At 71.4% G+C, this 57,671-nt stretch carries 42 protein-coding genes (1 of these 42 only partly in view); 25 read left to right on the forward strand and 17 right to left on the reverse strand.

All coding sequences use genetic code 11. From position 1 onward, the window contains the following. Positions 1-50 precede the first annotated feature (50 nt). A complete protein-coding gene (locus K8625_RS08550) occupies positions 51-1,178 on the forward strand; it encodes an ADYC domain-containing protein (RefSeq protein ID WP_223782390.1) in 1,128 nt (375 codons plus the stop codon). A 227-nt stretch (positions 1,179-1,405) separates the two neighbouring features. Here K8625_RS08550 and K8625_RS08555 read toward each other — a convergent pair whose 3' ends face one another. Continuing rightward, entirely contained in the window at positions 1,406-5,065 is a 3,660-nt protein-coding gene (locus K8625_RS08555) for a serine/threonine-protein kinase (protein ID WP_223782391.1), read from the reverse strand. 204 nt (positions 5,066-5,269) lie between these two features. Here K8625_RS08555 and K8625_RS08560 point away from each other — a divergent pair, with 204 nt between their 5' ends. From K8625_RS08560 to K8625_RS08610, 11 genes are all read left to right on the forward strand, one after another. Beyond that, complete coding sequence (locus K8625_RS08560; RefSeq protein WP_223749241.1) at positions 5,270-6,073, forward strand: hypothetical protein; 804 nt, start codon at positions 5,270-5,272, stop codon at positions 6,071-6,073. Between the two features lie 332 nt (positions 6,074-6,405). Then, positions 6,406-12,309 (forward strand): HAMP domain-containing protein, encoded by a 5,904-nt coding sequence (locus K8625_RS08565; RefSeq protein WP_223782392.1) that lies wholly within the window; start codon positions 6,406-6,408, stop codon positions 12,307-12,309. Further along, positions 12,306-13,139 (forward strand): CheR family methyltransferase, encoded by an 834-nt coding sequence (locus K8625_RS08570; RefSeq protein WP_223782393.1) that lies wholly within the window; start codon positions 12,306-12,308, stop codon positions 13,137-13,139. The genes K8625_RS08565 and K8625_RS08570 overlap by 4 nt, the downstream gene beginning before the upstream one ends. After that, complete coding sequence (locus K8625_RS08575) at positions 13,136-13,684, forward strand: chemotaxis protein CheB (protein ID WP_223749244.1); 549 nt, start codon at positions 13,136-13,138, stop codon at positions 13,682-13,684. Before K8625_RS08570 ends, K8625_RS08575 begins: the two co-directional genes overlap by 4 nt. After that, on the forward strand, positions 13,681-14,736 hold the full coding sequence (locus K8625_RS44140; RefSeq protein ID WP_305070677.1) for a two-component system response regulator: 1,056 nt from the start codon (positions 13,681-13,683) through the stop codon (positions 14,734-14,736). The genes K8625_RS08575 and K8625_RS44140 overlap by 4 nt, the downstream gene beginning before the upstream one ends. A gap of 30 nt (positions 14,737-14,766) precedes the next feature. Continuing rightward, entirely contained in the window at positions 14,767-15,171 is a 405-nt protein-coding gene (locus K8625_RS08585) for a hypothetical protein (protein ID WP_223782394.1), read from the forward strand. After that, positions 15,164-15,424 carry a DUF5985 family protein gene (locus K8625_RS08590; RefSeq protein ID WP_223749246.1) on the forward strand — a complete coding sequence of 87 codons (261 nt, stop codon included), beginning with the start codon at positions 15,164-15,166 and terminating at the stop codon, positions 15,422-15,424. The genes K8625_RS08585 and K8625_RS08590 overlap by 8 nt, the downstream gene beginning before the upstream one ends. Positions 15,425-15,439: 15 nt before the next feature. After that, the gene (locus tag K8625_RS08595) at positions 15,440-15,706 is read left to right on the forward strand and encodes a DUF5985 family protein (RefSeq protein WP_223749247.1); all 267 of its coding nucleotides are present in this window, start codon (positions 15,440-15,442) and stop codon (positions 15,704-15,706) included. Positions 15,707-15,791: 85 nt separating this feature from the next. Further along, complete coding sequence (locus tag K8625_RS08600) at positions 15,792-16,961, forward strand: alkaline phosphatase PhoX (RefSeq protein WP_223749248.1); 1,170 nt, start codon at positions 15,792-15,794, stop codon at positions 16,959-16,961. 50 nt (positions 16,962-17,011) lie between these two features. Next, on the forward strand, positions 17,012-17,947 hold the full coding sequence (locus K8625_RS08605; protein ID WP_223749249.1) for an aldo/keto reductase: 936 nt from the start codon (positions 17,012-17,014) through the stop codon (positions 17,945-17,947). Positions 17,948-18,124: 177 nt separating this feature from the next. Beyond that, positions 18,125-20,515: a GAF domain-containing protein gene (locus tag K8625_RS08610; protein WP_223749250.1), complete on the forward strand. Its 2,391-nt coding sequence runs from the start codon at positions 18,125-18,127 to the stop codon at positions 20,513-20,515. On the opposite strand, the gene K8625_RS44405 is transcribed toward K8625_RS08610, so the two are convergent. Beyond that, on the reverse strand, positions 20,484-22,769 hold the full coding sequence (locus K8625_RS44405) for a S41 family peptidase (protein WP_223782395.1): 2,286 nt from the start codon (positions 22,767-22,769) through the stop codon (positions 20,484-20,486). The two genes, K8625_RS08610 and K8625_RS44405, sit on opposite strands and share 32 nt — an antisense overlap. Positions 22,770-23,083: 314 nt before the next feature. Between K8625_RS44405 and K8625_RS08620 the strand changes: the two genes are divergently transcribed. From K8625_RS08620 to K8625_RS08630, 3 genes are all read left to right on the forward strand, one after another. After that, the gene (locus tag K8625_RS08620) at positions 23,084-23,599 is read left to right on the forward strand and encodes a hypothetical protein (protein WP_223782396.1); all 516 of its coding nucleotides are present in this window, start codon (positions 23,084-23,086) and stop codon (positions 23,597-23,599) included. A 598-nt stretch (positions 23,600-24,197) separates the two neighbouring features. Then, positions 24,198-26,003, forward strand: a complete 1,806-nt coding sequence (locus K8625_RS08625) for a serine/threonine-protein kinase (protein WP_223749253.1) — start codon at positions 24,198-24,200, stop codon at positions 26,001-26,003. Between the two features lie 78 nt (positions 26,004-26,081). Next, positions 26,082-27,386, forward strand: a complete 1,305-nt coding sequence (locus K8625_RS08630) for an AarF/ABC1/UbiB kinase family protein (protein ID WP_223782397.1) — start codon at positions 26,082-26,084, stop codon at positions 27,384-27,386. An 18-nt stretch (positions 27,387-27,404) separates the two neighbouring features. On the opposite strand, the gene K8625_RS08635 is transcribed toward K8625_RS08630, so the two are convergent. Both K8625_RS08635 and K8625_RS08640 read right to left on the reverse strand, forming a co-directional pair. Then, positions 27,405-27,809 carry a response regulator gene (locus K8625_RS08635; RefSeq protein WP_046710851.1) on the reverse strand — a complete coding sequence of 135 codons (405 nt, stop codon included), beginning with the start codon at positions 27,807-27,809 and terminating at the stop codon, positions 27,405-27,407. A gap of 203 nt (positions 27,810-28,012) precedes the next feature. Beyond that, positions 28,013-29,245, reverse strand: a complete 1,233-nt coding sequence (locus K8625_RS08640) for a sensor histidine kinase (RefSeq protein ID WP_223782398.1) — start codon at positions 29,243-29,245, stop codon at positions 28,013-28,015. 309 nt (positions 29,246-29,554) lie between these two features. Here K8625_RS08640 and K8625_RS44145 point away from each other — a divergent pair, with 309 nt between their 5' ends. After that, the gene (locus K8625_RS44145; protein WP_267698214.1) at positions 29,555-30,256 is read left to right on the forward strand and encodes a response regulator transcription factor; all 702 of its coding nucleotides are present in this window, start codon (positions 29,555-29,557) and stop codon (positions 30,254-30,256) included. Between the two features lie 188 nt (positions 30,257-30,444). Here the strand turns inward: K8625_RS44145 and K8625_RS08655 are convergent, their stop codons facing one another. From K8625_RS08655 to K8625_RS08685, 7 genes are all read right to left on the reverse strand, one after another. Further along, complete coding sequence (locus K8625_RS08655) at positions 30,445-31,467, reverse strand: methyltransferase (RefSeq protein WP_223782399.1); 1,023 nt, start codon at positions 31,465-31,467, stop codon at positions 30,445-30,447. Between the two features lie 17 nt (positions 31,468-31,484). Next, entirely contained in the window at positions 31,485-32,384 is a 900-nt protein-coding gene (locus K8625_RS08660) for a tryptophan 2,3-dioxygenase family protein (protein WP_223749257.1), read from the reverse strand. A 158-nt stretch (positions 32,385-32,542) separates the two neighbouring features. Beyond that, complete coding sequence (locus K8625_RS08665) at positions 32,543-32,935, reverse strand: response regulator (protein WP_046710855.1); 393 nt, start codon at positions 32,933-32,935, stop codon at positions 32,543-32,545. Beyond that, positions 32,928-35,879 (reverse strand): response regulator, encoded by a 2,952-nt coding sequence (locus K8625_RS08670; protein ID WP_223782400.1) that lies wholly within the window; start codon positions 35,877-35,879, stop codon positions 32,928-32,930. Before K8625_RS08670 ends, K8625_RS08665 begins: the two co-directional genes overlap by 8 nt. A 3-nt stretch (positions 35,880-35,882) precedes the next feature. Next, complete coding sequence (locus tag K8625_RS08675) at positions 35,883-37,046, reverse strand: FIST signal transduction protein (RefSeq protein ID WP_223749259.1); 1,164 nt, start codon at positions 37,044-37,046, stop codon at positions 35,883-35,885. Positions 37,047-37,074: 28 nt separating this feature from the next. Then, positions 37,075-38,928 (reverse strand): cytochrome C, encoded by a 1,854-nt coding sequence (locus K8625_RS08680; RefSeq protein WP_223749260.1) that lies wholly within the window; start codon positions 38,926-38,928, stop codon positions 37,075-37,077. Between the two features lie 263 nt (positions 38,929-39,191). Next, a complete protein-coding gene (locus K8625_RS08685; protein WP_223782401.1) occupies positions 39,192-41,042 on the reverse strand; it encodes an ATP-binding protein in 1,851 nt (616 codons plus the stop codon). Positions 41,043-41,282: 240 nt separating this feature from the next. Here K8625_RS08685 and K8625_RS08690 point away from each other — a divergent pair, with 240 nt between their 5' ends. The 5 genes from K8625_RS08690 (at position 41,283) to K8625_RS08710 (ending at position 48,775) form a co-directional block, all read left to right on the forward strand. Beyond that, the gene (locus K8625_RS08690) at positions 41,283-44,339 is read left to right on the forward strand and encodes a helicase-related protein (protein ID WP_223782402.1); all 3,057 of its coding nucleotides are present in this window, start codon (positions 41,283-41,285) and stop codon (positions 44,337-44,339) included. 162 nt (positions 44,340-44,501) lie between these two features. Further along, on the forward strand, positions 44,502-45,296 hold the full coding sequence (locus K8625_RS08695) for a TadE family protein (protein WP_223749263.1): 795 nt from the start codon (positions 44,502-44,504) through the stop codon (positions 45,294-45,296). Beyond that, entirely contained in the window at positions 45,275-46,810 is a 1,536-nt protein-coding gene (locus K8625_RS08700; protein WP_223749264.1) for a pilus assembly protein, read from the forward strand. The genes K8625_RS08695 and K8625_RS08700 overlap by 22 nt, the downstream gene beginning before the upstream one ends. Before the next feature lies 1 nt (position 46,811). After that, positions 46,812-47,768, forward strand: coding sequence for a hypothetical protein (locus tag K8625_RS08705; RefSeq protein ID WP_223749265.1), 957 nt, complete (start codon positions 46,812-46,814; stop codon positions 47,766-47,768). A gap of 422 nt (positions 47,769-48,190) precedes the next feature. Next, positions 48,191-48,775: a hypothetical protein gene (locus tag K8625_RS08710; RefSeq protein ID WP_223782403.1), complete on the forward strand. Its 585-nt coding sequence runs from the start codon at positions 48,191-48,193 to the stop codon at positions 48,773-48,775. A gap of 46 nt (positions 48,776-48,821) precedes the next feature. On the opposite strand, the gene K8625_RS08715 is transcribed toward K8625_RS08710, so the two are convergent. The 3 genes from K8625_RS08715 to K8625_RS08725 are packed head-to-tail and all read right to left on the reverse strand — an operon-like array spanning position 48,822 to position 50,411. Next, positions 48,822-49,376: a hypothetical protein gene (locus tag K8625_RS08715; protein ID WP_223782404.1), complete on the reverse strand. Its 555-nt coding sequence runs from the start codon at positions 49,374-49,376 to the stop codon at positions 48,822-48,824. 3 nt (positions 49,377-49,379) lie between these two features. After that, positions 49,380-50,141 (reverse strand): hypothetical protein, encoded by a 762-nt coding sequence (locus K8625_RS08720; RefSeq protein WP_223749268.1) that lies wholly within the window; start codon positions 50,139-50,141, stop codon positions 49,380-49,382. Positions 50,142-50,186: 45 nt separating this feature from the next. After that, complete coding sequence (locus K8625_RS08725) at positions 50,187-50,411, reverse strand: hypothetical protein (RefSeq protein ID WP_141326892.1); 225 nt, start codon at positions 50,409-50,411, stop codon at positions 50,187-50,189. A gap of 171 nt (positions 50,412-50,582) precedes the next feature. Here K8625_RS08725 and K8625_RS08730 point away from each other — a divergent pair, with 171 nt between their 5' ends. Continuing rightward, positions 50,583-51,242: a hypothetical protein gene (locus K8625_RS08730; RefSeq protein ID WP_223782405.1), complete on the forward strand. Its 660-nt coding sequence runs from the start codon at positions 50,583-50,585 to the stop codon at positions 51,240-51,242. On the opposite strand, the gene K8625_RS08735 is transcribed toward K8625_RS08730, so the two are convergent. From K8625_RS08735 to K8625_RS08745, 3 genes are all read right to left on the reverse strand, one after another. Beyond that, positions 51,134-52,129, reverse strand: a complete 996-nt coding sequence (locus K8625_RS08735; RefSeq protein WP_223749269.1) for a hypothetical protein — start codon at positions 52,127-52,129, stop codon at positions 51,134-51,136. The genes K8625_RS08730 and K8625_RS08735 overlap by 109 nt on opposite strands. Positions 52,130-52,221: 92 nt before the next feature. Further along, positions 52,222-52,599: a hypothetical protein gene (locus K8625_RS08740; RefSeq protein WP_141333117.1), complete on the reverse strand. Its 378-nt coding sequence runs from the start codon at positions 52,597-52,599 to the stop codon at positions 52,222-52,224. A gap of 73 nt (positions 52,600-52,672) precedes the next feature. After that, positions 52,673-54,436: an ABC transporter ATP-binding protein gene (locus K8625_RS08745; protein WP_223782406.1), complete on the reverse strand. Its 1,764-nt coding sequence runs from the start codon at positions 54,434-54,436 to the stop codon at positions 52,673-52,675. A 158-nt stretch (positions 54,437-54,594) separates the two neighbouring features. Between K8625_RS08745 and K8625_RS08750 the strand changes: the two genes are divergently transcribed. From K8625_RS08750 to K8625_RS08760, 3 genes are all read left to right on the forward strand, one after another. Next, entirely contained in the window at positions 54,595-55,035 is a 441-nt protein-coding gene (locus K8625_RS08750) for a hypothetical protein (RefSeq protein ID WP_046710872.1), read from the forward strand. Between the two features lie 174 nt (positions 55,036-55,209). Continuing rightward, entirely contained in the window at positions 55,210-56,340 is a 1,131-nt protein-coding gene (gene dnaJ / locus K8625_RS08755) for a molecular chaperone DnaJ (RefSeq protein ID WP_223782407.1), read from the forward strand. A 249-nt stretch (positions 56,341-56,589) separates the two neighbouring features. Next, a protein-coding gene (locus K8625_RS08760) for a penicillin-binding protein activator (RefSeq protein WP_223749273.1) crosses the window boundary here: on the forward strand, positions 56,590-57,671 show its beginning. Its footprint extends 1,087 nt past the window's final position; 1,082 of the gene's 2,169 nt are visible here — the first part of the coding sequence; the start codon lies at positions 56,590-56,592; its stop codon lies off the right edge, out of view.

Here is a 57,671-nt window from a genome sequence, read left to right on the forward strand (position 1 = left end):
GGCCACCGCGAACGACCCGCGCCCTTGGCGCGGCTTTTGAGGAGACATCTTTGGCGAGGATTCAGCAGGCGTGGCTCGTGGGCACTCTGGCGTTGTTGGCGGTGGGTGGAGGGTGCCGGCTGACGGCGCCCCCGGGGCCGCTCCAGGCGGGGCGGTCCGACGGTCCGACGGGGGGCGGGGGCTGTCCCACGGGGCAGTGCGACCCGGACCCCAACGGCCTGGGCATCTACATCGCGGAGGGCGACGACTACTGCTTCCAGCACGAGGGGCGGCCCGTGTGGTGTCCGGAGGGCTTCCTGAACACCGCGGAGGGCGTGCTGATGCGGGTGCGCTCCACGGCCGAGCGGCGCACGGTGCTCGACGTGCCGGTCCGGCTCACCCGTCCGTCGGAGCCGGAGCCGGAGGCCATCGGGGTGCTCACGGGCCTGCACGCCAGCCCCGCGGACTTCTTCGTGGCGCTCACGCAAGGGGGCGAGTCGCGCAAGGTGCGCGGGGCCTCGCTGGCGAAGCTGTCGTTCTACTTCCACCTGCCGGTGGACGTGGGGGGCGGAGACCGCCGCCAGGTGCTCCACGAGCTGTCGCTGGGCGCGCCGGAGGCGGGCCGCTTCCAGGTGCGCTACCGGGTGGTGGGGACCGGGGACTGGCAGCCCCAGTGCCGGGCGACGGGGGGGCAGGGTGACGCGCGGTCCGTCTTGCTGCCGGGGCGACAGGTGGATGGCCTGAGCGCCGCGGTGCGCGAGCGCGCCAGCGCGGTGACGCTGGCTTGCGAGACGGGCGCCATCGCGGCGTGCCTGAAGTGGAAGTATCAGCCGTGGGACCCGGAGACGCACCAGGACGACGCGGAGCGGGAGCTCGTCTATCGGTCCTGTCTGCAGGCCAAGCGCGCCGCGTACTTCGTGGGACAGGGGGACCTGCGCGCGTTCACGGTGAGCGGCACGCCGTTCCTGCGGCGTGACGCGCACGGGTTCGACCCGCGCTCGGGAGCGCGGCTGGAGGATCTGGAGGCGCTGGAGGCGCTCTGGGGACCTCGGGGGGCGGTGTGCCTCAACCCGGAGAACCGTCGCCAGTCGACGCCGCCGCTGCCGAAGGGGCTGTCGCTGCCCAGGTGCGGCCCTGCGCCTCAGTGGCGCACGGACGCGCCGCTGGCGACCGGTGTGCCCAGGGCGGCGGAGCGCTGAGGCGCGCAGCGGGGGAGGTGGCGGAGCGCTGGGGCGGGGCGCGGGTGGCCAGCGTGTGCGAGGTGGCGGAGCGCTGGGGCGGGGCGCGGGTGGCCAGCGTGTGCGAGGTGGCGGAGCGTGGAGGCGCGCCGAGGGGGAGCCAGCGTGCGCAGGCCGGCGGAGTGCTGAGACACTTCGCAGGTGCTCCCGCCACCTTGTTGCGTCGGACTCGCGCGGGGAGGGGCGGTTCAGGGGGCCGCGGGCCGGGCTCGGAGTGCGGCCCCGGTGTGCGCGGGCTCGGCGAGGTCCTGGACCAGCCGGGGGTACGCGCGGCTCAGCCGTGGTGCGCGCTCGAGGACCTGGTCGAGCACGGTGCGAGCCTCGCCCAGGGTGGCCTCGCGCGAGGCCGTGTCCGACAGGCCCCGGGCCCGCGCCCACAGCAGTCCGGCCCGGAGGGCTTCGGCCTCCGCCAGTCCTGGCGACAGCCGTAGCGCCTTCTCCACGTGGGACAATCCCTCCTCCTCCACCTCGTGCGAGACGGAAGGGGACGCGGCGCGGGCCCATCGCCAGCAAGCGCGCGCCATCATCAGGTGGCTCTCGTCATAGGCGTACAGCGCCACCGCGCGCCGCGCTTCGTCGAGCGCGCGGCGCAGGCGGGGCAAGCCCGAGCCGCCTCGAAGTTGTTCCAGGTCCGCCGCCGTCAGCTCCAGCCAGGCCCCCATCACCCGGCAGTCCGCGCAGGAGGGACTCAGCCGATAGGCTTCCTCCAGAGCGCGTCGCCCTGCCTCCAGCGCGGCAGTCGCTTCGCCCTCGCGCAGCGTCCACCGTGCGTGCTCCTCTTGGACAGTGCGCGGGAGGGTGAAGGCGCTTTCCGAGCGCGTGTCGAGCCGCTGCGTCTCCAATGCAGCCGTCGTGTCACCGGCCTCGCGCAGCGTCTTCGCCGCTTGCCCCTCCTGGAGCGGAGTCTGGAGGGGGATGGCACGCTCCGAGTTCGCATCGAGCGTGGCAGTTGCATCGCCGCTCTCGTGCCGCATCTTCGGCGCTTGCGCCTTGTAGACCGAGGTCTGGAGGGGGATGGCACGCTCCGAGTTCGCGTCGAGCGTGGCAGTGGCATCGCCGGCCTCGCGCCGCGTCTTCTGCGTGCGCGGGGCGTGCTCCGAGCGCGTGTCGCGTAGCGCGGCCGTCGCATCACTGCCCTCGCGCAGCATCCACCGCGCGCGCTCCACGTGGACCGTGGCCTGGTGGAGGAGGGCGCGCTCCGAGCGCGCGTTGAGCCGCTGGGCCTCGAGCGCCGCGCTCAGCGCCCGCTCCAGGGCCGGACCCGGGTCCTGCTCCGTCTGCTCCAGGTGGCGCGCCCGCGTCAGCTCCGCCGCCGCGGTGTGCTCGAGCGCGGAGTGGAACCGGGCGTCGATGGCGCGCGCCCGCCCGCTCGCCTCCAGCGCCCGCCGCACGTCGTCCTCCGGGTCCTGGCCGAGCCCCAGCCGGTGGCCCGCCATCGCCACGTACAGCTCCGCCAGGTTCGAGTGGGCGAACAGGTACTGCGGGTCCACGCGCGTGGCGTCGAGGAAGGCGCGCGCGGCCTGTTCGTAGGCGGGCAGCGGGTCCCCACCGTGCTCCCGCAGGTGGTTGCCCCGCCACCGGTGGACGAGCCCCAAGTCGTTGAGCGCCCAGGGATACAGCGGCTGCAGCTCGAGCGCGCGCGACAGCCAGCGCAAGGCCTCGCTCCAGGAGGCCTCCGGCGCCTCGCCCGCGCGCGCCTGACGCAAGCCCCGCATGAAGTGGCTGTAGCCCAGCGAGTCGAGCGCGAGCACGTCGCGCGGGTCCAGTTCCACGGCCCGCGCCGCCGCGCGCGTCCACTCCTCGAGGAGGGCCGCAGCGCCGCGCGAGTCCGGCTCCCCCTGGAAGTTCACCGCGCGATACTGATTCATCAGCACCTGGGCCCGCTGGGTGTGGCCCGCCGCGCGCTCCGGGTCGGCGGTGAGCGAGCGCTCCACGGCCCGCTCCGCCTCGTCGAGCGCGGCCTTGCGAGAGCGCCCCTCGCGCTTGTCCAGCTCGGAGCGCTGCAGCCACACCTCGGCGAGCGCCGCATGACCCCACGCGTCGCTGCGGCCCAGCTCCAGCGTCTTCTCGTAGCGCTGGCCGGCCTCCTCCAGCCATCGTCGTGCCTGGACGTAATCCCCTTGCTCCAGCAACATCATGGCGCGAGCACGGGCCACGTCCCCCGCGAGCGCGCGGGCCTCGGGCATCCAGGAGGCCTGGGCCATGGCCTCTTGGGCGGCGTGCTCGGCGGCCTCGTGCTCGCCGCGGTACAGGGCGATGAGCCCCTCCAGGTAGCGCGGCGACTCCAGCTCCAGGCTCCGGCTTCGCTCCAGCGAGGCGAGGGCGGGCGTGAGGAAGCGCGCCTCGAGCTGCCGTCGCTGCTCGGCCACCCACCGCGCCCCGCCCTCGCGCCGGGCGTCCTCCAGGCCCTGGCGATAGCGCTCACCGAGCGCCCGGCCCAGCGCGTAGTGCAGCCCCGGCGTGTCCACGCCCAAGGCGTGCGCGCGCTCCAAGGCCTCGTGGGCCTGCTCGAACTCGCGCAGCGCCAGGTGCCCCCGACCGAGCGCCTGACGCACGAGCCCCTCCTCCTGGGGGCCGAGCCCGGGCTCCATGGCCGACAGCTTCGCCAGCCGCTCGCGGGCCAGTCGCAGCTCGGGGCGGGTGTCGTGCAGGGGAAGGGCCTGGAAGGCGCGCACGAACGACTCCAGCTCCCGCACCTGCTGGCCCAGCTGCTCCGCCAGGAGCACCCGCGAGGCGGTGCGCGCCTCCAGCTCCCTCCGGGACAACCACGCCTGTCCTCCCACGGCGCCGAGCAGCAGCATGCCGGACAGCGAGCCGGCCGAGAGCCAGAAGGCGACGCGGTGCGCTCGCGCCAGGCGCCGCACGCGGTCCACCAGGCCGGGCCCGCGGCCGAGGATGGGCTGCCCGTCGAGGATGCGCCCCAGGTCCTCCGCGAGCGCGAGGCTCGAGCCGTAGCGCTGGTCCGGCTCCCGGGCGAGGCACTTGAGGCACACCGTGTCCAGGGCGGCCTCCAGCGTGGGCACGCGCGCGCGCGGCGGCACGAACTCCCCATCCAGCACCTTCGCGAGCGTCTCCAGGGGCGTGGCGCCCTGGAAGGGCGGGGCCCCCGTGAGCAGCTCGTACAGCGTGGCGCCCAGGGCGTAGATGTCGGCGCGGTGGTCGACGGCGCGCACCTCGCCGCGGGCCTGCTCCGGCGCCATGTACGCGGGCGTCCCGAGCACGGCGCCCGTGGTGGTGAGGCCGTGTCCCAGCGCCAGCTCGTAGGCGAGGCCGAAGTCCAGGATGACGGGCGTGGGGCGGTCCGAGTCCGCGCCGCGCACCATGATGTTGGAGGGCTTGAGGTCGCGGTGGATGACGCCCAGCGCGTGGGCGGCGTGGACGGCCTCGGCCACGTGCTTCATCAGGCGCAGCTTGCGCGTCAGCGTCATGCGCGCCGCGGCGTGCTCCAGCAGCTCCCCCTCCACGAGCTGCATGGCGATGAACGTCCGGCCATCGACCTCGCCGACCTCGAAGACCTTGCAGACATGCGGGTGGTCGATGCGCGCCTGGGCGCGGGCCTCCTGCACCAGTCGCATGGCCCGCTCGGGGGCCGCGCCCTGGATGAACTTGAGCGCCACCTGTCGCCCCAGCCGCGTGTCGCGCGCGCGGTGGACCTCACCCATCCCGCCCCGGCCCAACAGGCCGAGCAGCTCGTAGTGTCCCCAGGACGAGGCCGCGGTTGCGCGCGGGGCTTCGTCGCGCGAGGCGCCGGAGACCGAGCCCTCCGCCGTGGCGGCGGTCGCCGGTGAGTGCTCCAGCGCGGGCGGGGTGGGCGTCAGGGGCGGTCCATCTGCGCCGTGCGGCGGCATGGCCCGACGCTACCACACGCGCTCGTGCACCCAGGTGGCACACCCGGAGGCATGTGCCATCCGAGTGCCATTCGTGGTGCCACGTGAGGGGCGAGGACGGTCGCCCGCTCGGGGCGTGCGACGACACGCGGGCGGCATGTGCCTTGCTCAAGCAGGCCGCGGCGCGAACGCGCGCTCCAACCCATCACCGAGAAAGACACCCTCATGTCGAAGCTGCGTCATACCCTGGTCATGCTCACGATTCCCGCCGTGCTGTGGGGCTGCGGCCCCGAGGACCTGACCGAGGCGCCTGGGCAGAACGGCGCGTCCACGCCCGGCGCCGAGTCACTGGCCAGCACGTCCGCCGCGCTGGTGGCGAGCAACGAGTTCACCTGGTCCCAGGGCAACCTCGCCAAGCCGATGGGAGGCACGGACGGGCGCTCGTGCTTCCTCACGCGCGTGGGCGGCGACCTCCAGGGAGGTGGCGAGCGCGTGGACATCTTCCAGTCGGGCGGCTCCTGGTACCTGGGCGGCGCCTCGCAGCAGACGGGCATCCACGGCGCGGCCCGGTGCGTGGAGGCCGAGGGTGACACCACCGAGTACCAGTGGACGCAGTCGATGGCGTACCCCGTCTACATGGGCACCGCGACCAACCGCGTCTGCTACCTGGTGGGCATCGCCGGCAAGTTCAACGGCACCGGAGAGTGGGTCCACGCCTACGTCAGCGGCGGGAGCTGGTACCTGAACGGCAACTCCAGCCAGAGCAGCGTGCGCGCCCGCGCGCGGTGCATCGACGTCTCGCCGTCCGGCACCGACCCCGCGTATACGAATGAAGTCGCCTGGTACCAGGGCTCGCCCGCGTCCTACCTCATGGCGACGCCCTCGACGCGCGCTTGCGGCCTCACGTTCGTGCGCGGCAAGTTCGAGGGGAGCGGTGAGTACGTGCGCATCTACAACGACTCCGGTTACTGGTACCTGAGCGGCTCCTCGAACCAGACCGGTGTCGCCGCTCGCGCGCGCTGCTTCTGACGCGGGGCTCGCACGCTGGCGCTTCGGGCGGCCTCGGGCGACAGGGCCCGAGGCCGTGCCGGCGTGAGTCCAGGCGCTCCTGGAAGGGCGCGGGGCGCGCCCGGGAACCGCCGGGCGCGCCTTCCTCCCGGGCGAGCGGGCAGGCTCGGCCCGCGTGTCCGACTTCACGCGCCGTGGCGGACCTCCCCTGGGTCAATGTTGGCTGGCGCACGAAGTCGCGGGCGAGTGTCCGGTGGTGGGCACTGTGCCCTCCCGAGGGGGCTGTCGGGGGCGGGGGAGTCGCGGGACAACGCAGTGGCCGCGCCCATCCCAGGGACGTGCAGGGGCTCTCCATGACTGTGAAGAAGGTTGTCTCGCGTCGCGCTCGCGCGGTGGTGCCACCGCAGCGCTCCGTGGAGGACGACTCGGATGCGTTGGACTCGCGGCAGCTCTTGCGCGTGCTGACGGCGGTGCGCAAGGGTGACTTCTCCGTGCGCATGCCCGTGGACAAGGTGGGCAACGCGGGCAAGGTCGCGGACTCGCTGAACGAAATCATCGAGCTCAACGAGCGCATGGCGCACGAGTTCGAGCGCATCGGCAACGTGGTGGGCAAGGAGGGCCGCATCACCCAGCGCGCGCACGTGGTGAGCGCGGTGGGCTCCTGGGCCGACTGCGTGGAGTCGGTGAACACACTGGTGGCGGACCTGGCGCAGCCGACGACGGAGATGGGCCGCGTCATCGGCGCGGTGGCCAAGGGCGACCTGTCCCAGACGGTGGCGCTGGAGGTGGACGGCCGGCCGCTGAAGGGCGAGTTCTTCCGCACCGCCCGGCTGGTGAACGGCATGGTGGAGCAGCTCGGCGCCTTCGCCTCCGAGGTGACGCGCGTGGCGCGCGAGGTGGGTACCGAGGGAAAGCTGGGCGGCCAGGCCCGCGTGAAGGGCGTCGCCGGCACGTGGAAGGACCTCACGGACAACGTGAACTCGATGGCGTCGAACCTGACGTCGCAGGTGCGCAACATCGCCGAGGTGACGACGGCCGTCGCCAAGGGCGACCTGTCCAAGAAGATCACCGTGGACGTGCGCGGTGAGATTCTCGAGCTGAAGAACACCATCAACACGATGGTGGACCAGCTGTCGTCCTTCGCCTCGGAAGTGACGCGCGTGGCGCGTGAGGTGGGTACGGAGGGAAAGCTGGGCGGTCAGGCCGTGGTGAAGGGCGTGGGCGGCACGTGGAAGGACCTCACGGACAACGTGAACTCCATGGCCTCCAACCTCACGTCCCAGGTGCGCAACATCGCCGAGGTGACGACGGCCGTCGCCAATGGAGACCTGTCGAAGAAGATCACCGTGGACGTGCGCGGCGAGATCCTGGAGCTGAAGAACACCATCAACACGATGGTGGACCAGCTCAACTCGTTCGCGTCCGAGGTGACCCGCGTCGCGCGCGAGGTCGGCACGGAGGGCAAGCTCGGCGGACAGGCCGTGGTGAAGGGCGTCGCCGGCACGTGGAAGGACCTCACGGACAACGTGAACTCGATGGCGTCGAACCTGACGTCGCAGGTGCGCAACATCGCCGAGGTGACCACGGCGGTGGCCAACGGAGACCTGTCGAAGAAGATCACCGTGGACGTGCAGGGTGAAATCCTGGAGCTGAAGAACACCATCAACACGATGGTGGACCAGCTCAACTCGTTCGCGTCCGAGGTGACGCGCGTGGCGCGCGAGGTCGGCACCGAGGGCAAGCTGGGCGGCCAGGCCGTGGTGCGCGGCGTGGGTGGCACGTGGAAGGACCTCACGGACAACGTGAACTCCATGGCCTCCAACCTCACCGCGCAGGTGCGCAACATCGCCGACGTGACGACGGCGGTGGCCAAGGGTGACCTGTCGAAGAAGATCACCGTCGATGCACGCGGCGAGGTGCTGGAGCTGAAGAACACCATCAACACGATGGTGGACCAGCTGTCGTCCTTCGCCTCCGAGGTGACGCGCGTCGCGAAGGAGGTCGGCACGGAAGGAAAGCTCGGCGGTCAGGCCGTGGTGCGCGGCGTGGGTGGCACGTGGAAGGACCTCACGGACAACGTGAACTCCATGGCCTCCAACCTGACGTCCCAGGTGCGCAACATCGCCGAGGTGACGATGGCGGTGGCGCGCGGTGACCTGTCCAAGAAGATCACCGTGGACGTGCGTGGCGAGATTCTGGAGCTCAAGAACACCATCAACACGATGGTGGACCAGCTCAACTCGTTCGCGTCCGAGGTGACCCGCGTCGCCCGTGAAGTGGGGACGGAAGGAAAGCTCGGCGGTCAGGCCGTCGTGAAGGGCGTGGGCGGCACGTGGAAGGACCTCACGGACAACGTGAACTCCATGGCCTCCAACCTCACCGCGCAGGTGCGCAACATCGCCGAGGTGACCACCGCCGTCGCCAACGGTGACCTGTCCAAGAAAATCACGGTGGACGTGCGCGGCGAGATCCTGGAGCTGAAGAACACCATCAACACGATGGTGGACCAGCTCAACTCGTTCGCGTCCGAGGTGACCCGCGTCGCGCGCGAGGTCGGCACGGAGGGCAAGCTCGGCGGACAGGCCGTGGTGAAGGGCGTCGCCGGCACGTGGAAGGACCTCACGGACAACGTGAACTCGATGGCGTCGAACCTGACGTCGCAGGTGCGAAACATCGCCGAAGTCACCACGGCCGTGGCGCGCGGTGATTTGTCGAAGAAGATCACCGTGGACGTGCAGGGTGAAATCCTGGAGCTGAAGAACACCATCAACACGATGGTGGACCAGCTGTCGTCCTTCGCCTCCGAGGTGACGCGCGTCGCTCGTGAAGTCGGCACGGAAGGAAAGCTGGGCGGTCAGGCGGAGGTGAAGGGGGTGGCCGGCACGTGGAAGGACCTCACGGACAACGTGAACTCCATGGCCTCCAACCTGACGACGCAGGTGCGCGGCATCGCCAAGGTGGTGACGGCGGTGGCCAACGGCGACCTGAAGCGCAAGCTCGTCGTGGACGCGAAGGGTGAAATCGCCGAGCTGGCGGACACCATCAACGGGATGATCGACACGCTGGCGGTGTTCGCCGACCAGGTGACCACGGTGGCCCGCGAGGTGGGAATCGAAGGGAAGCTGGGTGGACAGGCGCGCGTGCCCGGCACGGCCGGCATCTGGCGCGACCTCACCGACAACGTGAACCAGCTCGCCGCGAACCTGACGACGCAGGTGCGCGCCATCGCCGAGGTGGCCACGGCGGTGACCAAGGGTGACCTCACGCGCTTCATCACGGTGTCCGCGCAGGGCGAAGTGGCCGCCCTCAAGGACAACATCAACGAGATGATCCGCAACCTGAAGGACACCACGCGCAAGAACACGGAACAGGACTGGCTCAAGACCAACCTGGCCAAGTTCACCCGCGTCCTCCAGGGACAGCGGGATTTGCTCACCGTCTCCAAGGTCATCCTGTCGGAGCTGGCGCCGCTGGTGGACGCGCAGCACGGCGTCTTCTACATCTCCGAGCGCGCCGAGGCCGGGGAGCAGATCCTCAAGCTGCTCGCGTCCTACGCGTACCGGGAGCGCAAGGGCCTCTCCAACACCTTCAAGCTGGGCGAGGGCCTGGTGGGCCAGTGCGCGCTGGAGAAGGAGCCCATCCTCCTGTCGGACGTGCCGGACACGTACATCCGCATCTCCTCCGGGCTCGGTGAGGAGGTGCCGCGCAACATCGTCGTGCTGCCGGTGCTCTTCGAGGGGGAAATCAAGGCCGTCATCGAGCTGGCCTCGTTCCACCGCTTCAGCGAGGTGCACCTGGGCTTCCTCGCGCAGCTCACCGAGTCCATCGGCATCGTGCTCAACACGATTGCCGCCAACATGCGCACCGAGGCGCTGCTCAAGCAGTCCCAGGCGCTCACGGACGAGCTGCGCAAGCAGCAGGAGGAGCTGACGGAGACGAACAAGCGCCTGGAGCAGCAGGCCACCTCGCTCCAGCAGTCCGAGGAGCTGCTCAAGCGTCAGCAGGAGGAGCTGCGCCGCACCAACGAGGAGCTGCAGGAGAAGGCGAAGCTGCTCTCCGAGCAGAAGACGGAGGTCGAGCGCAAGAACGGCGAGGTCGAGCAGGCCAAGCGCGCGCTGGAGGAGAAGGCCGAGCAGCTGAGCCTCACCTCCAAGTACAAGTCCGAGTTCCTCGCCAACATGAGCCACGAGCTGCGCACGCCGCTCAACTCGCTGCTCATCCTCAGCCAGACGCTCAGCGACAACGTGGAGGGCAACCTCACCGGACGTCAGGTGGAGTTCGCCAAGACCATCCACGCCTCGGGCGCGGACCTCCTGGAGCTCATCAACGACATCCTCGACCTGTCCAAGATCGAGTCCGGCACCATGACGGTGGACGTGGGCCCGCTGCGCTTCAGCGACCTGCGCGAGTTCGTGGACCGCACCTTCCGCCAGGTGGCGGACAAGAAGGGCCTCCAGTTCGACATCGACCTGTCGCCGGGCATGGCGGGCGAGGTGGAGACGGACGCGAAGCGGCTGCAGCAGGTGCTCAAGAACCTGCTGTCCAACGCCTTCAAGTTCACCGAGTCCGGCTCGGTGTCGCTGCGCATCGGCATGGCGAGGAACGGCTGGACGCCGGACCACCCGGTGCTCTCCAGCGCGCCCTCGGTGGTGGCCTTCTCCGTGCGCGACACGGGCATCGGCATCCCCAAGGACAAGCACCACATCATCTTCGAGGCCTTCCAGCAGGCGGACGGCTCCACCGCGCGCAAGTACGGCGGCACCGGCCTGGGCCTGTCCATCAGCCGCGAAATCGCGCGCCTGCTCGGCGGCGAAATCCGGCTGGAGAGCGAGCCGGGCCAGGGCAGCATCTTCACCCTCTACCTGCCCCTGGACTTCATGGCGGAGCGGCCCGGCGTGGACAACCGCCTGGTGTCCAGCGTGCTGGCCCAGTCCGTCGCCATGCTGCCGCCGCCCCTGCACCTGGAGGAGTCGTCCGCGGCGCCCACGGGGCTCGTCACGCTGTCCATCGATGATGACCGCGCCACCATCCAGCCCGGGGACAAGGTGCTCCTGGCGGTGACGCACGCGCCGGACCACGCGGCGCGGCTGCGCGCGGCGGCGCAGGGCGCGGGCTTCAAGGTGCTCGTCTCCACGGAGGTGGAGGGCGCGCTGGACGTGGTGCGCGACTCGCGGCCCGTGGCCGTGGCGGTGGATCTGGACCTGCCGGAGATGGCGGGCTGGGTGGTGCTGGACCGGCTCAAGCACGACGCCAGCACGCGCGCGCTCCCGGTCTACACCGTGTCGGATGACGACCACCGCGAGCGCTCGCTCAACCTGGGCGCCATCGGCCACCTGCGCGCGGCGGCGGACCCGGCCGCGGCGGTGGCGGCGCTGGCCTCCCTGCGCGACTTCGTGGAGCGCAAGGGCCGGGGGCTGCTCATCGTCGAGGACGACGCCGTGCACCGCCAGTCGCTCCAGGAGCTGCTGGGCAGCGACGACGTGCAGACGATGGCGGTGGGCACCGCGGCGGCCGCGCTGGCCGCGCTGGCGGAGCGCCGCTTCGACTGCATGGTGCTGGACCTGGGCCTGCCGGACCTGCCCGGCACGGAGCTCATCCGCCGCGTGCGCGAGGCGCATGGGGCCGGCGGGCCGCCCATCATCGTCTACACCGGCCGCGAGCTGTCGCGCGCGCAGGAGACGGAGCTGCGCCGGGTGGCGGAGGCCATCGTCGTCAAGGACGCGCAGAGCCCCGAGCGCCTGCTGGAAGAGACGAGCCTGTTCCTGCACCGCTCACCCGCCACGCTGTCGGAGACCAAGCGCCGCATGCTGGAGAAGGCGCGCGAGCGGGACCCGCTGCTCGTCAACCGCAAGGTGCTGGTGGTGGACGACGACGTGCGCAACATCTTCGCCCTCAACACCGTGCTGGAGCGCTACGGCATGAAGGTGGCCTTCGCGGAGAGCGCGCGCGAGGGCCTGGCGCAGCTGGAGACGGACGAGGACATCGAGCTGGTGCTGATGGACGTGATGATGCCGGAGATGGACGGCTACCAGGCCATGCGCGCCATCCGCCGCATGGAGCGCGTCTCGCACCTGCCCATCCTGGCCCTCACCGCGAAGGCGATGAAGGGTGACCGCGAGAAGTGCCTGGAGGCGGGCGCGTCCGACTACATCACCAAGCCGGTGGACATCGAGAAGCTGCTCAGCCTCCTGCGCGTGTGGCTGCACGCGCCCCGGGGTGCTCAGGCCAAGGGCCCGCGCACGGAGGTCTCCGGGTGAGCGCCGGGGCCCAGTCCTCGGCGCTGGAGACGCTGGAGGCGGAGCTCCTGCTGGAGGGCGTGGCCCGCCACTGGGGCTTCGACCTGCGCAGCCACTCGCGTCCGCAGTTGCTGCGGCGGCTGCGGCGTCACCTGCGCGAGGAGCGCCTGGAGTCCTTCTCCGCGCTCCAGGCCCGCGTGCTCCACGACAGCGACGCGCTGGAGGGGCTCCTGCGCGCGCTGTCGTGCACACCGCCCACGCTCTTCTCGGACGCGGCCTTCTTCCGCGACTTCCGCGCGCGCGTCGTCCCCGTGCTGCGCACCTGGCCGTCGGTGCGCGTGTGGCACGCGGGCTGCGGCACGGGCGAGGACACCTACTCGCTGGCCATCCTCCTGCACGAGGAGGGGCTGTGGGGGCGGTGCCGGCTGTACGCATCCGACGCGAGCGAGGGGCTGCTCGCGGACGCGCGCACCGGCGTGGTGCCCCTGCCCGGCGAGGACTGCGCGCGCCGCCACGCGGAGTCGGGCGGCAAGGGCTCGCTGTCGGACCACTACACGCGCGACGGCAACTGGGCGCTGCTCCACCCGAAGCTGCGCGACGGCATCTTCTTCACCCAGCACAACCTGGCCATCGACGGCTCGTTCAACGAGTTCCATGTCATCGTGTGCCGGGACACGCTGCTGTCCTTCAACCGCGCGCTGCACAACCGCGTGCACTCGCGGCTGTACGAGAGCCTGGCCCGCTTCGGCTTCTTGTGCCTGGGGCGCAAGGAGTCGCTGTCGCGCACGCCCCACGCCCAGGCCTTCGAGGAGCTGGAGGGCAGTGGCCGCATCTTCCGGAGGGTGTCATGAGCGTGGGGTTGCTGGTGGTGGGCGCGCCGCGTGGCGCCGCGGCGGACCTGGAGACGCTGCTGTCCGTGTTGCCGGCGCACCTGCCGGCGCCCGTCGTCGTGGCGCTGCACCGGGGGCCGCACGACCGGCTGGTGGAGCCCCTGGGCCGCCGCTGCGCGCTGCCGGTGGTGGAGCCGGACGACAAGGACGACCTGGTGCCCGGCCGCGTGTACCTGGCGCCGTGGGGCTACCACCTGCTGGTGGACCGGGGCTCGGTGTCGCTGTCGGTGGAGCCTCCCGAGCACGGCTGTCGTCCCGCCATCGACGCGCTCTTCGAGTCCGCGGCGGACAGCCACGGCGCCGCCGCGGCGGGGCTGCTCTTCGGCGGCCATGACGACGGCCTCACGGGGCTGGGCCTGCTCCAGGCGCGCGGCGGGCGCGTGGCGCTGGTGGGCGGCGAGGACGTGGAGCTGTTCGACGCGGAGGTCGAGCGCTTGTCACTCGGGGACGTGGGAGGTTGGCTCGCGCGACTGGCCTACGTGTCGCGCGGCAGGGTGCAGCCATGAGCCCCGTGTCCGTCCTCCTGGTCGACGACCAGCCCGAGGGGCTGCTCGCGCTGGAGGCGACGCTCGCGCCGCTGGGGCTCCAGCTCGTCACCGCGCGCAGCGGCCGCGAGGCGCTGCGCCACCTGCTCTCCCAGGACTTCGCCGCCATCCTCCTGGACGTCGTGATGCCGGGCATGGACGGCTTCGAGACGGCGAGCCTCATCCGCGAGCGCGAGCGCAGCCGCCACACCCCGCTGCTCTTCCTCACCGCCCTGTCGCGCGGCCAGCTGCCGGAGCTGCGCGCCTACGCCGTGGGCGCGGTGGACTACCTGCTCAAGCCCTACGAGCCGGAGATCCTCCGCTCCAAGGTGAGCGTGTTCGCGGACCTCTACCGCAAGACGGAGCTGGTGAAGCGTCAGGCGGAGGTGCTGCGGCAGACCGAGCGGCGCGAGCACGAGAACGAGCTGGCCGAGGCCCAGCGCCGCGTGGACGCCGAGCGCGCCCGCGCCCGCGAGGAGCTGCTGCGCCGGGAGATGGAGACGCACCGCAACCAGCAGCGCTGGCTGGAGGCCGTGCTCGCGGCGCTCCCCACGCCGCTCGCCCTGGTGGAGCCCGGCACGGGCCACACCCTGCTGGCCAACCGCGCGGCCCAGGGGCTCGCTGGCGGAGGGCTCGCGTACCGCGAGGCCCAGGGCCTCCACGAGGGCCTCGTCGTGCGGGGCCCGCAAGGCCAGGTGCTCTCCACCGACGAGCAGCCCCTCATGCGCGCGGCCCGCGGTGAGGCCCTCCAGGGCTTCCATGTGGATTGGGAGTGGGGTGGCCAACAAGGCTCGGTGCGCGCCTTCAGTACCTGGCTGCCCCGGATGCATGGCCGTCCGGAGACGGTGCTGCTCGCCCTGCTGGACGTGGCGGCGCCGAGCGCCACGGTGCAGCTTGTGGAAGGACTCAGGCAGCTTGCGCCCGCCCACCCGGGACGGGAGGACATGGAGGGCCCGCTTCCCGTGAGGCAGGGCGAGCGGGCGAGGGACACGTCCGCGCCGGAACCTGAACATCCTGTTGCGAGAAAAGGTTGACGCACAAAATAACGTGGGCATGGTGGCCCTGTGAGCGACGCCGGACTTCCGCCGCGGGTCCAGCGCTTCATCACGACGCACATCGACTCCCTGGAGAAGCTGGAGGTGCTCCTCCTGCTTCGAGCCCAGCCGGGGCGGGAGTGGACCGCGTCATCGGTGAGCCTGGAGCTGCGCATCACAGAACCTTCCGCCGCCGCGAGGCTGGCGGACCTCACCGCGAGGAGCCTGCTGGTGAGCGACGGCGGACGTGTGCCCGTCTATCGCTTCAGTCCGGCGAGCTCGGAGGACGTGCAGGCCGTCACGGAGCTGGCGGCGGTGTACGGTGCGCGCCGGGTGAGTGTCATCTCCTTCATCTTCTCCCGGCCCCTGGACAAGGTCCGGGGCTTCGCGGAGGCCTTCGTGCTGAAGAAGGACAAGGACGGCGACCATGGCTGAAGCGGTCTACATCCTCTGTGCCTTGACGAGCATGGCGTGCGCGGTGCTGCTCCTGCGCGCATGGAAGCGCAGCCAGTCACGGCTCCTGCTGTGGAGCGGGCTGTGCTTCGTGGGCATGGCGGTCAACAACGTCCTGTTGTTCGTGGACCTGGTGGTCCTGCCGACGACGATTGATTTGTACCTGCCCCGCCAGCTCACCACCCTGGCCAGCGTCTCCGTCCTGCTGTACGGCCTCATCTGGGACGGCTCGTAGCGAGAGGAACCCCCCATGTTCCACTCCATGCTCAATGGCGCGGTGGCGATGGCGTGGCTGGCCTGCGCGCTGTTCTTCCTGCGCTTCTGGAAGCAGTCGCACGACCGGCTGTTCGCCTTCTTCGCGCTGTCGTTCGCGGTGCTCGGGGTGAACTCGGTGGTGGCCGCGCTCATCGACGTGCAGGACGAGCGGCGCTACTACATCTACGTGGCCCGGCTTGTCGCCTTCCTCATCATCCTCTACGCCATCTGGGACAAGAATCGCGAGAGTCGACGCGGCTGATGTGTCCTGACGCGCACCCGTCCTCCGCGTTCAGTGGTGGGGCGGCGCGCGGGTGGTTCTCCTTCCCGGTACAGGAGAACCACGCATGCGGCTCGGTCGTCGCGACTTCCTTCGTCTCTCCGCGCTCGGGGGGAGCGCGCTCGCCTTCGGCCCCGGGTTCTGGAAGGCCGCCTACGCGGCCCCGGCCCAGGCGGGCCCCGGTCCCTACGGCGCCATCTCCGGCTCGCCCGACGCCAACGGCCTGAGGCTGCCGGCGGGCTTCACCTCCCGCATCGTGGCGCGCTCGGGACAACCGGTGGGGCCCACCGGTTACGTCTGGCATCCGGCGCCGGACGGGGGGGCCTGCTTCGCGCGGCCGGAGGGTGGCTACGTCTATGTGTCCAACAGCGAGGCCATCTCCGGCGGCGCGAGCGCGGTGCGCTTCGACGCGGGCGGCCGGGTGCTGGCGGCCTATCGAATCCTCGCGGGCACGCGGCTGAACTGCGCGGGCGGGCCCACGCCGTGGGGCACGTGGCTGTCGTGCGAGGAGCACCCGACGGGTTGGGTGTGGGAGTGCAACCCGGCGAGGCCGTCGCAGGGCGTGGAGCGGCCGGCGCTCGGCGCGTTCCCGCACGAGGCGGTGGCGGTGGACCCGGTGGGCCAGCGGCTGTACCTGACGGAGGACCAGCCCGAGGGGCGGCTGTACCGCTTCACGCCGTCCGTGTGGCCCCGATTGTCGGAGGGCACGCTGGAGGCCGCGAAGGTGTCGGGCGACGCGCTGGCGGGTGAGGCCCGGCTGTCGTGGGTGCGGTGCTCGCCGGAGAAGTCCGTGTCGCGTCAGCCGGACGTCGCGGCGCGCACGACGGTGTTCGAGGGCGGCGAGGGCTGCTGGTACGACGGCGGCACCGTCTACTTCACCACCAAGGGAGACAACCGCGTGTGGGCGCACACGCCGGCGACGGGGAGGCTGGAGGTCATCTACGCGGCGTCGCTCCTGCCGCTCGCGCCGCTGACGGGCGTGGACAACGTGGTGGTGTCGCGCTCGGGGGACCTGTTCGTCGCCGAGGACGGCGGCACCATGGACCTGTGTCTCATCACCCCGGGACCCCAGCGCGTGGTGTCGTCGTTCCTCCGGCTGAGGGGACACTCGGGCTCGGAGCTCACCGGGCCGGCCTTCAGCCCGGATGGGCGGCGGCTGTACTTCAGCTCGCAGCGCGGCACCTCGAACTCCATCAACGCCGGTGTCACGTTCGAGGTGTCCGGTCCCTTCCGCTGAAGCCGGCGCGCGGCTTGACGACGCGGGAGGGCTCTTGCAGATACGGGGTCATGTCCACGCTCCCTTCCTTCTCGCCCCGCCGCGCGCTGGGCCGCACCGGCTTCGTCGCCACGGCGGTGGGCATCGGTGACATCGCCGACCGCTCGACGCCCCGCGAGGTGCTCGTCGCCACGCTCACGCGCGCGCTGGACGCGGGGCTGAACGTCATCGACACCGCGCCCAACTACGAGGAGGGCCTGAGCGAGGAGGTGGTGGGAGAGGCGCTGCGCGGCCGGCGCGAGGGCGTGTTCCTCATCGACAAGGTGGACGTGCTCGACGCGCCGGTGGGGCCCCAGGTCGCGGCGAGCCTGAAGCGGCTGGGGCACGCGCACGTGGACCTGTTCGTCTTCCATGCCGTGTCGGAGCTGTCCGCGTGGGAGGCGCTCGCCGCGCCGGGTGGGGGACTGGCGCAGCTGGGCGAGTGCGTGCGCGCGGGACAGGCGCGCTTCCGGGGCATCTCCAGCCATCATCCGGAGGTGCTGCGCCGGGCGGTGCTGTCCGGGCTGTGTGACGTGGTGATGTTCCCCCTGGGGCCCTTCGTGGACGCGCGCTACGTGGAGGACGTGCTGCCGCTGGCGCGCTCGCGCGGCGTGGGCGTGGTGTCGTTCAAGACGTTCGGCGCGGGCAAGCTCCTGGGCGACACGGAGGGCTATGGCCGGCCGCTGGAGTCGCGGCCCCGGGGCAAGGTGGGCTCGGGTGGACGTGAGGACCGGGAGGCGCCGCTGCTGCCGCACCTGGGCGTGGAGGAGTGCGTGCGCTACACGCTGACGTTGGACCCGGACGTCATGTTGATGGGGATGAGCCACCCCAACGAGCAGGACGCGGCGCTCGCGGCGGCCCACGCGTGGCGTCCGCTCACGCCCGAGGCGCTGGAGGACGTGCGCGTGCGCGCGCGCCGGGCCATCGACGGCAAGGGCGCCGTGTGGTGGAACCCGACCGCGGCTTGAGTCGAAGACCCCGAGTCATTTCGCCTGAAACACACCCCGGGCGTGGGGGGTGTGGCCATTCAACGTCTGGCGGGTCTGGGATTGGACAGTCCTCCCGTCCGCGGAGGTGGGCGGCATTGTTGCGGGCGTCGGGACGCTCTTAGCTGCGGGCTTCACCGCGCTCTCGGGGTCGCCTTCATGTCCGCCGAGCCGAACCCACTCGACGACCTTCCTGGCGACACCGCCGGGACACCGCGAGGCGCCGCGGCGACAGGGCCTCGCGCCGAGCCCGCGTCCTCCGAGTCCGCGCGGCTGGCCTTCCTGTATCGCGCGGGTGAGGCGCTGGGGGCCTCGCTGGAGTGGCGCACGGTGTTGCGGCGGCTGGCGGAGCTGGTGGTGCCGGAGCTGGCGGACTGGTGCGCGGTGGACGTGCTGGGGGACGACGGCCGCGTGGAGCGCGTGGCCGCGGCGCATCGGGAGCCGGGGCGGGTGGCGCTGGTGCACGAGCTGTTCCGCCTGCGTCCGGTGGACCTGACGATGTCGGACGTCATCGCGCAGACGCTGCGCACCGGTGTCGCGTCGCGGATGGAGGCCGTGTCGGAGCGGGCCTGGGAGCGCGAGGTGGCGCTGGGCGCGCGGGTGGGGATGGTGTTGCCGCTGGTGGCGCGCGGCCGGGTGTTGGGGGCGATGTCGCTGCTGCGCGGTGACGCGGCGGCGGGCTTCACGGAGCAGGACCTGGAGGTGGCGCGGGAGCTGGGGCGGCGCGCGAGCCTCTCCATGGAGAACGCGCTGTTGTACGAGGAGGCCCGGGTCTCCCAGGCGCTCTCCGCGCGACTGCAGACGGTGACGGCGGCGCTGTCCCGGGCGGCCACCGCGGAGGACGTGGCCCGGGTGCTGGTGCATGACGGGCTGGAGGCCTCGGGCGCGGCGCGTGGCACGGTGATGAGCCTGACGGACGAGGGCTTCATCCACTTCATCGGCGCGTTCGGCTATTCGCGGGAGTTCAGGGCCGCGCTGGAGGGGAAGCGTCCGCTGGTGGTGCCGGTGCTGGCGCGCGCGGCCGAGCGGCGGGAGGCGCAGTGGTTCTCGCGCCTGGAGGACCTGTTGCCCCTGACGGGCATCGTCCGGCGCGAGGTGGCGGTGCTGGGGGGCGGGGCGCGCGCGGTGCTGCCGCTGCTCACGGAGCGGGGCGTGCGCGGCTTCGTGTGGCTGGCCTGGGAGGGGCAGCGCGACTTCACCGCGTCGGAGCGCTCGTTCCTGGAGGCGCTGGCCCAGCAGTGCTCGCAGGCGCTGGAGCGCGCGGTGCTGTACGGCACGCTGCGCGAGCGGGGCGAGCGGTTGCACCACGCGCTCCAGATGGGGAAGGAGGCCGAGGAGCGGCTGTTCTTCCTGCTCGAGGCGAGCCGCGCGCTGGCCGAGCACCTGGACGACGTGGAGTGGACGCTGGAGCACGTGGCGCGCGTGGCCGCCAGCAGCGTGGCGTCCAGCTGTCTGGTGGAGCTGGTGGGGCCGGATGGCACGCTGCGGTGCGTGGCGTCCGCGCACCAGGAGCCCTCGCGGGACGCGTCGGTGCTCCAGGCGCTCGGCGGAGAGGGCGCGCTGTCGCTGTCGCGCGAGTGCTTCCATTCCGGAGAGCCGCGCTTCGTGCCGGACGTGGACGCGGCGCTGTGCGAGCGATTGTCGGACAGCTCCGAGCAGCGGGCGCTGTTGCAGGCGCTCAGGCCGGCGTCGCTGTTGGTGGTGCCGGTGCGCACGCGCGGACGCACGCTGGGCGTCATCACGTTGGGGACGTCGCCGCCGCAGCGGCCGCTGGCCATGTCGGACGTGTCGATGATGGAGGAGCTGGCGCGACGCGTGGCGGTGGCGCTGGAGAACGCGTCGCTGTATCGGGACGCGCAGGCGGCGGTGCGGCTGCGCGACGAGTTCCTCTCCGTGGCGAGCCACGAGCTGAAGACGCCGTTGACGAGCCTGAAGCTCCAGCACGGGCTCATCGACCGGGCGCTGGGGCCGGACTCGCGCGAGAAGGTGGCGCCGAGGTTGTCCACGGCGATGCGGCAGGTGCAGCGGCTGGCGTCGCTGGTGGACCACCTGTTGGACGTGAGCCGTGTCTCGCTGGGGCGGCTGGCATTGGAGCCCACGGAGGTGGACCTGGGGCAGGCGGTGCGCGACGCGGTGGACCGGATGGAGGAGGTCTTCGCGGTGGCCGGGTGCACGGTGCGGGTGGAGATTCCAGAGCCGCTGCAGGGGCGGTGGGACGCGCTGCGGTTGGACCAGGTGCTGGTCAACCTGCTCACCAACGCGGCGAAGTACGGCGCGGGGCGGCCGGTGCAGGTGTCCGCCTCCGCCGAGGGCGAGGCGCGGGTGCGCCTGTCGGTGCGCGACGAGGGCATCGGCATCTCGGAGACCGACCTGCCGCGCCTGTTCGGCCGCTTCGAGCGCGCGGTGTCGGAGCGCCACTACGGTGGGCTGGGGCTGGGGCTCTACATCAGCCGGCAGATCGTGGAGGCCATGGGCGGGAGCATCGAGGTGGAGAGCCGCGAGGGCGTGGGCTCCGTCTTCACCGTGCTGTTGCCTCGTTCAGCAGGCTGAGGGCGCGCTCGAGCACCTCGTCGCGTCCGGCGCGCAGGCCCTCGAGGGTGGGGTGGACCTCCACGTCGGGGCGCAGGCCCACGCCCTGGACCGGCTGGCCGTCGGGTGTCTCGAAGCGCTGACCGGTGAAGAGGACGCAGAGAGCGCCGGGGAGGCAGACGTTGGTGGTGTCACCCACGGCGCCCGCGGTGGCGCTGCCCACGAGGCGTGCGCCGGACGCGGCGCGCAGCATCATCGCGGTGTATTCGCCCTGGCTCAGCGTCCGCGCGTCGACCAGGAGGATGACGTGTCCTCGGTAGAGGGGACCGTTGTTGGGTGGGAGCAGGGTGGGGAAGCGCTCCTCCAGGCGCTCTCCGGCGGAGAGCCGGGGGCGGGAGATGAGCGCGGACGTCGTGGCGCCGCGCGTGTTGAGTCGCGGCGCGAGCGCCCAGGCGCTGCCCTGGGGATAGCCGCGCAGGTCGAGCACCAGGCCCCGCGTGTCCTTCATGGCGGTGAGCATGGGGTCCACGGACTCGGCGCGCAGCCTGCGCAGGTCCACGTAGCCGATGCCGCCGCTCAGCATCTTCCAGGGGGCGTCGTCGCGGGGTGGGGGACGCAGGAACGGGAGGAAGTCGCGTGAGCGCGGCAGGCGTGACTCCTTGAGGCGGCCGTCGGAGCCCTGGAGCATGACCTCGACGTGCTTGCCGTCCGCGCCCGCGAGCAACAGGCTGGCGACGCGCTCGGCCCTCGCGGCGTCGTGTGAGGCACCGAGGAGGGAGGTGAGTCGCCGCGCGTGCAGGGCGACGGGCTCCTGGTCCACGGCGACCACCTCGTCGCCCACGTGGATGCCGGCGGCGCGGGTGACCTCGGGCGCGGGCAGCTCCGTCACGATGAAGCGCCCCTGCACGGGCCGCAGGACGACGGGCGCGGTGGCCTCGGCGAGAGAGCGCAGCGGCTGGCCCTGCTCCGCGACGAAGATGTGTCCGTCGTGGACGCGCGCGGCCAGGGTGTAGAGGACCTGTGTGTAGGCGCGAGCGTCCGCCGCCGCGCGAGCCTGACCGAGGAACGTGGGCAGGACGGCGTCCCAGTCCCGCAGGGCTTTCGGGTCGGGATGAAAGAAGCGCATCACGTTCCAGAACCGGATGACGGCGAGCAGCCGATGCGGTTCCGGTGGATACCCCGGGTGCTCGTACATGGCCTCGGCGCTGATGATGGGGAGCGCGGAGGCGGACCTCGATGGGGCTGCGCTCGCGCGAGTCCGCGTCCCCGACGTGCCCGAGCGCACCCGTTGGAGCGCGTCCTGGAGCGCGGGCCCCGAGTCACCCTCGTCCGCCTCCACCGGCACGGTGACGTCCGCGGACAGTCCCGAGGCGCCGGAGGCGAACACGAGCTCCGAGGCGCGCACCACCGCGCGATATCCCCCGGGCAGCGGCAGCGTGCGAGTCCTCACGGCGGAGGACTCGTCGAGCCCACCCTGCGCGATGACTCGCGTGCGAGGCGTGGACATCAGCGCGAGCACCAGCGGCGTCAGCGGCGTCCGCGCGTTGACGAGCAGCGCCACCGAGCGCTTCGGCGTCCCGGACACCGGCGTGAAGCTCCGCGCGAGCCGCGTCTCGACGGACGCGCTGTATCCCCCGGAGCTGGGCCCCCACTGCACGGGATGGCCCGAGTACACACGGAAGCGCTCCGCGGGCGCCGTCAGCTCCTCCGCCACCAGCGAGCGCTCCAGGAAGCCGAGCGCCATCTCCGCCCACGCGGCCGCGTCATCCCCACTCATGCGCAGGTCGATGACCACGCGGCGAGCTCGCGCGAGCTCCGGCTCCAGCGCGCTCATCGCGGGATACAGCGCGTCGACATTCGCGAAGGTTCGGTCCAGGTCCAGCACCAGCGCGTCACCCACCCAGCGCGACAGCGGCCCAGGTGCCGTGCTCGTGGCCACCACCGGCCCATCCCGCACGACCCGGGTGAGCGGGTCCTCGAGCGTGCGCAGCATGCCGCCCACTGTCGCGGCGAGCGCCTCGGGGGTGCTCGCCGCGAGCGCACCGGGCAGCGCGGCGAGGAGCGCCGCATCCCAATCGACCGCGCCCGTCGCGAGCGCCGGATGCGCGTACTTCACCTCGCCCCAGACGCGCCCCAGCGCCGCGGCGTTCTCCAGCGCGGGCGCGACGCTCGCACCCGGTCCACCCGGCTCCGCGCCCGCTCCGACCCCCGCGCCGAGCAGCACCGTCAACACCCCGACACCGAGTGTCCAGCTCGGCACCCGTCGGATTCTCACGTGCTCCACAACCACCTCCGATGACGGCCCCGCCCGCTCGACACCACCCTCACGGAAAAGTTCCCGAGCGAACCGCTCCGAGGCGTCTGCCGGCGCCCTCATCGAGGCTCCGCGTTCAAGCGCGTCCACGCCTGGTGAAGCGCGTGGCCGGGGGCGTGGGTGCCGGGTCTTCTTCGCGTGGTGGAAGTGCTCGCGGGGAGCAGTCGTCTACAAGGGCTGGCTCCCTCGCTCCAGGCGTGTGGCCCGGCCATGCTCATGGCTCCGAGGTCTCGCGCGGCGCTCGACACCCGTACACCTGGAACTGGAGAACGTTCATGCGACGTCTGAACCTCATTGCGACTCCCTCTCTCGTGGTGGCCCTGTGCGCGTTGCTCGCGAGCGGATGCGGTGGCTCACCCGGGCCCGACGCGGAGCCGTCCACCGGCGCGCCCCAGTCCGGCGGCCTGGAGGGTGCGCCCGGCACCGACGAGGGCGAGGCCGCGGGAGCCGACTCCGATGATCCGTTCCACCCGCTCAACGCGGGCAAGGTCACCCTCTGCCACATCCCGCCGGGCAACCCCGACAACGCGCACTCCATCACCGTGGGCCTGGCCGCCGTGAAGGCCCACGTCAAGCACGGCGACACGCTGGGCGCCTGTGACAGCGAGCCCGACGCGGGCACGGGTGGTGAGCCCGACGCGGGCACCGGCGGTGAGCCCGACGCGGGCACCGGCGGCGAGCCCGATGCCGGCTCCTGCCAGCCCGTCGAGGCGCCCTGTGGCGAAGGCGCTGCCTGCTGCTCGGGCCTGGCCTGCTCGACCGACGGCTACTGCGAGCCCATCATCGGCTGATGAACAGGGCCCACCGGCCCTCCCGAAGACGACGCCTCACCCAGACCCCTCCGGCGGCGCCCCCGTGGCTCCGCCCGAGGGGTCTTCCTGTTTCCGGGGAGCCACGCCCCTCGGTTCATCCTCATCACATCTTTTGACTCAAGGAACCCGACCCCCTGCGTCTTCCCTTCAGGGGGGCGGCGAGACAGGGAAGGCGTGAAACGTGTTCCACAAAACATGGGAGTGAGACGGAGAGAAAAGGAATCCCAGAAACCCAACCGCGCATTGCGAGCCGAGCGGTAAAGTTTTCAACCGAATGGCTGTAGTTTCTGCGGAGAGAGCAGGGGAGACTTCCAGCAATGAGGGCGCGTTCCTCCCTCACTGTCCGGAACCTGAAGTCACACGACTCCTTTCGCATGAAGCGCCGGTGCCAGCGCGGTTGAATCGAGGGTGGCACACGACTCGCAACCCGTCTTCCGAATCACCCTGTCCCCGCGTCCCCAATCGCCCCGTGTTCGTCCAGAACGTCATCTGCTCCTGCGTGCCTCCGCACTCCGACCCCAGTGAGTGTCCGACCTGGGTGCGTCCTCACCGGCACACGCCGGCGGAAGGGAACACGATGTTGTACGCGGGGACGCCGCCGCCGCCCGTCCGGGTGGAGACGCTGACGCCGGTCCCCACGCCCGTGCCGGGCTCGTTGGTGGGGCACCAGCTGGGGCACTTCAAGCTGCTGAAGGAGCTGGGCCGCGGCGGCATGGGCACGGTGATGCTGGCCGAGCACGCCCTCATCCAGAAGCGCGTGGCCATCAAGGTGCTGCACTCGCACCTGGCGCAGGACCCGGACCTGGTGGCCCGCTTCCTGTCGGAGGCGCGCACGCTGACGGTGGTGCAGCACGAGAACGTCGTCGCGCTCTACGACTTGGACACGCGCGACGGCCGTCCCTACCTGGTGATGGAGTACCTGGAGGGGCAGAGCCTGGCGGCCTTCGCCAAGGAGCCGCTGCCGCCCGCGCTGGTGGTGGACCTGCTCTCCCAGGTGTGTGACGCGCTGGGCGCGGCGCACGCGCACGGCATCGTCCACCGTGACTTGAAGCCGGCCAACGTCTTCCTGGTGCCGGGGCCGCAGGGCCGCCAGCGCGTGAAGCTCCTGGACTTCGGCATCGCCAAGCTGCTGTCGCGCCCGGCGGGCGTGCACACCACGGAGGTGGGCGTGCTGCTGGGGACGCCGGAGTTCATGGCCCCCGAACAGTGCGGCGACGAAGTGGTGGACGCGCGCACGGACCTCTACGCGGTGGGCGTGCTGGGCTACTTCCTGCTCACCGGACGCGTGCCCTTCGCGGGCCGCACCGCGGCGGAGGTGCTCATCGGCCACCTCCAGAAGCCGCCGGTGCCGCCGCACGAGGTGCGCCCGGACGTGCCCAGGACGCTGTCGCGCGTGCTCCTGCGCGCCTTGGCCAAGCGCCCCGCGGACCGCTTCGCCCAGGCCTCGGACCTGCGCGCCGCGCTCGCCACCGCGCTCGTGCCCGAGCCGGAGCCCGCGGCGCCCGGCTTCACCGCCCGGGTGCGCATGGCGGGCGCGCCGCACTCGCACGAGCTGTCGTGCGAGTGGGTGGGCCGCGCCGGCCTCTTCCTGCACACGCCCGCCGCGCCGCCGCCGCTGCTCTCCGACGTGGGGCTCCTGCTGCGGCTGCCCGGCGGCGAACTCGCCTGCACCGGCCAGGTGGTGCGCCACGTGACGGAGGAGCAGGCCAGGGCCTGGCGCATGTCGCCGGGCTTCGGCGTGCAGCTTCGCGACACGTCCCCCGCCTTCCAGGAGGCGCTCGCCCGGCTGAAGTCCGGCGTGCGCCTGGAGCCGCCCACGCCGCCGCCGTCCCCCATGCGCGAGGACGCCGAGGCGGAGCGCGTGCTCCAGGGCTTCCGCAACCGGATGTCCGGGGACCACTACGCCGTGCTGGAGGTCCCCCGGGACGCCACGCCGGAGACCCTGCGCGTGGGCGCCCAGCGCGCCCGCACGGCGCTCGAGCCCCTCAAGGCGCGCAACCTGTCCCTGGGGCAGCGCGCCCAGCTCGAGCGGGTGGGGGAGCGGGTGGCCGCGGCGCTGCATGTGCTGGGGCACGTGGAGCGCCGGGCGGAGTACGACGCGCGCCTGGGCAACGTGGAGGGCGTGGAGCGCTGCCTCGCCGCGGGCCTCACCGCCACGGCGCTGGAGAACTGCCGCCGCCGCTTCCTCGCCGAGTTCCCCGGCCGCGACGGCCGCGCCGCGGTGCAGCGGCTGTCCGGTGACGCGCTGTCCTCGGTGGGCCGGCTGCAGGAGGCGCTCGCCGCCTACGAGCAGGCGGTGCGCATGGACCCGCTGGATCTGGAAGGGCTCAAGCGCTGGCGCATGCTCCGGGCCCGGCTGCGCAACACGCCCACGCCCCGGTAGGCGGGCGGGCGGGCGCCAGGGGTGGACCGCCGTTCCTTGCGTCCCGGGGTGGGCTCCTTGTTAATCCACCCTGGACCCATGGCCTCCGACTCCGACGACTCGCTTCCACCCCAAGGGCGCTTCACCCGGCTGCGCAAGCTGGCGGGCCTCTCCATGCAGGTGGGCACCGACGTGCTCAAGAGCAGCGCGAAGCGCCTGACGGGCGGCACGCCGGAACTGCTCAGCAGGAACGCCGCGGAGAAGCTCGTCTCCACCCTGGGGGAGCTCAAGGGCGCGGCCATGAAGCTGGGCCAGGCGCTCTCCATGGACCCGGACCTGCTCACCCCCGAGGTGCGCCAGGTCCTCGCCCGCCTGCAGAACCAGGCCCCTTCCATGTCCTACGACATGGTGTCGCGCGTGGTGCGCGAGGAGCTGGGCTGTCCCCCCGAGGAGGCCTTCCGCGAGTTCAGCCGCGAGCCCCTGGCCGCCGCCTCCCTGGGCCAGGTGCACCGCGCGGTGCTCGCGGACGGGCGCCCCGTGGCGGTGAAGGTGCAGTACCCGGGCATCGCCGAGTCGCTGACGCACGACATGGAGAACCTGGGCCTCGTCGTGAAGACGATGTCCAAGGCCTCGCGGCTGATGGACGGCTCGGCGTACTTCCAGGAGTTCCGCGACGAGCTGCTGCTGGAGCTGGACTACCGGCGCGAGGCGGAGCTCGCCCGGGGCTTCGCCAGGAGCGTGGCCCGGCTGGAGGACCTCCACGTCCCCGGCGTCGTCGACAGCCACAGCGCCGGGCGCGTGCTGACCATGGAGCTGCTGGAGGGCCTGACGCTCAAGGACTGGGTGACGAAGGAGTCCTCCAACGAGGAGCGCTTCCGCGTGTCGCGCCAGCTCATCCGCGCCACGTACGGGCCCTTCTTCGGCGCGGGTGAAATCCACGCGGACCCGCACCCGGGCAACTTCATGGTGATGCCGGACGGGCGCCTGGGCCTGCTCGACTTCGGCTCCATCAAGCGCTTCAGCCCGCGCTTCGTGGACGCCAACCGGCGCATGTTCCAGCAGTCCCTGAAGCTGGAGCCCTTCGACGTGCTGCGGCTGAGCCTGGAGGTGGGCTTCACCGTGGAGCTGCCCGGCGACGAGGCCGCGGACCTCATCCGCGAGGTGCTGCACATCGCCGGCAGGCCCATGCACACCACCCCGTACGACTACACGTCCTGCGAAATCCCCCGCGACATGCGCAACCACTTCACGCGCAACGCGGCCCGCTTCCTCAAAATCAAGCCGCCGCCGGAGGCGGTGATGTTCTTCCGCTCCACGGGGGGGCTGGCGCAGAACCTGCGGCTCATCGGCGCCCGCGGGGACTTCCGCGGCGTCTTCCTGGAGATGGCGGAGCTGCTCGGCTGAGAGGAGCCCGCGCGCGTGCTACGGCGCGGACGAGGCCGCCTGGCCGCGGCCCTTGGCGTGGATGGCGTGGAGCCTCCGCGCCAGCTCCTCGCCCTGGGTGCTCTTGGTGATGTAGCCGTCCGCGCCGGACTCCAGCGCCAGCTTGCGCAGCTGCGCCTCGTCCGACGCGGAGAAGAGCACGAAGCGCGTGCCCGCCGGGGCCTGCCCCCGCGCCAACGTCAGCACCCGGTCCCCGGTGAGGGCCGGGATGTTCACGTCCAGCAGCACCAGGTCCGGCATCGTCGTGCGCACCAGGTTGGACACGCCCAACGAGGAGCGGTGGGTGCGCACATCGAACCCGTACGCCGACAGCGAGCGCTCCGCGAGCGTGAGCTGCTCCTGGTCGTCATCCACCACCAGCACTCGGATTTTCATCTCCGACATGACTCCTCCCCCTCATGGGCGCCCGACGCCCACCGGATGTCGCCACCAGGCCGGGTGGCCTACGGATTATCACCTAGCCGAGGGCCGCCTGTCGCCCCCTTGCGCCCTCGCGAAGTCGCCCTTCGCGCCGCCGTGACAGGACGTGGTGGGTGGACCGGGTGTACCTCCACCCGCCCCGTCCACCCCGGCCGGGGCCCCGTGTCTCAGCCGGAGCGGTACTCGGAGGCCCGGCCGCCCCGGCCCGTGGCCGTCCGCCTGAGCGAGGGGAGGGTGAGGGTGAAGACGGCGCCGCCCTCCGGGCGGTTGGACGCGACCAGGGTGCCGCGTGCCCGCGCCACCACCTCGTGCGCCATGGAGAGGCCCAGGCCCGTGCCGTGCTGGCCCTTCGTGGTGAAGAAGGGCTGGAAGATGGAGAGCAGGTGCTGCTCGGGGATGCCCGTGCCCTCGTCCTCCACGGTGATGACGACCTGGCCCGCCGAGGTCTGGTGGCCGCGCACGCGCAGGGTGCCGCCCCGGGGCATGGCGTCGCGTCCGTTGCGCAGCAGGTTGAGGAACACGCAGCGCAGGTCCGCCGCGGAGCTCTCCACCAGCGGCATCCGGGGCACGTCCACGTCCAGGTGCAGGCTCAGCCCCTCGCGCGCGGCCCGCGACTCCAGCTCCCCCCGGGCTATCTCCACCGCGTCACGCACCACGTCGGCCAGCTGCACCGGCTCCACCGGAGACTCGGGCTTCTGCCGCGCGAAGTCGCGCAGCCGCGACAGCCGCGTCGTCGCGTCCGCCACGATTCGCAACAGCGTGTCCACGTGGGCCGGCGTCTCCTGCTCACCCTGCTTGCCAGGGCGGGTCTGGAGCAGCTCCAGCCGCAGCTTCATGGCCACCAGCAGGCTGCTCAGATCATGGGCGATTCCCGAGGCCTGCTCACTGAGCATGCGCAGGTGCTCGCGCTCCGCCAGGGCGCGGCGCTCCTTCTCCAGCGCCTCCTCCTGACGCGCCTGCTCGGTGATGTCCCGGGCGAGCACCAGGACGACCCTGGGCGCCAGGTCCGCGCGGACATGCCGGACGCCCACCTCCAATTGCTGATGCCCCCCCGCGTAGGTGTAGCGCGAGATGCGGGCCAGCTCCTCCGGCGTCGAGTCCAGCGCCCGCACCTCCGCGGCCACGACGCTGCGCAGCGTCAGCAGGGCGGGCCCCTCCTCCTGTCCGCGCTCTGTCAAACGCCGCCACGGACCCCGGGCCAGTGTGAGGGATTGCCAGCGCAGGTTGACATACAGCGCCGCATCCCCTCGGAGCAGGGCCACCGCGCCGGCAATGCCTTCCAGGGCCGGCGAGTGTCGGGAGGGCGTCAGGGGCTCGTCCTCGAAGTCGGGCCCGTGTGTCTTGTTCACCTTTTCGAGGAGGGCCGCCAGCTCATGCTCGGTCGACGACGCGGGTGACATGCGTTGAGCTGTAACCCAGGGCGCGGCACGCGGCAAGGGAGGGTCCCCCGCCCTCACGGAGCCCCAGCCCGCACGGGTATGTCTGATGTGGACTGTACTGCCATTCCCCCGTGCGCCGACTGCGAAAGACTGACATACGGATGGGTGCCCGACATGGACAGCATCCCTGGATGGAGGCTCCGCACGCCAGTGAATGGCTTACCTTGAACAGTCCCTGAACAACTTTTGAACATCGCCTGATGAACAAGGTCGCGGAAGGGCTCTCGTCGGAAGTGAATCCCGAGGGCTCTCATCGCATCTGGAGTGATGATGACGACAGACATTTCCAATGAGAGAATCCGGGTGGCGCTCCTGGAGGACCAGCAGGTCTTCAGGGAGAGTCTGGTATTGGTCCTCGAGAGTGCGGGCATGGACGTGGTGGCGCGCTGCTCCCAGACGCCGCCCTTCCTGGCGCGGGTGCGTGAGCAGATGCCGCACGTGGCGGTGTTGGACCTGAAGCTGGAGCCGCCGGACCAGGATGGGACGGCGACGGGGATGACGGCGCTGCAGTGCCTGCATGACTTCTATCCGTCGGTGAGGTCGCTGGTGTTGTCGAGCCACCACGAGCCGGAGGTGGTGGAGCAGTGCCTGCAGGCGGGCGCCGCGGGCTACCTGTGGAAGCACAACGTGGGCTGCGCGGAGGTGGTGGAGGCGGTGACGCGCGTGGCGCGCGGGGAGCGGCTGATGCCGCCCGGGCTGTCGTGGGTGCCGTCGCTGCCGGGCTTCATGCTGCAGCACGAGGTGCCGACGGGCGGCGCGGAGCTGGGGCTGCTCACGCCGCGCGAGCGCGAGGTGCTGGGGTATGTGGCCGCGGGCGCGGACAACCTCAAGATTGCCGCGTGCCTGAGCATCACCGAGCGCACGGTGAAGGCGCACATCACCAGCATCTACAAGAAGATTGGCTCGGAGAACCGCACGCAGCTGGCGGTGCTCGCGCTGCAGCTGGGCGTTCAGCGCCCGGCAGGCATCTGAGACCGCGGTGCGCCAGCACTTGCAGGCAATGGGCGCGGGCGCGGGCGCATGAGAGGGTGGGTGGACCCGTGGCGCTCCACTCCCGAAAACCCCCGCGCGCGGGTCTTCGCGTCACCGTCCCCGGCGGGCCAGGGCAGCTCCGAACGCAGCGGCTGCCCTGGCCCGTTCACTGTCGACGCCGCACGGCGTCAGGGCTTCTGGGCCGTCACCAGCTCGAAGGGGCCGCCGGGCAGCACGCGCACGTGGTGGAAGCCCGCCTGCGCGAGCATCCGCTCGTAGAGCTCCACCTCGCGCAGCCGGCTGACGCACGAGTCCACGCCGATGAGGAAGTAGGTCCAGAAGAACTGCGCGGCCAGGCGCTCCGGGGTGCGGAACTCCTCGCAGATGATGACGCGCCCGCCCGGGGGCAGCGCCGCCCACGCCGCCTGCAAGAGCGCCTGCGCCGTCTGCGGCGCCCAGTCGTGCAGCACGCGCACGAAGCTCATCACGTCGTAGCCCTCGGGCAGCGGCTCCTTCAGGAAGTCCCCGGCCACGAAGCCCAGGCGCGAGGCGGACAGGCCGAAGCGCTCGCGCGTGCGCTCCACCAGCGCGAGCGTCGCCGGCAGGTTGAAGACATCCACCTTCAAGCCCGGGTGCTCTTGCGACAGGTGCGCCGCGAGGCTGCCGTCGCCGCCGCCCACGTCGAGCACGCGCTGGCCGTCCCTCCACAGCGCGGGCGCGTGCAGGCGCAGCGCCTCGAGGATGGGCGGCAGCCCCGCCGCCATGCTCGTCTCGAAGCCCTCCAGCTGTTCGGGGGTGCGCAGGGGCCAGTCGAAGTCCGCGGGGGCGATGGAGTGGTGCCCGCGCAGCACCTCCGGCAGCCGGCCGTGCAGGGTGCGCCAGGCGAACTTCTCGCGGTCCGTCTCCCGGCCGTCGGGCCCCAGCACCGCGAGGGCCGCGTCGCGCAGGCCCTCCACCGCGTGGTAGCGCGCGGACGCGAGCGCGTCCGTGTCCTGCTCGCGCGTCACCAGGCCCAGGCTCTCCAGACAGTCGAGCAGCTTGTAGAGCCGGCCCGGCACCAGGCCATGCCTCGCGGCCAGCTGGGCCAGGGTGATGGGCTCGGGGCCCTCCAGCGACTCGAGCAGCCCCAGCTCCAGCGACGCCGTCAGCACGTCCACCGCCTTGGCGCCGTTGTAGAGCAGGTGCAGCAGCGCGCGAGGCGAGCGCTCCACTCCGCCCGCCCTCGACGTCACGACTCGCCCCGGGTGGGCGTGAAGCCCGCGTGCGCCACCGGGCACCCGCCGCCCGTCCTGGCGGGCGCCGCGTAGGCCGCCGCGCTCATCGCGCCCTCCATGCAGCCGTCACGGCGCGCGCCCGGGGAATGGCCCCCCTCCCGGCGCCAGCCGGCCGTCAGCTCCACGCGCACGTCCCAGAGCTGACGGAACAGCGGCAGCGTCATCCGCCCCGCGAGCACCTGCGTGGGCAGCCCGTCCAGCGCCTTCACCGAGCGGTCCACGCCGATGGTGCGCCGCACCAGCTGGAAGTGTCGGTACAGCCAGCCCTGGAAGGCCTCGTCCACGTCCACGAACTGCTCGCACAGCCGCTTCAAGTCGTCCGGCCCGCCGCCCGAGTACACCTCCAGGAGCGTGCGCGAGCGCCGCGCGAGCAGCCGCTCCAGCGCGGCCTCCAGTCCCTCCGACGCCTTGCGCAGCATGTTGTAGCCCGGGGACTCCTGGCCGCTGCCGTTGCCCAGGCTGCGGCGGATGACCTGATAGGTGTCCGGCGTCATCGTCTCCATCACCCCCAGCTCCGCCTCCAGGCTCCGGAGGATTCGCACCAGCCGCTCCAGCCTGGCGGACGCGGCCCACAGGGCGTCCCGGTCCAGCTCCGCCACCACCTCCACCGCCTCGCGCGAGCCCAGCTTCAGCCACAGCTCCTGCGCCTGGTGCACCACCTGGAACATCAGCTCGTCGTGCGAGACGCGCTCCTCCTCCGACGCCTGCAGCGACAACAGCTGCTGCGTCTTCAGATAGACCTCGTAGTCCAGCTCCCCCTTCCCCACCCACTTCTTCAACAGGGGGTTGAACAGCGGTGCATCCAGTTCTTGCCGTAACTTTTCCGCAGGACTGTAATCATTGAACGTGTGCATGGACCCCTCCGGAGGGGAGAAATGGGCATTCAGGGGCGGAGAGCGAAGCAGACGTGCCCGACGGTGACGGCCAGAGGCTCGCGACGACGACGGTGCTGCTGCTGCAGGTGGAAGCCGCGCCAAGGCCCTTTCGGGCACGAGGCGCGGCGGTGAGGGCTTCAGGGTGAAGGCGGGCGCGGCTTGAGGCGGAAGGTGCGCAGCCGGTTCGCCAGCTCCTCCCCCTGGACGCTCTTGGAGATGTAGCCGTCCGCGCCGGACGCCAGCGCGAGCGAGCGCAGCTTCGACTCGTCGGAGGCCGAGTAGAGGATGAACTTCGTCTTGGCGGACGCGTACTGGCGCGCCAGGTTGACGACCTTGTCGCCCTTGAGGGCGGGGAAGTTCACGTCGATGAGCACGAAGTCCGGCTCCGACTGGCTCACCAGGTTGGACACACCCAACGCCGAGGTGTGTGTGAGCACCTCGAAGCCATACGCGCTCAGCGAGCGCTGCACGAGGTCGAGCAGGTCCGGGTCATCGTCCACCACCAGGACGCGTGCTTTTTCTTCAGCCATGGCTTCTCCCTAGATGCTTGCGGATCATCTCGAGCAACTGGTCACGATCAAGGGGCTTGGTGAGGTACGCGGTGCAACCGGCCGCGTGCGCCTTGTCCTGATATTCACGCCCCGCGTGAGCCGTCACCGCGATGACGGGCACGTTGGCCACGGAGGGTACCGCACGCAAGCGACGTGTTGCCTCCCAACCATCCAACCGCGGTAGGGACAGGTCCATCAGGATGAGGTCCGGGTTGTCGCGCGTGGCGCGCTCCAGGCCGTGCTCTCCGTCCTCCGCTTCGATGACTTCGAACAGTCCGCCCAGGTAGCGCCGGACGATGTCCCGATTCTGGGCACTGTCCTCCACGTACAGGATGCGCGGCAGCCGCCCCGCGGACGCGGCGCGCTGGGAGAGCAGCAGGCCCTTGGCCTGGGCGATGACGTCCTCGAGCGCGTGGCCGCCCTTCTTCACGAAGCCGGCGAAGCCGTCGCGCAGCAGCGCCTCCTCCTCGTGGGTGAGCGACTTGCCGGTGAGCACCACCACGGGCACCTGGAGCTTCTCGGCGCGCAGGCGCCGCAGCACCTCGAAGCCGTCCAGGTTGGGCATCATCAAATCCAACACGACGAGCGACGGCGGGGACACGCGCGCCTTGAGCAGCGCGTCCTCGCCGCTCCGGGCCTCGGCGGTGCTGAAGCCCGCGCGGCGCAGGTTGCGGCTGACCAGCTCGCGCGTGGCGGAGTCGTCGTCCACCACCAGCACTTCGCCCACCCCGGCGGACGAGCCCAGCGACTGGGCCAGGCTGCGCTGCACCACCTCCACCAGCCGCTCGGGCTCCACGGGCTTGACGAGGTACTCGCACGCGCCCAGCGAGAAGCCGCGCGAGCGCTGCTCCTCCACGGAGATGAGGATGACGGGGATGCCCGCGAGCGCCGGCTCGCTCTTGAGCTGGCTGAGCACGCTCCACCCGTCCAGCTTGGGCAGGTGGATGTCCAGCAGGATGGCCTGGGGCTTGAGCTCCCGCGCCCGCTTGAGCGCGATGATGCCGTCCTCGGCCACCACCACCTTGAAGCCCACGGGCTCCAGCTGGCCCGTCACCAGCTGCTGGATGAGCGGATCATCATCCACCACCAGCACGGTGCTGCCCGGCTGCGCGAGCGCGCCCACGTGGCTGGCCACCTCCGCCACGGGCACGCCGCGCTCGGCGTGCTGTGAGGCCTGCGCGCTCGTCGGCGCCGCGTCCGGGGTGTTGGGCAGGCGCACCGTGAAGGTGGTGCCGCGGCCCAGCGTGGACGTCACGGAGACGGTGCCGCCCAGCACGCGCGACAGCTCGCGCACGATGGCGAGCCCCAGGCCCGTGCCGCCCACCTTGCGCGTGGTGGAGCCGTCCACCTGGCGGAACTTCTCGAAGATGAAGGGGAGCTGGTCGGCGGGGATGCCCACGCCGGTGTCCTCGACAATCATCACCACCTCGTCCCCGTTGGGGACCAGGCTCAGCGCCACCTCGCCCGTCTCGGTGAACTTGGCGGCGTTGCTCAGCAGGTTGAGCATGATCTGCCGCAGCTTCAGCGCGTCGGTGCGCAGGGTCTCGACCGCCGCGTCCACGTGCACCGTGAGCGCCACGTCCTTGCCCTTGAGGTACTCCTTCACGGTGGCCATGCACTCCTCGGCCAGCTCGCGCACGTCCACGGGCTCGGTGACGACGTCCACCTTGCCCGACTCGATCTTGGACAGGTCCAGGATGTCGTTGATGAGCGCCAGCAGCGTCTTGGCGTTCGTCTTGACGACGTTGAGGTCGCGCCGGCCGTGGGCCGTCAGCCGCGAGCCCTCCTCGCGCATCAGCAGGTCGCAGTAGCCGATGATGCCGTTGAGCGGCGTGCGGATCTCATGGCTGAAGTTGGCCAGGAACTCGCTCTTGAGGCGGGCGGCGGCCTCGGCCTCGCGGGCGCGCTCCTCCTCGTTGCGCTTGGCCACCGCCAGCTCCTGGGCCAGCCGGTCCAGGTCCTCGTTCTGCTGGCGGATGATCTCCATCTGCAGCGCGCGCTGCTGATAGGACGCCAGCGAGCGGGCGGACACCGCGCGCGTGCGCTTGATCTCCTCCAGGCTCGCGGCCAGCTGCTTGTTGGCCGCCTCCAGCTCCGCCTTGGAGGCGCGCAGCATCTCCTCGTTCTGCTTGCGCTCGGTGATGTCCTCGGTGACGCCCAGCACGTAGCGGGCCTCGCCGGAGGCGTCGAGCAGCGGCAGCTTGCGCGTGGCGAAGATGCGGTCCACGCCGCCGGCGCGCGCCACCTCCTCGAACGAGCGCATCTTCTTGGACGCGAGGATGTCCGAGTCGATGGCGATGAACGAGTCGGCCTGCTCCTTCGGGAAGTAGTCGTGGTCCAGCTTGCCGAGCAGCCACTCCTTGGTGACGCCGAACGCGTCCGCGAACGTCTTGTTCGCCACCACCAGCCGCCGCGTCGCCGCGTCCTTCACGAAGAGGACGAAGGGCAGGGCGTCGATGATGTTGCCCAATATCCAGTTGGCGTGATGCAGCTGCTCCTGGGTGGCGTCATGGCGCAGCCGGTCCCCGGCCAGGGGCAGCTCGCGCCGCAGCACGTGCCCCAGCCGGTTGAAGCGGTCCTCGCTGACGTAGTCGCGAGCGCCCGCGCGGGTGCTCGCCTCCAACAGCTCGTCGCTCCACTCGCGCGACAGGACGACGAACGGCAGCTCACGCGAATGCTTGCGCCACAGGGCTTGCGCCTCGGCGAAGCCCAGGCCGGGCAGCTCCGAGCCGCACACGACGAGCGACCAGGGGCGGGCGAGCGCGGCCTCCAGGGCGGGGGCGCTGGTGGCGCGCTCGACGTGGGCGATGACACCCGCGTGCCCGAGCGCCTCTTCCACGCGCTGACACTCGCGCTCACTGGCGACGAGCAGCAGGGACGTGGCGTCCGCCACGGGGACGGAAGGGGGGAGGGAGGTGGCCATGACTCAGTTCGCCCCGAACACCAGCGCGGTCAACGTGGTGTTGATGTGGAACCCTGAATAGATTTCGAAGTGCACGTTCATCCCAGCGGCGGTGGGTGCGGCCTTCAGGGTCTCCGCGAGCTGGGCCACGCTGTTGGTCGCATGCGCGTACCACATGCGCCCGCCGCAGTGGAACAGGAGAGCGGCCTGGGGGTTCTGCACCCGGCGGGGCATCTCGTCGGTGAAGAAGCCGCGCGTCATGCCCGCCATGTCCCCCAGCTTCATCAGCTCCAGCTCCGTGCCCTCCTCCAGCAGGTTGGCGAAGAGGATGGAGCCGTCCTCCTGGGGCCGCCACGCGGCGCGGATGAAGTACTCGCGGCCCACGCGCAGCGCGGTGGGGCGCACCGCGAAGCCCTCGGGCGTGCCGAACTCCAAATCCTTCACGTCCTTGACGCCCAGGATTTCAGCGTAGCGCCTGGCGGCCGGGTGCCCGTCGATTTCCAGCGCGCGGGTGTGGCTCTCGTCCACCTTGGTGATGGTGAGCTTCTCCCCGGTGGGCACGTACCAGTGCGAGCGCAGGGCCGCCCAGGGCGCGCTGGTGCGGAACAGCGCCACCAGCACCGCGTCGGTGGCCACCTCGCCGTCCACGTGCACCAGCGCGGACTGCTTGGCCGGGTCGCGGTTGTCGTCGCTGGCCCCGCCGCCCACCAGCACCAGCGTCTGGCTGCGCTCCAGGATGCCCAGCAGCAGCTCTTCTTTCTTGTAACGAAAGCCGTCGTCGATGACGAGGCCCACGTACCGCCTGGGGTCCAGGTCCTGCTGGCGCACGCCCAAATCCTCGCACGCGCGCTTGATGGCGTTCTGCCCGGCGGTGATGGCGTCCACCGACAGCTGCGTGCCCAGCCCCAGGCCCACCTCCACGTCGCCGGAGAGCGCGGACAGCACCACGCTGCCCTCGTGGATGCCGGTGTTGTCCAGCTCGCCCGCCGTCGTCGCGCCGATGAGGCGCGTGCCCGGGGGGAGCCGCTCGCGCACCGCGCGGTTCAACGCATGCTGGTCCCGGTTGCGCGAGGCGAACATCGTCACCAGCACGGGCTTGACGTTGCCCAGCTGGCTCAAGAGGTCCTCCGCGGCCGCGGCCGGCTCCGTCAGCGTGGTTCGAGCCGTCTGCATCTTCACTTGGGCCATGGAGGACCTCCGAGGTGTCTGGCGGCGGCTACAGGCCGCTGCGCGGGTGCTGGGTATGACAGGCGCCGGTGCACTGCTGGAAGGACTCGGGTCCTCCGCCGACGTACATGCTTTCAATCTTCCCGAACTGGGCCTCGTGGCTCTTCGGGTAGCTCTTGTGGCACGACAGGCACGCGGCCTTGCTCGTGCGCTGGATGCTCTCCTTCGTCAGGTGGCAGGAGGAGCACTGCTCCAGCGGCTTGTCGAAGCGGTTGGAGCGCGAGTGGATGAAGTGCGTGCGCACGAAGATGGGCCCCTCCAGCTCGAAGCCCAGGGGCGCGTGGCAGCCCGAGCACGCGGCGCGGTTGTCGTTGCCGTGGAGCACCTGGGACAGCTCTCCGCCCTCGCTGTGGCAGCTGTTGCACGGGCCCGTGGTGAGCCTCGCCTCGGTGCGGCGCGGGGTGCCCACCTGGATTTCAATCGTCCGCGAGCCGGGCAGGTCCTCGCCCAGGTACACGCGGCGACCCTTCACCGTCACCAGGTAGGTGCCGGGCGTGGCGTCGGCGGGAATCTTGTACTGCCACTTGTCCGTGTTGGGCCGGTCCCACAGGCCCTCCTCCGGGAAGAAGGCGCCGCGGAAGACGATGTTGGCGAACGGGAGGATGGCGAACTGCGAGTACACGCCGTCGCGCGCCTCGGTGGCGACCACCTGCTCGTCCACCTCCGGGTCCAGGAAGGCCTCCAGCGCGATGACGCTGCGGATGGGCTGGATGTTCTGCGCGGGCCCGATGATTTGGGACATCAACATCCGCTCCCGGTGCTTGCGCCGGTAGTACGTCGTCGTCGCATCGAAGAAGGCCCGATAGTACTGGATGCCCGCCGCGTTTCCGTCCGGCGCGACCTCATTGTAGGACGGCAGACTGCCTTCGGGGTGCAGTCTGTTGCCCGCCCCGTCCTTCAGGGCGACCTGGAAGGTGATTTCGGACCCTGGGGCATACGTGCCATCGCGGCGCGGCGGGGTGAGCGCCTTCACGTCGATGCCGAAGCCATAGGCGTAGTCGGCGTCGCGCACCTGCTCCACGGGGATGATGTAGGGCGTGAAGGGGCGCAGGCTCCAGCGCAGCCGCAGCGCGGTGGTGGTGGTGGTGAGCGTGAAGGCCTTCGCCTTGGCGTGCTCGTACGCGTTGCGCACCTCCACCAGCGCCTCCTCCTCGAACTTCCGGGCGCCCGTGCAGTTGGTGGGGGACTGGCAGTCGGTGATGGACTGGATGGCGCGCAGCCGGCGGATGAAGAAGTCGTCGGTGCGCTCGCGTCGCGAGTCCTCCGAGCCGATGTTGAGCACCACGGGCAGGCCCGTGAGCCGGCCGCGCGAGTCCACGGGCTCCACCGTGAAGATGCTGGGCACGTCCATCCACGCCGCGCCCCGGTAGAAGCGCCGGCGGGTGAAGGCACCCGGGCTGCCCAGCAGCACCGGCTCCTCGTCCACGGCCTTGAGGCCCGACCAGCCCAGCCCCGCGAAGTCGCTCTGCGTCTTCAGCGCGGCGAGCCCCGTGTCGCGGTTGGACAGCACCGAGGCGCGCAGGTCGATCTGGTTGATGTAGAAGCTCGAGCCCGCGCGCACGCGCAAGAGCTGCCCCTTGCCGTTGTCCACCTCGAGCGCCAGCCCCACCGGCTTGGGCGCAGGCGGCCACGGCCAGCCGAACAGCTCCTGGGACTCCGACGCGGTCTCTCCGGCCTCCGGCGCCAGCGCCGCCTCGTCCAGTGACGCGTCTTCTGGTCCGCCGCAGGCCACCAGCAACCCCGTCACCAGGGCCCACGCCAACGTCTGGCGGGCCGTGGGGTAACCGAGCGAGCGGTGCGTACACGCTTCGCGCTGGGACCAGGGTGCTCCAAGTCCACCCATGGGTGACTCTCCTCGTACATGTGGTTGAGGGCACCACCATTGGCACCCCGGCCAGCGGACCCTGTAGCCCTTCGCCCGCAGGGGGCGAGGGGGGCCGGATCTCTCCCGTTTCCGGGTTTCCCCGGTTCGAGCCTTTTTAGCCGTACGAAGAATATCTGGACTGAACAGACGCCTTCAACTTCTGGGAAAATAATCCGCCCTCTTTAAATCCCGGAAGCCTCCAACTGTTCGGATTTCCTCAATACGCTGCGGGCTGAACCGACTCAAGCGGTCGCTTGCAGGGGGATGTGAGCCCTGCCCTGCAGGGCACGGGGAAGTTCAACAGTGAATTCCGCGCCTTCCCCGATTCGGCTCCGGACGTGGATGGAGCCGCCGTGGGCCTGGACCAGCTGTTGGACGATGTAGAGGCCCAGGCCGGTGCCGGGGTGGCGGCGGCCGTCGCCGTGGACGCGCTCGAAGCGGTGGAACAGGCGCTGCTGGTCGCCGGGGGCGATGCCCAGGCCCGCGTCCTTCACGGTGACGCGCGCGTGGGAGGCGTCGGCGTGGACACTGATTTCCACGGGGTGGCCGTGGCCGAACTTGAGGGCGTTGTTGATCAGGTTGGTGAGGACGCGGTCCAGGCGCAGCCGGTCCCACGAGCCGGTGGTGTCCTGCTCCTGGACGCGCACGGTGAGCGCGCAGCCGGCGGCGGCGGCCTGCTCCGCGTGGCGCTCGGCCACCTCCCTGGTCAGCGCGGCCAGGTCCATCTGCTCGCGGTCCAGCGTCATGGGGCCCGCGGACAGGCTCGACAGGTCCAGCAGGTTGTGGAGCAGCCGGCCCATGCGCCGGGCCTCGCCCTCCACGCCCACCAGGCCCTCGCGCAGCCGGGGCTCGTGCGCGTTCACCTCCAGCAGGCGAAGGCGCCTGAGGCGCAGCTGGAGCGAGGACAGCGGGTTGCCCAGGTCATGCGCGGCCACGCCGATGAGTTCGAGCGCGCCCTGCGCCTCGGTGAGCAGGCGCGCGTTGTCCAGCGCGAGCGCGGCCCGGGCGGCCAGCTCCTCCATGAAGGCGCGGTCCACCTCGCCGTAGCGCCGCGCGCCGGTGGACAGCAGGCACAGCGCGCCCAGCACGCGCGAGCCCACCGCCAGCGGCACGGTGAGCGAGGAGGTGACGCCCAGCACGCGCAAGAGCTCGCCGTGGGCGCTGCCCTCGAGCGCCACGGGCAGGTGCTCCGCTTCCACCTCCGAGAGGAGTTCCGCGCGGCCGGTGCACACCACGTGGCGGGGGCCCACCTCGTCCGCGTCGGGGCAGCGCAGGAGCGGCTCCCACAGGCGGCTGGCGGCCTGGTCGTCCGCGCACGCCACGGCCTGGGGCCGCACGCGGCCGTCGGCGGAGGGGAGGAAGAGGATGCACGCGTCGGCGACCTCGGGCACGCACAGGCGCGTGAGGGCCTCGCCCACCTCGCGCGCGCCGGACAAGGGCTGCAGCACGCGGCCCGCCTCGGCGAAGAGCGCCTGGGCCCGCTCCATGCGGCGCCGCTCGGTGATGTCGCGCGTCACCTCCGCGAAGCCGCACAGCCGCCCGCGCGAGTCCGACAGCGCGGTGAGCAGCGTCTCCGCCCAGAAGCGCGTGCCGTCGCGCCGCACGCGCCAGCCCTCGGACAACAGGCGCCCCTCGCGTCGGGCGCGCTCCAGCTGGGCGCGAGGCAGGCCCGCGGCCACGGCGTCCTCGGGGTGCAGCCGCTCCAAGGCACAGCCCGCCACGTCCTCGGCGGCCCAGCCCGTCAGCCGCTGCGCGCCGGCGTTCCAGGCCGTCACCCGGCCGCGCGAATCCAGGAAGCACAAGGCGTAGTCCGTCACCGCCTCCATGAGCAGGCCCAGGCGCTGCTCGCTGTGCTCGTGGCGCGCGTGCAGCGGCGCCAGCAGGTGGCTCAGCACCAGCCCCAGCGCGCCCACGCCGGCCAGCCCCACGAAGCCCGCGAGCAGCGCCTGTCGCAAGGCCAGGCGCGAGACCTCCTCATGGGTGAACAGTCCGTGCACGACGGACAGGAGCGTCGCGAACAACAACAGGCCGGCGAGCATGCAGGCGGACACCCCCGCACCCACCCGCTGGGCGAACGTCCAACGTCGCATCATGTGAGGCTCCCCCCGCTCCTGGCGAAAGCCCGCAACCGGCCCGCATCAGGAAGGTGATGGACAGCATCCCCGATGCGAGGACAGCGGAAAATTGCCCGGTTGGACAAAGTCTGAGTCACCCCAGGGAGGTTGCTGACACTCCCTGGGTGGAAGGACTCCCCATCTGGAATGGCCATCGCCAGGGCGCGGGGTTATGAGGCGTGCCCCCCCTCATTCGTCTCGCGTCTGTCCACACCGCCTATGTCTCTCGTCGAAGGTCTGAAGGTCCGCTATCTCCCCCAGCCCGAATGGGGTGTGGGTCACCTGCTGTCCCTCCAGGAGGACGGAGCCAAGGCGCTCGTCGTCTTCCCCGCACGGGAGGACGCCCCGGTGCTGGTGTCCACCAAGGGCGGCGCCCTGGTGTCCTACCCGCTGCCTCCGGGAGAGCCGGTGGTGACGTACAAGGGGCGGCTGGCCCTGGTGGTGGCCGAGGAGCCGGGAGCGCGGGGCCTGCGGCGCTACGTGCTGAGGTACGCGGACACGGGCGAGGAGGACGAGCTGCCGGAGTCGGAGGTGCGCGCGCTGCCGCCGCGCTCGGACCTGTTGTCGACACTTCGCGAGGGTCGGGTGGGGGACGCGCGCGCCTTCACGCTGCGCAAGCAGGCGCTGGTGCTGGACGACGAGCGGCGGTGTGACGCGCTGGGCGCGCTGCTCGCCAGCCGCGTCATGGTGAAACCCCACCAGGTGGGCGTGGTGCAGCGGGTGTTGTCCGCCCGGCGTCCGCGCTTCGTGCTCGCCGACGAGGTGGGCCTGGGCAAGACGATTGAAGCGGGCATGGTGTTCAGCGCGCTGCGGCTGTCGGGCCTGGTGCGGCGCTGTCTGGTGGTGGCCCCCAGCCACCTCACCGTGCAGTGGCTGGTGGAGCTGTTCCACAAGTTCAACCAGCTCTTCACGCTGATGGACTCGGACCGCTACGCGCAGTCCCTCAAGGAGGCCCCGGGCGTGTCGCCCTGGGCGCGCTTCCCGCTGGTGGTGACCAGCCTGGAGCTGCTGTCGCGCAGCGAGGAGCACCGCCAGGAGCTCGCGGGCGAGGACGCGTTCTGGGACCTGGTCATCATCGACGAGGCGCACCACCTGAAGGGCGAGCGCGCCTTCGAGGCCGCCTCCGTGCTGGCGAAGAACTCCTGGGGCCTCTTGCTGCTCACCGCGACGCCCATGCAGCTGGACCCGGCCGAGTACCACGGGCTGCTCACCCTCATCGACGCGGCCACGGCCCCGTCCGTGAAGGGCTTCGAGGAGCGGCTCGCGCGCCAGGAGGAGCTGTCCACCGCGGTGCGCGCGCTGCGCGAGGGCGGCAAGGCCCAGGCCACGGCGGCGGTGAAGGCCCTGGCCCAGCGCTTCCCCGAGGACGCGCGGCTCAAGACGCTGAAGGAACCGGAGGCGCTCCTGCAGCACCTGGCGGAGACGTACAGTCTCAGCGACACGCTGGTGCGTAACCGCCGTGCGGTGGTGGGTGGTTTCTCCACGCGCAGGCTGCACCGGCACCCGGTGGCGCTGCCCGCCGAGGAGCTGAAGGTCCGCGACGCGGCCTTGGAGGTGCTGGCGCAGGGCACGCTGAGGGGCGCGCCCCTGGGCAACGTGCTGCGCCGGCTGGAGTCCAGCTCCGCGGCGTTCTCCGGCGCGGTGAAGTCCAACCCGGTGCTCAAGGCGAAGGCGGACGTGCTGAAGCTGCCGTCGCGCGACGCGAAGTTCAGCGCCTTCGTGGGCGTGCTGCGCGGCGTGTGGAAGGCGGAGCCCTCCGCGAAGGTGCTTGTCTTCACCGAGAGCCGCGACACGCTGGAGATGCTCCAGTCGGAGCTGTCGCGCGAGAACGTGGAGGCCTTGGGCTACCACGGAGATTTGCCGCTGGTGGAGCGGGACAGGCAGGTGGCGCGCTTCCGGGACCCGGAGGGCCCCAAGGTGCTGCTCTGCACGGAGGTGGGCGGCGAGGGCCGCAACTTCCAGTTTGCCCACCACCTGGTGCACTACGATTTGCCCTGGAGCCCGGCGACGGTGGAGCAGCGCATCGGCCGGCTGGACCGCATCGGCCAGACGCACCCGGTGGAGATCCACGTCTTCGACGTGGCGGGCACGCTGGCGTCGGACGTGCTGACGCTGCTGGCGGACGCGGTGGGCGTGTTCGGCGAGACGGTGGGCGGCCTGGACGCGGTGCTGGAGGAGGTGGAGGACCGGCTGGCGGAGCTGGCGCTGCTGCCGCGCGAGGCGCGCGTGGCCTATGCGGGCGAGCTCAAGGCCAAGGTGGAGTCGGCGCGCGAGCAGGTGAAGCGCGCGTATGATCCGCTCCTGGACGTGCGCAGCTTCGACCGCCCCGCGGTGGAGCGCCTGGTGAAGAAGGCCCAGGAGCGCATGGGCATCGAGTCCGACGAGGACGGCGACGACGGCGAGGCGCTCGGGCTGGAGGACGGCCTGTGGGGCGTCGCGCGGGACCTGGACGAGCGGCTGGAGGAGACCGTCACGGAGTTGGCGCGCCGGGTGGGCATCGGCGTGGACACGGACGAGCAGGTGGAGGCCTTCCAGGTGGCGTTCCAGTTCGGCCACGCGCTGAAGGTGGACGGCCTGCCGGGGCTGGACGTGCTGGAGGACCGCACGCAGCTGGGCACCTTCTGGCGCGACACCGCGGTGGAGGCCGAGGAGCTGGAGTACTTCGCCACCGGCCACCCGCTGGTGGAGGCGCTGTTCGGCTTCCTGCGCGACGGTCCCTATGGTCGCAGCGCGTTCCGCTTCATCGAGAAGCGCGGGCCCCAGAAGGCGCGCGGCGTGGAGCTGCTCTACCACCTGCAGCTGCCGGAGCCGGAGGACACCTCGCCCGGCGCGCGCGTGCCCAGCCGTCAGCTGGCGCGCTTCCTGGAGCGCACCCTGGTCCACGTGGCCGTGGTGGATGGCGGCGCGTCCGGCCCCAGGGCCGACGACGCGGTGCTCCCCGCGCTGGAGGCCGAGGGCAAGACGCTCAAGGGCGACGAGGTGTCGCGCGCCTTCCCGGGCTTCGACGCCTTCCTCGACGCCGCGGTGCCCGTGGGCCAGAAGGCCGCCGAGGCCGCGCTGAAGAAGCTCACCACCGCCGCCCGCGAGGCCATCGAGGCCGAGCGCGACGCCGGCCTGGAGCGCCTGCGCCTGTCCCTGGACCACCAGGGCCTGTCGGATGACGCCCTCGCCACCCAGCTGGGCGCCGAGCATGCGCACTACGAGCGTCTGCTCCACGCACTGCGTGACGCGAAGGTGACACTCGACTCGGCTTGCGGTTTCATTCTCAACCGCTGAGACGTGCGGGGCAGGGCGGGGTGTTGCGCCCGTGACGCGAGGTGTCGGAGGCTCGCGCGGACAGTCCCACTGTGTCGTGGACAGTGGGGCTGGGTACCGAATTTGGCTACGGTCCAGTTGACCGATTCCTCAATCAACAAGATTCAGGGAATTGGAAGGTGTATGCTTCCCCGCGCCATTTCACCCACATCCAGGCAGTCCGGACAGGCAGCGGTGGAAGCGGCGCTGACGCTCCCGCTGGTGGTGTTCCTGGTGTTGGGGACGCTGCAGCTGTTCATGATGCTGCAGGCGCGAATCCTGGCGCAGGTGGCGGTGTACCGGGCGGTGCGGGCTGGCAGCCTCAACCACGCGGACTGCCTGCCGATGATGCACGCGGCGATGGTGACGATGCTGCCGTCGGTGGTGCGCACGGACAGCCCGCGCGCGCTGGCGGACGCGTTCCGGGTGCGGCGGGACAACGAGTACCGGGTGACCAGCTCCTACGGGAACCTGTTCCGGGGCCCCATGGTGGAGATCGTCCGCGACTCGCCGGACGTCGCGTGGGTGCAGTCGCTCGCCTTCAACGAGGACCTGCTGTTCGACCAGTCCACGGACAGCGACGCGGCGCTCGACAACCGCACGTTGGAGATCCGCATGGTGGCCTGGTACTACATGCGCATCCCCTTCGCGAACTGGGTGATGAGCCGGATGTTCCTGGCCCACTTCGGTCTGCGTCGCTACACCGCCACCAACCCGCTGATGCCGGCGCAGAAGCAGTCGGACTGGTGGAACGACGAGGCGCCGCCCCTGGGGCCGGATGACTGGCCCGGTGGCGCGCTCGACGAGCGCATGGTGGCGTGGAGCCGGCAGGGCCACTTCGTGTTCCCCATCCAGGTCCACGCGGCGATGCGGATGATGACGCCGGTGATGGCCCAGAACTTCCCGCGAGGCGCCGAATGTCCCGTCACCGGCTTCTGAGTGCTCCGCGCGGTCAGGCGCTCGTCCTCTTCGCGCTGACGCTGCTGCTCCTCGCGTTGATGGTGCTGATGACGCTGGGCTTCGGCATGCGCGCCAAGGAGCGCGTCGAAATCCAGATGGCGGCGGACGCGGCGGCCTACAGCCAGGCGGTGGCCGCGGCGCGCACGTTCAACGCCATCTCCGTGATGAACCGCGCGCAGGTGGCGCACATGGTGGCCATGGCCGGCACCCAGGCGCTCATCAGCCGCAGCAGCCAGGTGTACGCGGCCCACATGGTCTGCGCGCCCAAGTACACCGTGACGGAGTGGGAGGCGCGGGACAAGGACGCCGCCACGCAGACGAAGCTGGCCCAGGGCAAGGCGGGCAACCTGTACCGCGCGGGGCTGGAAATCTACGCGCACCTGCTCACCGAGCACATCGCCGGACAGAAGCTCGCGGTGCGCATCGCCCGGGGCGCCAACCCGGAGCTGGAGGCGACGGCGGACGGCGCGGCCAAGAGCTTCCTGGAGCTCAACGGCTCCGAGGACGTGCCTCGCCACGGACCGCTGATGGACGCCGTGCGGCGAGGCGGCGGCGCCTGTGGCGGCGGCGCGGTGTGCCCGGTGGGCGGCGCCTCGCGCGCGCACCTGAACGCCACCATGGGCAGCCTGGGCTGGACGTGGGTGCACAACCGGCCCACCGGCAGCGCGGGGTTCGGCACGGGCGGCGCGGCGCGCTCCACGGCCTTCCGTCGCTACGGCTCCGCCGCGGAGATGGACCCTTCGACCTACAACACGGTGTCGGGGCGCAACGCCACGGGCCATGACCACGGGACGGCCATCGTCCCCACGCAGTGCGCGAGCAACGCGCCGCCCGCGCCGGTGCCGGTGACGGACGCGTGGGTGATGTCCGACGAGCAGCAGACGCCGCAGGACCAGCACGTCTACGGCCTGCGCCTGCCGCCGGGGCAGGCGCCCGAGGCGGGGGAGCCCCTCTACGAGCGGCACACGCTGGGCGCGTGCGTGACGTGCCCGGGCATCTGGCCGTTCGCCATGAGCTACAACGTGGACGAGATGTGGCGCGGGCCGAGCAACCACTACGCGCAGCCGAAGCTGTACTCGGTGCTGCATCGCGATTACGGCAGTGACGCGCGCCGCAGGAACCCGGACCCGTGGAACCTGTTCTTCCGCTTCAAGTTCTCGGAGGAGAACACGACGGAGTTCGACCTCTCGATTCCGCTGGGGCGCTCGCGTCCGACGGGGCGTGAGAGCGTGCAGCGCAACCAGGTCGCGCTGTCGGCGGGCATCGTCTACTACCACCGGCCGCGCGCGGCGGCGCAGGGGGGAGGCTGGCGCGAGCCGCCCAACTTCCTCAACCCCTTCTGGCGCGCCACGCTGGTGAGCGCCGAGGGCGCGGTGGACGACAGGCCGGCGCAGAGCCTGGAGACGGCGGGGTTCGCGGAGCACGGCCGGACGCTGCGGGAGCTGGAAGAGGCGGGTTACCGCGGCGGCAGCCGGCGGGGAGCGGGGTACTGACATGCGCTCGCGACGCGCGGCACGACGAGGTCAGTCGCTCATCGAGACGGCGCTGGGGTTGATGGTGTTCGTCACCATCCTCCTGTTCGGCATCTACTTCGCGGAGGTGGGCGCGCTGACGCTGAAGGTGCAGGAGGCCGCCAACTTCGCGCTCTGGAACGCCACGGGGCGCGTGATGCACGACCCGGCGGCGGGGGAGTGGCAGCGGCCCTCCGCGGTGACGGGCGCGCTGGCGGAGGCGAACGGGCGCTACGTGGATTACGACGGGCGCAGCCGCATGGACGGAGCGGGTGGGGTGCCGGTGCAGCTCGCCGTCGCTCGCGCGCAGCCCATCCAGGTGGACTGCGAGCCGGAGCTCCCGGCGGGAGTCCCCACGCTGGAGCCGCAGCATGCGGGAGGGCCGCTGGCGACGATGCGGGTGGCGTCGCCGGGCATGCGCTGCACGGCGTCCACGCGGCTTCGCGCCGAGCGCATCGGCCGCTTCATGGAGCCGAGCTTCTTCCAGACCTCGCAGCGCGCGGCGGCGGCGACGTTCCGCGTGTGCGCGGCGGGGCGCGCGACGGCGGGCGAGTGCCGGGGGCGGTTCGGGGTGTTCCTGGACGACTGGGGTCTGTCGACGGTGGCGGAGGGACGGGCCTGCGCGCTGAGCATCAACAGCGGCAGGGTGTGTGGCAACCCGGACTACTACCTCTGGGCGGAGCGGGTGTACCGGCGCAACGGTGGTGGCGGGAACGCGGGCTCGGCGCTGGCGGGCCTGGTGGGCGCGGAGTCGGTCAACGAGGACCAGTTCTTCATGAGCTTCCGGGGGGAGGAGGACCGCTACGAGGAGAACATCGGCGCCACGCACGCGGGCGGCCAGTCCGTCTGGGAGACGACGCCGTTCCGGGCCTCGAACCTGGCGCGCCGGTACGACGTTCCCCGGGAGAACCGGTGGCTGGGTGGAGTGCGGGTGCGGTGAGGTCCGTGCTCGCCGTCCTGTGCCTGCTGGGCACGGCGCCTGTCCCGTCGAGCACGCCAGGGGGCGAGCAGGAGCCCGTGAAGCGAGGCTCGCCGAGCACGGGCATCTCGGAGCCGAAGTCTCGGCGCGCGGCCCGGGCGAGCGACCTGGCGCGGCCTGATTCAAACCCGCCGCGCCCTGGTGCGAGTTCGAACACCGCGCCATCGGGCACTCCGAGCGTCGTGGGCGCGAGCACTGCCACCGCGAAATCGAGCACTGCGCCATCGAGCGCATCACGCGCAGGTCGCGCGGGCACGCCCGCAGCGAAGTCGGGCCCCACGTCATCGAACGCGTCTCGTGCCACAAGCGCGGGCGACGCCGCGAAGTCCGGCGCAAGCCCCTCCGCGGACACCGGCCCGCGCTTCGCGTGGCCGTCGCTGCGCGTGCTCGAACAGGTGGATGCCAGCGAGGTGCTCGACGCCAACGGCGTACCCGTGGTGCTCCGCGCCGTGGTGGTGAAGGACTCCGCGCAGGACCTGGTGCAGCGCTTCGCGGATGCCTTCCGCGCGGGCGGCCTCCACGTCCCTCCAGGCTCCGAGCAGCCCCAGCTCGCCAGCGGCGCGGCCATGCTCACCGGCGTCGACATGTACCGGGGGCTCACCTACACCGTCATCCTCCAGCCTCAGGAGGGCGGCGTCACGCTCGTGTACCTGGGCGAGGCCAACCACGCCCTGGCCCGCGAGCCGAGCATCGCCGGTGACGTCGCCACGCTCCCTCCCGGCGCGCACGGCGTGATGCGCGTGAGCGACGAGAGCTCCAGGACGCTGTCCTTCCAGGTCCCCATGTCCGAGGCCGAGGTGCGCACCTTCTACGCCCAGGCGCTGGGGCGCGACGGCTGGCGGCTCGCCGACGGGGAGACGTCCGTCTACACCCGTCCCGGTGAGGAGCTGCGCATCATCCAGGCGCCCGCCGAGAAGGGGCTGCGCTCCGTGGTGCTCGTGCACCGGGGTCGACTTCGCGGGCCTTGAGGCGCGTGTCGTCGCGCCACGTCCCGTCGGACACCACCCTTGCGACTCAGGTGCGCAGCTTCTCGCGCAGCGCCTTGGCGCGGCCCTGCATGTCCGGGTCCATGCTGGTCAGCTCCACCGACTTCAGCCGCTGGTCCAGGCTCTGCGGCTTCTTCTGCAGCTTGCCTTCCTCCACCAGCACCTCCAGCCGGGCCAGCGCCTTGTCGACGATGCGCTCGCGCGGGTGGTCCAGCAGGCTGTCGAGGAAGTACGCGTCCTCGGGCAGCTCCGGGTACTTCTCCAGGTAGTCCACCACGGCCTTCACCCAGTCGGCGCGCGTCTCGGACTCCGTCACCTTCTGCATGGCCTGCTTCTGGGCCTTGCGCTTGCCCTCCGGGTCGAACGTCTTCGCCAGGCCCTCGGGCAGCTCGCCGCCCGTGAAGAGCGCGTCCGCGGCGGCCTTGTACTTCTGGTAGCTCGCGCTGCGTTCAATCTTCTGCTGCGCGGGGTCATCCTGGCGCGAGTGGTACTTGCTGCCCTTGGCGCGGCCCGCGTCGATTTCGCGCCACGTCTTGTTGCGCTTCCCGGAGAAGCCGCCGCCGTCGTCGTTGTCCTTGGCCATCCTTCATCTCCCCTTGCGTGCGCCCCAGAGCGCCGCGAGTCCGCGTTGGACGAGGGTGCGCACCACCTCCAGCTCCTGTGCGGTCAGGGGCTGCTCCTCGTCCTGCTCCGCCTCGAAGAGCGCCTCGGCCGCGTACGTCCGCAGCGACTCGGGCACCGGTGGAGCCGTCGTGTCCGCCACCAGCGCCGCCGGGCGCACCGAAGCGACTCCCGGCGACCAACCCAGCTCCAGCATGGCGTACAGCTCGAAGAGCAGGTGGCGGGCGACCCCGTATCCTTCGTCCGTGAGCCCCGCGGCGTCAAGCGCGCCCAGCAGGGCATCCTGTCGGTTCTCGAAGGCGTGCATCAGCCGCGTGCGCGCCTTCTCGTCATCCTCCAGATAACGCCAGGCCGTCTCGATGAATTCGCTCGAGGGCTCGCCCGGGTGGAAGTCCGCAGGCGCGACGGGCCGGCTCTTCTTCGGCCGGGGCGGCCGCTCCCCGTCCTCCAGGCGCACCCCGCGCCCCTCCACCACCAGGTCCCAGAGCCCCAAGAGGTTCTGGTAGAGCTTGCGCGCGATGTCCGGCGACGGGAAGCGCGGCTCGCCCTCGAAGAGCCCCGGGATGACGTCGCCCTGGGGGCGGCCCCTGGCGTGCGCCGCCTGCATGCGGGCGAACACCTCCGCGGTGTCGTACGGGCTGCCGGACAGCTCCAGCAATCCATCCAGCATCGACGCGCCCTCGAACTGGCGCTGGAAGTCACTGCCTCGGTCCTTGGAGCGGCTCATGGCGGCGGGACGCTTACCCCGGCGGGCTGCCGAGCGCACGCGGCATCAGGAGTCCTGGGGCCACTCGCCCATCAGGTCGTCCTGGCGCTCCTTCGGGTTGGACGTCCACTCGAAGTCCTCCGGGACGTGGCCGCCGCCGTGCTGGCGCGTGCCGTCCCAGCTCACCTGTCCGGTGAGGAAGTGCTCGTCGGGCTCCCCCGTGATGGGCGCGCGCTCGTCGGGCAGCGTGAAGGGCGTCTCCAGGGGTTCTTTGGGGATGAGGATGGGCATGGCGGACCTCGCTGCGCAGGCGTCGGGCGCGCCAGGTGTTGGCTGGCGCACGCGCCCGTCACCCCTTCAACGTGGGCAGGCGGCCGCGGCCGCGGGAGCCTTTGGGGGCGGGCGGGCGGGGGCATGGCCGCCTTCCGTTTCGGAGCCGGCGCACCTAGTCTCCCATCCCGAATGGCCGAGTCCTCGCCGGAGACGTTGAAGACCGCGGTGCTGGCCCTCTCCCGCGTCCACGCGGTGGAGGGTCCGCCGGGAGAGAACGGGCTGCGCACCGTCTGGCACATGGGGACCGACGGCGCGGAGCTGATGTCCCAGGTGGACTCCGACGGGCGCGTGCGCAGGCAGGAGCTGACGCTGCTGGAGGACCACTACATGTGGGCCAGCGGCGAGGGCGTGCGCACCGGCCGCGTGGAGGCCCACGGCGGCCCCACGGTGCCCGTGGTGAAGGCGGACCCTCAGCTGGTCCCCCACCGGCTCGTGCGCGCCGCCCAGGCGATGGGCACGTACACCGGCCAGGACCGCTACATCCTCCACATGCAGCGCGTGCTGGCGCTCGCCCGCGAGGGCCTGGAGATGGCCGGCGCGGGCGTCATCGTCCGCGAGTCCCAGCGCCCGTCCGAGCCCACGTTGCCCTCACTGGAGTCCGCGCCCGTGTCCCCGCCCGTCACGCCCGAGCCGTCGTCGCAGGAGGATCAGGTCCAGTACGTGTTCGGCGCGCCGCATCCTCACGAGGTGGCGCCGCCGGTGTCGCGCGGCTCCGAGGGCATGGTGATGCTCGCCGTGTTCGGCGTGGGGGTGGTGGTGGGCCTCCTGTTGCTCATCTGGCTGCTCTGAGCGGGGGCGATTTCCAGGCCGAGCAGTCGCAGCATGTCCAGCGTGGTGGGCACCGTGTCTCGGGGCAGGGTGACGTGGGTGGTGCGCGCCACCGAGCGCACCGGGTGTAGGTCCATCACCAGCAGCGCCGTCACGGCGGCCGCGGGCACCAGCCTGGGGACCCAGCGCGGCCTGCGGTGGGAGGGGTCCTGGCGGCTGAGGCCGCGCGCCAGCAGCATGATGCCCAGCACCACCAGCACCGACGTGCACATCCACCGCAGCTCGCGCAGCCGCACGGCGGACTCCATGCCGAAGGACACCCACTCCTCGCGCCCGGCATGGGGCACCTCTCCCAAACCGGTGAGCATCTCCAGGAAGTGACGCGCCTCCAGCGCGCCCACCGCCGCCACGGACGCCAGCGCCGCCGTCACCCCGCTGGCCAGCAGCAGCCCCCGGGCACGCCGCGCGCCCCCGGCCTCGTCCGCGCACGCAGGACCGAAGCGCGCCAGCGCCAGCCCCAGTGAGAGCCCGAGCAACAGCGCGGTGCTCGTCCACGCGCCCAACAGTCGGGGCGCCATGGCCTGGCCGGTGCTCAGGGCGACATCCAGCGCGGTGTCCTGTGTGGACAGCCGAGTCAGGCTGGACATCGCGCGGCCCACCAGCACCTCGGTGCCGAGCAGCCCCACCATCCACGGCAGCGTGGCCATGCCCAGCATCACCGCCAGCGGTACGCGACGACCCAGCCCGGTGCTCGCCAGGGCCAGCGACAACAGCGGCAGCTCCACCAGCAACGACAGGGCCACCATCGCGGCGAAAGGACCCGCTGCGTCCACCACCTCCGCCAACGCCTCCGGGCCGTTCATCAGCGGTGCGAGCGTGAAGCACCACACGACGACAGTGACCGGCACGGCCGAGGCGACGCAGAGTGCAGGGGCGAGACGGGGCCGCAGAGTAACAAGCATTCCCGGATAGACTAGTCTCTCCAGGTAATTCTTGGAATTCAGACTGGGGGACGACCGATGAGCCAGTACACGACGGTGGAGAGCGCGCCGGCGATGGGGGAGGCGAGCACACCCAGCAGGTAGAGCTGCGGGCACCCGCCCTCGGCGCAGCCGATGCGGCCGTAGGCGAGGGCGCCGGCGAGCAGGAGCGGCACGTGCATGCCGATGAAGAAGATGCCCAGGCCCCGCACGACGAGCCCGCGGTACCAGGTGCGGGTCCACAATCGGAAGACGACGGGGACCAGGACGAGGGTGCTGGTGGTGGCGGCGGCGAGCACCCCCTGGCGCGCGGACACCGCCACGCACGCGAGGGCGGCGAGTGCCAGGGAGGGCACCAGGAGCAACGCGTTGAGGGACAGGGGCTCCCGGTGACGCATGACGCGCTCGGGACGCTGGCAGAGCAGGTGCCCGGAGGCAAGCACCGCGCGCGCGGGTGTCCGGCAGGAGGCCTTACGCTGCGACCGCGCCCTCACCCAGCAGTCGCGTGTACCGGCCGCGCAGCGCGAGCAGCTCCGCGTGGGTGCCCGCCTCGACGATGCGGCCTTCTTCCACCACGGCGATGACGTCCGCGTCGCGCACGGTGGACAACCGGTGCGCAATCACCAGCACCGTGCGCCCGCGCATCAGCGTCTCCAGCCCCGCGCCCACCGCGGCCTCGCTCGCCGCGTCCAGCGCGCTCGTCGGCTCGTCCAGCAGCAACACCGACGGCTTGCACAGGAACGCGCGGGCCAGCGCCAGCCGCTGCCGCTGTCCACCCGAAAGCCTCGCGCCGCGCTCGCCCACGGACTCGTCCAGTCCCCCCGGCAGCGCGCGCACGAAGTCCTCCGCGTGCGCCAGCTTCAGCGCCTCCCACAGCTCCGCGTCCGTCGCCTCCGGCCGTCCCAGCCGCAGGTTGTGTCGCACCGTCCCCGAGAACAGCACCGGCTCCTGCGGCACCCACGCGAGCTGTCCGCGCACGCTCGACGGCTTGAGCGACGACAGCGGCGTGTCATCCCACAACACCTGTCCGCCCGACGTCGGCAGGAAGCCCAGCAGCACGGAGAACAGCGTCGTCTTCCCCGCGCCCGATGGCCCCACCAGCGCCACGCGCTTGCCCGCGGGCACCACCAGGTCCACGCCGCGCAGCGCCTCGCGCCCGTCCTGGTACGTGGCCCTCACGTCCTTGAGCACCAGCGCCCTCGACAGCGGCCGCGCGTCGTCCCCCGTGTCTGGAGGCGAGGGCTCGTCCGCGATGGCGAACAGCCGCTCCGCCGCGGCCAGGCCCGTGAGCACCTGCGACAGCGTGCCGCTCAGCGACTTCACCGGCTGGTACAACAGCAGCGCCGCGGCCAGGAACGACAGCAGCCGCCCGGCCAGCTCCGGATCCGCCGACACCGCGCGCGCGCCCCACGCCACCGCCATGGCCACGCCCGCGATGCCCAGCAGCTCCACCGTGGGGCTCACCGCGCCGCGCAGGAACAGCGAGCGGCGCATCTCGCCCAGGTACTTGTCCGCCTCCACGTCGAAGGCCTCGAGCGCGCGCGCCTGCCCGCCGTAGGCCTGCACGACCGGCAGGTTCTGGAGCTGCTCGGCCATCAGCGACGTCTGCACGCCCAGGCTCTGCAGCGAGCGGGCGGCGACCTTCTTCAGCGAGCGGGCGAAGCGATTGATGGGCAGCACGGTCACCGGCACCACGATGAACGTGAAGAGGAAAAGCTTCGCGTCGATGAGGAAGCACGTCGTCAACAGGGCCAACGCCTGCAGCCCGTCCTTCACGTACGATGACAGCGCCTGCGTGATGGAGAACTCCACCAACGGCACGTCCGACGTGAAGCGCGCGAGCAGCTCTCCCGAGTGACGCCGCTCGAAGAACGCGGGCGGCTGTCCGAGCAGGCGCCCGTAGAGGAAGCCTCTCAAATCCGCCATCACCCGCTGGCCCAGCCGCTGCATCAGCCCGCCCTGGAGGAACTGGGCCGCGGCCTTCACCAGCGCGAGCGCGATGACCACCAGCGGCAGTCGTCGCAACAACGCATCACCCGGCAGCGACACGCCCGCCACCGTGACGGGCTGACTCGTCAGCACCGCGCGCAACAGGGGGCCGACGACCCACGCGTACGCGGACGTGGCCATCGCGGCCACCAGGGACGCGCCCACGCCCGCCGCGAGCAACGGGCGGTAGGGACGCAGATAGCCGAGGAGTCGGCGGTAGACGTGTGCGGAAGGACGAGGAGCCACTGTTCGGCGGCGGACTCTGTCACTGAGTCGTCAGCAGGTCCACGTCCAGGGGCGACCGGAGCGTCGTGCCCCGTCGCCTGCCCTGCCACCAACCGTCACTGGCAGGCAGGCCCATTCCATTGCCCCCCTCCATCCCTGCGGACAGCTTCAGGGGAGCCATGGACACCAATAACGAAAAAGAGGTCCTTTTCAATCCGGGCTGCGAGCCGGTGGTTGAAGACGAGGAGCGCCGCCGGCTCCTGTGGCTCATGGCCGAGTACTTCCGCACCATCGGATACACGGACATCAAGGCCCGTCTCCCCGGCTTCATGCCGCCTCCCATCCTGTCGGGCACCATCGAGGATGCGCGTCCCGACTTCACCTGCCGCCAGTCCGACTCGGCGCGCACACCCATCATCCTGGAGATCGTCACCCCGAGCATGGTCGAGGAGCCGACCGCGGAGAACCGCTGGAGCCTGCTCGCCAGCGCCGCCAAGCTCTACAACGCGGAGCTGCACTTCGTGGTGCCCAAGTGGGCCTCCACCGGCGCCGTGGACCCGACGCTCAAGCGTCGCCTCGCCCGCATGGAGCTGACCGCCAACCGCGTGTGGACCGTCTAGGCCCACCCGCCCCAACCGAGGCTCGACGCCCTCTTCGACCGCCCGGCGGGCCCCACGGCCCCCGGGCGGCCCTCGTTTCCGCCCCCTGGATTGCTGGCGCGTTCGGCTGCGTTATAGTGACTCAGAGTTTTTCGCTGAGTCAAAAAGTCCAGCAAATTCCAGGGGTTGAAGCGAATGCCAGCGGCGGCGGGACAGAAACGCGACTACTACGAGGTCTTGGGTGTGGCCAAGACCGTCTCCGCGCAGGAGCTCAAGAGCGCGTTTCGCAAGGTGGCGCTCCAGTACCACCCGGATCGCAACCCGGGGAACAACGAGGCCGAGGAGAAGTTCAAGGAGGCCTCGGAAGCCTATGAGGTGCTGAGCGACCCCGACCGGCGGGCGAAGTACGACCGCTTCGGGCACTCGGGCAACCCCTTCGAGGGCTTCGGCGGCGCGGGCGGCGGGTTCCAGGGCGTCAACATCAACGACATCTTCGGCGAGATCTTCGGCGACATCTTCGGCGGCGGCCGGGGTGGCGGACGTCGCACCAGCTCGCGTGGCGCGGACCTGCGCTACAACCTGGAGATCACCTTCGAGGAGGCCGCGTTCGGCAGCCGGCCCAAGGTGACGATTCCCCGGCCGAAGAAGTGCGAGACGTGCAGCGGCTCGGGCAGCAAGAGCGGCGCGGGTCCGCGGCCCTGCGGCACCTGCGGCGGCAACGGCGAGCTGCGCTACACCCAGGGCTTCTTCGCGGTGTCGCGGCCGTGCGGTGACTGCGGCGGCACGGGCGCGGTGGTGCCGGACCCGTGCGCGCGCTGCAAGGGCTCGGGCAAGACGCCGTCCGAAGAGGTCATCGAGGTGGCCATCCCCGCGGGCGTGGACAACGGCACCCGCGTGCGGCTGACCGGCATGGGCGAGCCCGGCGACCGGGGCGGCCCCGCCGGCGACCTCTACGTCACCGTCATCGTCAAGGAGCACCCGCTCTTCCAGCGCGAGGAGTACGAGGTCTTCTGCGAGGTGCCCATCTCCTTCACGCACGCGGCGCTGGGCGCGAAGATCGACGTCCCCACGCTCGACGGGAAGGTGAAGATGACCATCCCCGCCGGCACCCAGTCCGGAAAAGTCTTCAGGCTCAAGGGCAAGGGCATCCCCCATCTGCACAGCCAGCAGCGCGGAGACCAGCACGTGCGCGTGGTGGTGGAGACGCCCACGGAGCTGTCCTCCAAGCAGCGCGAGCTGCTCGAGAGGCTCGCGGAGCTGTCGGGCGAGGAGTCCCATCCCCAGTCGAAGAGCTTCTTCGCCAAGGTGAAGGAGCTGTTCGGCTGAGGCGTGTGAGGCCGGACCTGCCGTGTCCGGCCGGCCGCCCCACGTGGAGGCCCGGGAATCCATGGAGCGTGGCCCCAGGGCCGCGCGGGCGTGGTCCGGGTGCCGCGCCAACGTGAGGAAGTCAACGCGGCCTGGGGCAAGCGGCCGCATGGGCATGAAGGGTGCAGCAGGGGAGGGGTTCCGCGAGGAATCTTCTCCCCGCTCCGTTGTCGACGGAGGCGCGTCGCCGCTGCTATGCACCCCACTGCCATGGAAGTCCTGCCTACCTTGCGCCGCTCGCTCATCGTCGCGCTGGCCCTGCTGCTGACGGCCTGTCCTCGTTCCTCCCGCATCCCGTCCGGTGGCACCACGGGCGAGGACGTGCCCACGGGGGACCCGTTCCCGAAGAAGCCCGCCATCGAGGTGCGCAAGGACGCGTCCGCGGACGCGGCGCTCGCCCAGGCGCGGCAGACGGCCCAGGCCACGCCGGACAAGAAGCGGGCCGCGGAGGCCTACCTGTCCGTGCGCAAGGCGTACCCGGCGACGACGGCGGGCCAGGACGCGCTCTATCAGGCGGGTGTCCTGTTCTTCGAGTCGAAGGACTACGTCAACGCGCGCAAGTCCTTCAACGAGCTGCTCTTCGAGAACCCGCTCTACACCCAGGCCGAGGACGCCAAGCGCAAGCTGGCGCTGTCCGCCATGGAGGTGGGCGCGTACCGGGACGCGTACCAGACGCTGTCCAGCCTGGCCGAGCGCGCCGAGGGCGCCGAGAAGGAGCAGCTGCTGCGTGACGCGGCGCGCGCCGCCGAGGGCGCGGGCCTGTACGGCCAGTCGCTGACGATGGCGGTGGAGGAGGCGGGGCAGGCCAAGACGCAGGCGGAGCGTGACGCCGCGGTGGCCCGGGTGGAGGCGCTGGTGGAGGGCCGCGCGGACTTCGTGGACATCGCGCGCGTGGCGGACGGGCTGTCGCCGTCCAACCCGGCCTGGCCCGTGCTCACCTTCAAGCTGGCGCGCGTCTACTACCACCTGCGCGAGTGGAACCGGCTGGAGGAGACGCTCAACCGCTTCCTCGCGGAGGCGCCTGGCAGTCCGTTCGCGCCCCAGGCCCGGGAGCTGCTCGCGCGCGCCACGCGGCGCGTGGAGGCCAAGCCCCGCACGGTGGGCGTGCTGCTGCCCATGACGGGCCGCTACCAGCCCATCGGCGAGGCGGTGCTGCGCGGCATCCAGCTGGGCCTGGAGGGCAGCGACATCGAGCTGGTGGTGAAGGACACGCAGGGCGACGTGAACAAGACGGGCCAGGCGATGGAGCAGCTCGCGTTCGACGACGGCGCCATCGCTGTCTTGGGGCCGGT

The organism is Myxococcus sp. AS-1-15 (assembly GCF_020037055.1).
In the GTDB taxonomy this organism is placed as follows: Bacteria; Myxococcota; Myxococcia; order Myxococcales; family Myxococcaceae; genus Myxococcus; species Myxococcus fulvus.

Bases quoted from the DNA above. Each gene is read 5' to 3' on its own strand.
- K8625_RS08555 (WP_223782391.1), bottom strand. From the start codon at position 5,065: ATGCCGCCGCACGGCGCAGATGGACCGCCCCTGACGCCCACCCCGCCC.
- K8625_RS08560 (WP_223749241.1), top strand. From the start codon at position 5,270: ATGTCGAAGCTGCGTCATACCCTGGTCATGCTCACGATTCCCGCCGTG.
- K8625_RS08565 (WP_223782392.1), top strand. From the start codon at position 6,406: ATGACTGTGAAGAAGGTTGTCTCGCGTCGCGCTCGCGCGGTGGTGCCA.
- K8625_RS08575 (WP_223749244.1), top strand. From the start codon at position 13,136: ATGAGCGTGGGGTTGCTGGTGGTGGGCGCGCCGCGTGGCGCCGCGGCG.
- K8625_RS44140 (WP_305070677.1), top strand. From the start codon at position 13,681: ATGAGCCCCGTGTCCGTCCTCCTGGTCGACGACCAGCCCGAGGGGCTG.
- K8625_RS08590 (WP_223749246.1), top strand. From the start codon at position 15,164: ATGGCTGAAGCGGTCTACATCCTCTGTGCCTTGACGAGCATGGCGTGC.
- K8625_RS08595 (WP_223749247.1), top strand. From the start codon at position 15,440: ATGTTCCACTCCATGCTCAATGGCGCGGTGGCGATGGCGTGGCTGGCC.
- K8625_RS08600 (WP_223749248.1), top strand. From the start codon at position 15,792: ATGCGGCTCGGTCGTCGCGACTTCCTTCGTCTCTCCGCGCTCGGGGGG.
- K8625_RS08605 (WP_223749249.1), top strand. From the start codon at position 17,012: ATGTCCACGCTCCCTTCCTTCTCGCCCCGCCGCGCGCTGGGCCGCACC.
- K8625_RS08610 (WP_223749250.1), top strand. From the start codon at position 18,125: ATGTCCGCCGAGCCGAACCCACTCGACGACCTTCCTGGCGACACCGCC.
- K8625_RS08620 (WP_223782396.1), top strand. From the start codon at position 23,084: ATGCGACGTCTGAACCTCATTGCGACTCCCTCTCTCGTGGTGGCCCTG.
- K8625_RS08625 (WP_223749253.1), top strand. From the start codon at position 24,198: ATGTTGTACGCGGGGACGCCGCCGCCGCCCGTCCGGGTGGAGACGCTG.
- K8625_RS08630 (WP_223782397.1), top strand. From the start codon at position 26,082: ATGGCCTCCGACTCCGACGACTCGCTTCCACCCCAAGGGCGCTTCACC.
- K8625_RS08635 (WP_046710851.1), bottom strand. From the start codon at position 27,809: ATGTCGGAGATGAAAATCCGAGTGCTGGTGGTGGATGACGACCAGGAG.
- K8625_RS08640 (WP_223782398.1), bottom strand. From the start codon at position 29,245: ATGTCACCCGCGTCGTCGACCGAGCATGAGCTGGCGGCCCTCCTCGAA.
- K8625_RS44145 (WP_267698214.1), top strand. From the start codon at position 29,555: ATGACGACAGACATTTCCAATGAGAGAATCCGGGTGGCGCTCCTGGAG.
- K8625_RS08660 (WP_223749257.1), bottom strand. From the start codon at position 32,384: ATGCACACGTTCAATGATTACAGTCCTGCGGAAAAGTTACGGCAAGAA.
- K8625_RS08665 (WP_046710855.1), bottom strand. From the start codon at position 32,935: ATGGCTGAAGAAAAAGCACGCGTCCTGGTGGTGGACGATGACCCGGAC.
- K8625_RS08670 (WP_223782400.1), bottom strand. From the start codon at position 35,879: ATGGCCACCTCCCTCCCCCCTTCCGTCCCCGTGGCGGACGCCACGTCC.
- K8625_RS08675 (WP_223749259.1), bottom strand. From the start codon at position 37,046: ATGGCCCAAGTGAAGATGCAGACGGCTCGAACCACGCTGACGGAGCCG.
- K8625_RS08680 (WP_223749260.1), bottom strand. From the start codon at position 38,928: ATGGGTGGACTTGGAGCACCCTGGTCCCAGCGCGAAGCGTGTACGCAC.
- K8625_RS08685 (WP_223782401.1), bottom strand. From the start codon at position 41,042: ATGATGCGACGTTGGACGTTCGCCCAGCGGGTGGGTGCGGGGGTGTCC.
- K8625_RS08690 (WP_223782402.1), top strand. From the start codon at position 41,283: ATGTCTCTCGTCGAAGGTCTGAAGGTCCGCTATCTCCCCCAGCCCGAA.
- K8625_RS08695 (WP_223749263.1), top strand. From the start codon at position 44,502: ATGCTTCCCCGCGCCATTTCACCCACATCCAGGCAGTCCGGACAGGCA.
- K8625_RS08700 (WP_223749264.1), top strand. From the start codon at position 45,275: ATGTCCCGTCACCGGCTTCTGAGTGCTCCGCGCGGTCAGGCGCTCGTC.
- K8625_RS08705 (WP_223749265.1), top strand. From the start codon at position 46,812: ATGCGCTCGCGACGCGCGGCACGACGAGGTCAGTCGCTCATCGAGACG.
- K8625_RS08715 (WP_223782404.1), bottom strand. From the start codon at position 49,376: ATGGCCAAGGACAACGACGACGGCGGCGGCTTCTCCGGGAAGCGCAAC.
- K8625_RS08720 (WP_223749268.1), bottom strand. From the start codon at position 50,141: ATGAGCCGCTCCAAGGACCGAGGCAGTGACTTCCAGCGCCAGTTCGAG.
- K8625_RS08725 (WP_141326892.1), bottom strand. From the start codon at position 50,411: ATGCCCATCCTCATCCCCAAAGAACCCCTGGAGACGCCCTTCACGCTG.
- K8625_RS08730 (WP_223782405.1), top strand. From the start codon at position 50,583: ATGGCCGAGTCCTCGCCGGAGACGTTGAAGACCGCGGTGCTGGCCCTC.
- K8625_RS08740 (WP_141333117.1), bottom strand. From the start codon at position 52,599: ATGCGTCACCGGGAGCCCCTGTCCCTCAACGCGTTGCTCCTGGTGCCC.
- K8625_RS08750 (WP_046710872.1), top strand. From the start codon at position 54,595: ATGGACACCAATAACGAAAAAGAGGTCCTTTTCAATCCGGGCTGCGAG.
- dnaJ (WP_223782407.1), top strand. From the start codon at position 55,210: ATGCCAGCGGCGGCGGGACAGAAACGCGACTACTACGAGGTCTTGGGT.